At 40.3% G+C, this 57,671-nt stretch carries 56 protein-coding genes, 1 pseudogene and 1 riboswitch; of the genes and pseudogenes, 6 read left to right on the top strand and 51 right to left on the bottom strand.

The features are described 5' to 3' along the window. Positions 1–89: 89 nt before the first annotated feature. The 10 genes from ACZ9AO_RS08410 to ACZ9AO_RS08365 all read right to left on the bottom strand — a co-directional run bounded on the left by ACZ9AO_RS08410 (position 90) and on the right by ACZ9AO_RS08365 (position 14,124). Complete coding sequence (locus ACZ9AO_RS08410; protein ID WP_034308023.1) at positions 90–362, bottom strand: HU family DNA-binding protein; 273 nt, start codon at positions 360–362, stop codon at positions 90–92. 504 nt (positions 363–866) lie between these two features. Beyond that, positions 867–2,345, bottom strand: a complete 1,479-nt coding sequence (gene spoIVA, locus ACZ9AO_RS08405) for a stage IV sporulation protein A (protein ID WP_034308024.1) — start codon at positions 2,343–2,345, stop codon at positions 867–869. A 233-nt stretch (positions 2,346–2,578) separates the two neighbouring features. Next, the gene (locus tag ACZ9AO_RS08400; RefSeq protein WP_251540827.1) at positions 2,579–3,304 is read right to left on the bottom strand and encodes a hypothetical protein; all 726 of its coding nucleotides are present in this window, start codon (positions 3,302–3,304) and stop codon (positions 2,579–2,581) included. A 13-nt stretch (positions 3,305–3,317) separates the two neighbouring features. Then, positions 3,318–3,515 (bottom strand): DUF2768 domain-containing protein, encoded by a 198-nt coding sequence (locus tag ACZ9AO_RS08395; RefSeq protein ID WP_048681698.1) that lies wholly within the window; start codon positions 3,513–3,515, stop codon positions 3,318–3,320. A gap of 707 nt (positions 3,516–4,222) precedes the next feature. Further along, positions 4,223–5,596, bottom strand: coding sequence for a putrescine aminotransferase (locus ACZ9AO_RS08390; protein ID WP_048681701.1), 1,374 nt, complete (start codon positions 5,594–5,596; stop codon positions 4,223–4,225). 303 nt (positions 5,597–5,899) lie between these two features. Beyond that, positions 5,900–8,005 (bottom strand): sigma 54-interacting transcriptional regulator, encoded by a 2,106-nt coding sequence (locus ACZ9AO_RS08385; RefSeq protein ID WP_251540829.1) that lies wholly within the window; start codon positions 8,003–8,005, stop codon positions 5,900–5,902. A 905-nt stretch (positions 8,006–8,910) separates the two neighbouring features. Further along, positions 8,911–10,248: an APC family permease gene (locus ACZ9AO_RS08380; RefSeq protein ID WP_251540831.1), complete on the bottom strand. Its 1,338-nt coding sequence runs from the start codon at positions 10,246–10,248 to the stop codon at positions 8,911–8,913. A gap of 378 nt (positions 10,249–10,626) precedes the next feature. Further along, the gene (locus ACZ9AO_RS08375; protein WP_063594028.1) at positions 10,627–11,679 is read right to left on the bottom strand and encodes an NAD(P)H-dependent glycerol-3-phosphate dehydrogenase; all 1,053 of its coding nucleotides are present in this window, start codon (positions 11,677–11,679) and stop codon (positions 10,627–10,629) included. A gap of 16 nt (positions 11,680–11,695) precedes the next feature. Then, positions 11,696–13,006, bottom strand: coding sequence for a ribosome biogenesis GTPase Der (der, locus tag ACZ9AO_RS08370; RefSeq protein ID WP_034308039.1), 1,311 nt, complete (start codon positions 13,004–13,006; stop codon positions 11,696–11,698). A 497-nt stretch (positions 13,007–13,503) separates the two neighbouring features. Beyond that, complete coding sequence (locus ACZ9AO_RS08365) at positions 13,504–14,124, bottom strand: YphA family membrane protein (RefSeq protein WP_251540832.1); 621 nt, start codon at positions 14,122–14,124, stop codon at positions 13,504–13,506. 112 nt (positions 14,125–14,236) lie between these two features. Between ACZ9AO_RS08365 and ACZ9AO_RS08360 the strand changes: the two genes are divergently transcribed. Beyond that, the gene (locus ACZ9AO_RS08360) at positions 14,237–14,368 is read left to right on the top strand and encodes a YpzI family protein (RefSeq protein WP_251540833.1); all 132 of its coding nucleotides are present in this window, start codon (positions 14,237–14,239) and stop codon (positions 14,366–14,368) included. A 67-nt stretch (positions 14,369–14,435) separates the two neighbouring features. Here ACZ9AO_RS08360 and fni read toward each other — a convergent pair whose 3' ends face one another. The 21 genes and pseudogenes from fni to ACZ9AO_RS08255 form a co-directional block, all read right to left on the bottom strand. Then, complete coding sequence (fni, locus tag ACZ9AO_RS08355; protein WP_251540834.1) at positions 14,436–15,482, bottom strand: type 2 isopentenyl-diphosphate Delta-isomerase; 1,047 nt, start codon at positions 15,480–15,482, stop codon at positions 14,436–14,438. 19 nt (positions 15,483–15,501) lie between these two features. After that, a complete protein-coding gene (gene rpsA, locus ACZ9AO_RS08350; RefSeq protein ID WP_048681722.1) occupies positions 15,502–16,641 on the bottom strand; it encodes a 30S ribosomal protein S1 in 1,140 nt (379 codons plus the stop codon). Positions 16,642–16,856: 215 nt separating this feature from the next. Beyond that, positions 16,857–17,444: a lysophospholipid acyltransferase family protein gene (locus ACZ9AO_RS08345; protein WP_476108849.1), complete on the bottom strand. Its 588-nt coding sequence runs from the start codon at positions 17,442–17,444 to the stop codon at positions 16,857–16,859. Continuing rightward, the gene (gene cmk, locus ACZ9AO_RS08340; RefSeq protein ID WP_251540836.1) at positions 17,441–18,115 is read right to left on the bottom strand and encodes a (d)CMP kinase; all 675 of its coding nucleotides are present in this window, start codon (positions 18,113–18,115) and stop codon (positions 17,441–17,443) included. Before cmk ends, ACZ9AO_RS08345 begins: the two co-directional genes overlap by 4 nt. A gap of 192 nt (positions 18,116–18,307) precedes the next feature. Continuing rightward, positions 18,308–18,493, bottom strand: coding sequence for a YpfB family protein (locus tag ACZ9AO_RS08335; protein WP_230160259.1), 186 nt, complete (start codon positions 18,491–18,493; stop codon positions 18,308–18,310). A 68-nt stretch (positions 18,494–18,561) separates the two neighbouring features. Continuing rightward, positions 18,562–18,993, bottom strand: a complete 432-nt coding sequence (locus ACZ9AO_RS08330; protein ID WP_476108995.1) for a flagellar brake protein — start codon at positions 18,991–18,993, stop codon at positions 18,562–18,564. Next, positions 18,970–19,161, bottom strand: a pseudogene (locus tag ACZ9AO_RS08325) (flagellar brake protein); the annotation flags it as partial. The gene ACZ9AO_RS08330 and the pseudogene ACZ9AO_RS08325, both read right to left, overlap by 24 nt. Positions 19,162–19,378: 217 nt before the next feature. Beyond that, positions 19,379–20,734 (bottom strand): germination protein YpeB, encoded by a 1,356-nt coding sequence (gene ypeB / locus ACZ9AO_RS08320; protein ID WP_476108848.1) that lies wholly within the window; start codon positions 20,732–20,734, stop codon positions 19,379–19,381. 14 nt (positions 20,735–20,748) lie between these two features. Continuing rightward, positions 20,749–21,573 (bottom strand): spore cortex-lytic enzyme, encoded by an 825-nt coding sequence (gene sleB, locus ACZ9AO_RS08315; protein ID WP_375541175.1) that lies wholly within the window; start codon positions 21,571–21,573, stop codon positions 20,749–20,751. Between the two features lie 136 nt (positions 21,574–21,709). Beyond that, positions 21,710–22,396 carry a glutamic-type intramembrane protease PrsW gene (gene prsW, locus ACZ9AO_RS08310; RefSeq protein ID WP_251540842.1) on the bottom strand — a complete coding sequence of 229 codons (687 nt, stop codon included), beginning with the start codon at positions 22,394–22,396 and terminating at the stop codon, positions 21,710–21,712. A 100-nt stretch (positions 22,397–22,496) separates the two neighbouring features. Then, on the bottom strand, positions 22,497–23,459 hold the full coding sequence (locus ACZ9AO_RS08305) for an asparaginase (RefSeq protein ID WP_476108847.1): 963 nt from the start codon (positions 23,457–23,459) through the stop codon (positions 22,497–22,499). 27 nt (positions 23,460–23,486) lie between these two features. Beyond that, complete coding sequence (locus ACZ9AO_RS08300; protein ID WP_034308062.1) at positions 23,487–24,455, bottom strand: YpdA family putative bacillithiol disulfide reductase; 969 nt, start codon at positions 24,453–24,455, stop codon at positions 23,487–23,489. Between the two features lie 153 nt (positions 24,456–24,608). Further along, a complete protein-coding gene (locus ACZ9AO_RS08295) occupies positions 24,609–25,886 on the bottom strand; it encodes a Glu/Leu/Phe/Val family dehydrogenase (protein WP_048681753.1) in 1,278 nt (425 codons plus the stop codon). Between the two features lie 270 nt (positions 25,887–26,156). Next, complete coding sequence (locus tag ACZ9AO_RS08290; protein WP_095389680.1) at positions 26,157–26,732, bottom strand: genetic competence negative regulator; 576 nt, start codon at positions 26,730–26,732, stop codon at positions 26,157–26,159. Positions 26,733–26,823: 91 nt separating this feature from the next. Next, positions 26,824–27,717 carry a MerR family transcriptional regulator gene (locus ACZ9AO_RS08285; protein WP_476108846.1) on the bottom strand — a complete coding sequence of 298 codons (894 nt, stop codon included), beginning with the start codon at positions 27,715–27,717 and terminating at the stop codon, positions 26,824–26,826. Between the two features lie 98 nt (positions 27,718–27,815). After that, entirely contained in the window at positions 27,816–28,631 is an 816-nt protein-coding gene (locus ACZ9AO_RS08280) for a metallophosphoesterase (RefSeq protein ID WP_476108845.1), read from the bottom strand. 94 nt (positions 28,632–28,725) lie between these two features. Continuing rightward, entirely contained in the window at positions 28,726–29,184 is a 459-nt protein-coding gene (locus tag ACZ9AO_RS08275) for a YpbF family protein (protein ID WP_034308074.1), read from the bottom strand. Between the two features lie 142 nt (positions 29,185–29,326). Next, positions 29,327–30,079 carry a LysM peptidoglycan-binding domain-containing protein gene (locus ACZ9AO_RS08270; protein WP_476108844.1) on the bottom strand — a complete coding sequence of 251 codons (753 nt, stop codon included), beginning with the start codon at positions 30,077–30,079 and terminating at the stop codon, positions 29,327–29,329. Beyond that, entirely contained in the window at positions 30,057–30,683 is a 627-nt protein-coding gene (locus ACZ9AO_RS08265; RefSeq protein ID WP_476108843.1) for a lysostaphin resistance A-like protein, read from the bottom strand. Before ACZ9AO_RS08265 ends, ACZ9AO_RS08270 begins: the two co-directional genes overlap by 23 nt. Then, a complete protein-coding gene (locus tag ACZ9AO_RS08260) occupies positions 30,673–32,178 on the bottom strand; it encodes a RecQ family ATP-dependent DNA helicase (RefSeq protein ID WP_289322375.1) in 1,506 nt (501 codons plus the stop codon). Before ACZ9AO_RS08260 ends, ACZ9AO_RS08265 begins: the two co-directional genes overlap by 11 nt. Then, positions 32,178–33,242, bottom strand: coding sequence for a YpbB family protein (locus ACZ9AO_RS08255; protein WP_289350386.1), 1,065 nt, complete (start codon positions 33,240–33,242; stop codon positions 32,178–32,180). Before ACZ9AO_RS08255 ends, ACZ9AO_RS08260 begins: the two co-directional genes overlap by 1 nt. A 290-nt stretch (positions 33,243–33,532) precedes the next feature. On the opposite strand from ACZ9AO_RS08255, the gene ACZ9AO_RS08250 reads away from it, so the two are divergent. Then, positions 33,533–33,781, top strand: a complete 249-nt coding sequence (locus ACZ9AO_RS08250) for a ferredoxin (protein WP_034308087.1) — start codon at positions 33,533–33,535, stop codon at positions 33,779–33,781. A 126-nt stretch (positions 33,782–33,907) separates the two neighbouring features. Here the strand turns inward: ACZ9AO_RS08250 and ACZ9AO_RS08245 are convergent, their stop codons facing one another. Beyond that, on the bottom strand, positions 33,908–34,489 hold the full coding sequence (locus ACZ9AO_RS08245) for an ECF transporter S component (protein ID WP_034308089.1): 582 nt from the start codon (positions 34,487–34,489) through the stop codon (positions 33,908–33,910). A gap of 164 nt (positions 34,490–34,653) precedes the next feature. Further along, a riboswitch (FMN riboswitch) is annotated at positions 34,654–34,790 on the bottom strand. A 321-nt stretch (positions 34,791–35,111) separates the two neighbouring features. On the opposite strand from ACZ9AO_RS08245, the gene serA reads away from it, so the two are divergent. Next, positions 35,112–36,686 carry a phosphoglycerate dehydrogenase gene (gene serA / locus ACZ9AO_RS08240; RefSeq protein WP_476108842.1) on the top strand — a complete coding sequence of 525 codons (1,575 nt, stop codon included), beginning with the start codon at positions 35,112–35,114 and terminating at the stop codon, positions 36,684–36,686. Between the two features lie 48 nt (positions 36,687–36,734). Here serA and ACZ9AO_RS08235 read toward each other — a convergent pair whose 3' ends face one another. The 18 genes from ACZ9AO_RS08235 to ACZ9AO_RS08150 all read right to left on the bottom strand — a co-directional run bounded on the left by ACZ9AO_RS08235 (position 36,735) and on the right by ACZ9AO_RS08150 (position 54,713). Then, positions 36,735–37,958, bottom strand: coding sequence for a GerMN domain-containing protein (locus tag ACZ9AO_RS08235; RefSeq protein ID WP_476108841.1), 1,224 nt, complete (start codon positions 37,956–37,958; stop codon positions 36,735–36,737). Next, the gene (sigX, locus tag ACZ9AO_RS08230; protein ID WP_048680217.1) at positions 37,924–38,484 is read right to left on the bottom strand and encodes an RNA polymerase sigma factor SigX; all 561 of its coding nucleotides are present in this window, start codon (positions 38,482–38,484) and stop codon (positions 37,924–37,926) included. The genes ACZ9AO_RS08235 and sigX overlap by 35 nt, the downstream gene beginning before the upstream one ends. Before the next feature lie 215 nt (positions 38,485–38,699). After that, the gene (locus ACZ9AO_RS08225) at positions 38,700–40,493 is read right to left on the bottom strand and encodes an ATP-binding protein (RefSeq protein ID WP_048680105.1); all 1,794 of its coding nucleotides are present in this window, start codon (positions 40,491–40,493) and stop codon (positions 38,700–38,702) included. After that, on the bottom strand, positions 40,490–41,206 hold the full coding sequence (locus ACZ9AO_RS08220; RefSeq protein ID WP_034308096.1) for a response regulator: 717 nt from the start codon (positions 41,204–41,206) through the stop codon (positions 40,490–40,492). Before ACZ9AO_RS08220 ends, ACZ9AO_RS08225 begins: the two co-directional genes overlap by 4 nt. A 295-nt stretch (positions 41,207–41,501) precedes the next feature. After that, entirely contained in the window at positions 41,502–42,680 is a 1,179-nt protein-coding gene (ccsB, locus tag ACZ9AO_RS08215; RefSeq protein ID WP_476108840.1) for a c-type cytochrome biogenesis protein CcsB, read from the bottom strand. Beyond that, a complete protein-coding gene (gene resB / locus ACZ9AO_RS08210; RefSeq protein WP_048680112.1) occupies positions 42,673–44,322 on the bottom strand; it encodes a cytochrome c biogenesis protein ResB in 1,650 nt (549 codons plus the stop codon). The genes ccsB and resB overlap by 8 nt, the downstream gene beginning before the upstream one ends. Before the next feature lie 18 nt (positions 44,323–44,340). Beyond that, positions 44,341–44,871 (bottom strand): thiol-disulfide oxidoreductase ResA, encoded by a 531-nt coding sequence (gene resA / locus ACZ9AO_RS08205; protein WP_034308103.1) that lies wholly within the window; start codon positions 44,869–44,871, stop codon positions 44,341–44,343. 211 nt (positions 44,872–45,082) lie between these two features. Next, on the bottom strand, positions 45,083–45,823 hold the full coding sequence (gene rluB / locus ACZ9AO_RS08200; RefSeq protein WP_034308106.1) for a 23S rRNA pseudouridine(2605) synthase RluB: 741 nt from the start codon (positions 45,821–45,823) through the stop codon (positions 45,083–45,085). Between the two features lie 303 nt (positions 45,824–46,126). Beyond that, a complete protein-coding gene (locus tag ACZ9AO_RS08195) occupies positions 46,127–46,654 on the bottom strand; it encodes a spore maturation protein (RefSeq protein WP_375543381.1) in 528 nt (175 codons plus the stop codon). A 13-nt stretch (positions 46,655–46,667) separates the two neighbouring features. Then, positions 46,668–47,261 (bottom strand): nucleoside recognition domain-containing protein, encoded by a 594-nt coding sequence (locus ACZ9AO_RS08190; RefSeq protein ID WP_048680124.1) that lies wholly within the window; start codon positions 47,259–47,261, stop codon positions 46,668–46,670. Next, a complete protein-coding gene (locus tag ACZ9AO_RS08185) occupies positions 47,254–48,414 on the bottom strand; it encodes a D-alanyl-D-alanine carboxypeptidase family protein (protein WP_476108839.1) in 1,161 nt (386 codons plus the stop codon). The genes ACZ9AO_RS08190 and ACZ9AO_RS08185 overlap by 8 nt, the downstream gene beginning before the upstream one ends. Positions 48,415–48,571: 157 nt before the next feature. After that, complete coding sequence (locus ACZ9AO_RS08180; RefSeq protein ID WP_476108838.1) at positions 48,572–50,218, bottom strand: FAD-dependent oxidoreductase; 1,647 nt, start codon at positions 50,216–50,218, stop codon at positions 48,572–48,574. Positions 50,219–50,392: 174 nt separating this feature from the next. Next, positions 50,393–50,956, bottom strand: coding sequence for an alkyl hydroperoxide reductase subunit C (ahpC, locus tag ACZ9AO_RS08175; protein WP_034308115.1), 564 nt, complete (start codon positions 50,954–50,956; stop codon positions 50,393–50,395). 442 nt (positions 50,957–51,398) lie between these two features. Continuing rightward, positions 51,399–52,274 carry a superoxide dismutase gene (locus ACZ9AO_RS08170; RefSeq protein WP_476108837.1) on the bottom strand — a complete coding sequence of 292 codons (876 nt, stop codon included), beginning with the start codon at positions 52,272–52,274 and terminating at the stop codon, positions 51,399–51,401. A 120-nt stretch (positions 52,275–52,394) separates the two neighbouring features. After that, positions 52,395–52,883: a YpuI family protein gene (locus tag ACZ9AO_RS08165; protein ID WP_034308117.1), complete on the bottom strand. Its 489-nt coding sequence runs from the start codon at positions 52,881–52,883 to the stop codon at positions 52,395–52,397. A 22-nt stretch (positions 52,884–52,905) separates the two neighbouring features. Next, complete coding sequence (locus ACZ9AO_RS08160) at positions 52,906–53,322, bottom strand: hypothetical protein (RefSeq protein WP_251540863.1); 417 nt, start codon at positions 53,320–53,322, stop codon at positions 52,906–52,908. A 55-nt stretch (positions 53,323–53,377) separates the two neighbouring features. After that, the gene (scpB, locus tag ACZ9AO_RS08155) at positions 53,378–53,959 is read right to left on the bottom strand and encodes an SMC-Scp complex subunit ScpB (RefSeq protein ID WP_034308120.1); all 582 of its coding nucleotides are present in this window, start codon (positions 53,957–53,959) and stop codon (positions 53,378–53,380) included. After that, positions 53,946–54,713 carry a segregation/condensation protein A gene (locus ACZ9AO_RS08150; RefSeq protein ID WP_476108836.1) on the bottom strand — a complete coding sequence of 256 codons (768 nt, stop codon included), beginning with the start codon at positions 54,711–54,713 and terminating at the stop codon, positions 53,946–53,948. The genes scpB and ACZ9AO_RS08150 overlap by 14 nt, the downstream gene beginning before the upstream one ends. Positions 54,714–54,927: 214 nt before the next feature. Here ACZ9AO_RS08150 and ACZ9AO_RS08145 point away from each other — a divergent pair, with 214 nt between their 5' ends. Together ACZ9AO_RS08145 and ACZ9AO_RS08140 are read left to right on the top strand one after the other, a co-directional pair. Then, positions 54,928–55,020: a YjcZ family sporulation protein gene (locus ACZ9AO_RS08145; protein ID WP_072273196.1), complete on the top strand. Its 93-nt coding sequence runs from the start codon at positions 54,928–54,930 to the stop codon at positions 55,018–55,020. A 166-nt stretch (positions 55,021–55,186) separates the two neighbouring features. Further along, positions 55,187–55,723 carry a DUF309 domain-containing protein gene (locus tag ACZ9AO_RS08140; RefSeq protein ID WP_048680145.1) on the top strand — a complete coding sequence of 179 codons (537 nt, stop codon included), beginning with the start codon at positions 55,187–55,189 and terminating at the stop codon, positions 55,721–55,723. A gap of 28 nt (positions 55,724–55,751) precedes the next feature. Here the strand turns inward: ACZ9AO_RS08140 and ACZ9AO_RS08135 are convergent, their stop codons facing one another. After that, positions 55,752–56,096 (bottom strand): GNAT family N-acetyltransferase, encoded by a 345-nt coding sequence (locus ACZ9AO_RS08135; RefSeq protein ID WP_034308124.1) that lies wholly within the window; start codon positions 56,094–56,096, stop codon positions 55,752–55,754. A 579-nt stretch (positions 56,097–56,675) separates the two neighbouring features. Here ACZ9AO_RS08135 and ACZ9AO_RS08130 point away from each other — a divergent pair. Next, positions 56,676–57,545: a DUF1002 domain-containing protein gene (locus tag ACZ9AO_RS08130; RefSeq protein WP_226990415.1), complete on the top strand. Its 870-nt coding sequence runs from the start codon at positions 56,676–56,678 to the stop codon at positions 57,543–57,545. Positions 57,546–57,671: the final 126 nt, after the last annotated feature.

Raw genomic sequence — 57,671 nt, 5'->3', positions numbered from 1 at the left:
TATTATCACAGATGGAAATTAAGAAGCAAAAAAAGGACCGCGTTTTCACGCGGCCCTTTTCGGTTAAGCACCCGTATGTAATGGTAGAATTACTTCACTGCATCTTTCAGCGCTTTACCGGGTTTGAAAGCTGGCACTTTGCTAGCTGCAATTTCGATTTCGTCACCAGTTTGTGGGTTACGGCCTTTACGAGCCGCACGTTCACGAACTTCAAAGTTACCAAAACCAATCAATTGGACTTTATCACCGTTTTTTAGAGCTTCTAAGATTGTATCAAAAACAGCATCAACAGCTTTTGTAGCGTCTTTCTTAGAAATTTCAGTTGCTGTAACAACTTCATTAATTAATTCTGTTTTGTTCATGCCATTCACCTCCTCCCAAAAGGAATCTTTATAAAAAATCATTATTACAACACTATAATAGTGATTTGATATTAGCTTCGGTCAAAAAATTTTCATTCCCTGACAATCAGGGATTACCAAGCCGGTTTAATTTCCAAATTATTCATCCAGAAATGTATAAATAGGTTGAAATCGCTGTTATAACGCGTTTTCTGTATGTAGATTATCACAAATCCTATAAGCTTAGCAAGGGAATTCAAAAAATAATGGGAATCTTTTCATTAATAATTGTATATATTATAAATTTTGTCTTTCGCTATTCATCATTTCCCTTTTTTATAGAAATTAAACTTATTATATTGCTGAAAATCGCTTAACCACAGGGTTTTTTCAAGATTATACTAAAAAACAGCAGGTTAATTCAAATATTAGCGTTCATAAATGATATTTTTCTTGCGATCCTGCCATTTCTTTCATGTAAAAAGACCAATCCATAAATGGAGTTGGTCCAGCCTTAAACGTTTTCTATAAGATGATGGCAATCAAACCGCCACTGCCCTCATTAATAATCCTCTCAAGTGTTTCTTTCAATTTATAGCGTGCATTGTCTGGCATCATCGCTAATTTCACCTGTATGCCTTCCCTTACGTAGGAACTTAGGCTTCTTCCAAAAATATCGGAGTTCCAAATGGAAAGTGGATTGTCTTCGAAATCCTGCATCAGATACCGTACCAATTCTTCACTTTGCTTTTCCGTACCGATGATTGGCGAGAATTCGGATTCGACATCGACCTTGATCATATGGATGGAAGGAGCTACGGCTTTTAGCCTGACACCGAACCTGGCTCCCTGGCGGATGATTTCCGGTTCATCAAGACTCATATCGTTAAGGGATGGGGCTGCGACACCATATCCAGTTTGTTTAACCATTCTCAATGCATCGGCCACCTGATCATATTCTGCTTTCGCATACGCAAAGTCCTGCATCAATGATAACAGATGATCCTTGCCCCGAATCTCCACACCGACAATTTCCTTCAGAATATCATCATAGAGTTCATCCGGAGCGTATAGGTCTATTTCTGCAACCCCCTGCCCCATCTCAATGCCTGCAAGCGCTGCACGGTCAATGAACTCGAATTCATTGAAATGACCGACTACACGATCAACATCCCTCAGGCGCTTAATGTCCTTGACGGTCTCTTTAACCGCTTCCTGGTAACTTTCCCTTAACCAATGATCCTCGCGCAGAACCATTACCCAGCTCGGGAGATTAACATTTACCTCAAGAACAGGAAATTCGTACAAGGCCTCGCGCAGTACGCTGTAAACATCCGATTCCCGCATTCCTTCGACACTCATGGCCAATACGGGGATATCATACTTTTCCTGCAAGGATTCCCTCAGTGCTACCGTATTCGGGTGGTGAGGCTGAACGGAATTGACAATCATGATAAATGGCTTGCCAACCTCCTTCAATTCTTCGACGACCCTTTCCTCGGCCTCTAAATAATCACTTCGCGGGATTTCTCCTATCGAACCATCCGTCGTAACGACCACGCCTAATGTGGAATGATCCTGAATTACTTTGCGAGTGCCGATCTCGGCAGCTTCATTGAACGGAATCGGCTCTTCATACCAAGGCGTGTGAATCATGCGGGGACCATTTTCATCTTCATACCCTTTTGCCCCGGGTATTGTATAACCGACACAATCGACTAAACGGATGTTCACGTCGAGACCTTCAGCTACTTGAATCGATGCTGCCTGGTTCGGTACGAATTTGGGTTCCGTCGTCATGATCGTCTTTCCGGCAGCACTTTGAGGCAATTCATCCTGTGCCCTGGCACGGTCCGCCTCAGACGGTATATTCGGAATGACGACTAGCTCCATGAATTTTTTAATAAATGTGGATTTTCCAGTCCTGACGGCACCGACCACCCCCAAGTATATATCGCCACCGGTCCGTTCAGCTATATCTTTAAAAATATCTACCTTTTCCAAGGTATCCCCTCCCGAATTAGAGTTTTGGGATTTCGTTTATCCATTTGCATTTATTTAGGACAATATATATCTATGATGTTGTCCTAAAAATTTATTCCATTTATTTACCTGGTTCAATCCCTTCCTCCACCAGAAATTTTTATATAAGGGTTGTTATTTTAAAAGTAAGATGAAATAAAGATAAAAGAAATAACCCTTCCCCTACAATATATTTTGCAGAAGAAGGGTTATGCCTATTTTGTAAGAAATATTGGAGTATTTGTTTTTTCATCAATTGTATATGGTAACGAATAGGCAGGTACGAAATCCGAACTCTGCACCAGCAGTTCCCGGATATCTTCACCTTGCTTGATTTTCCCCTCATGCTTCTTCAATGCCTCGAGTAAATCCGGGGTATAATCAACAAAAATGCTGCCTTGACCATCGACTACAAGGTATAAATCTTTTTGTGAAAATGGACTCGTGACCGTCGGAGCTTCCTTCAAGCCCATCTTTTCATAATCAAGCGTGAAGACATTATCGGATAACCTTTCCTTAAACGGCGGGTATCCGTTGCTTTGCTGATAGGCAGTCAATCTCAAGGAAACATCCTGAATCTTCTGCGCCATTCTGACATCCAACAGCTTTACAGTCGGGTCTTTTTCAACATTAACGAGGATGTATTGAAAGACACCCCCTGATTCAAAGGCATTGTCCGGCGGTTCAGCCATATACCTCGGCGAAATCTTAGAAAATTTTATGACATATTTTTGATAAATCGGTGTCCCTGCATCTTTAGTAACTATCGGCAGTATGCCGCCTTCATCTTTCTGAAATTGATCCACTGCACTTTGGACGGATTGTAATTGCTCTTTATAAGGCAGTTGGTTTTGCATTTTTTGCTTCTCCGGATATAAGCAGCCAGCTAATGATACAGAGATGCATAATAAACATAATATTTTGAAAAAATTTCTCATCATTTCTCCTCACCTATCAAGTGGTTGGCCCGCTAAGTACAACGATAAGGATGATCAAGCCGGCCAGAATCATAAGTATGTATGCGATAATTGCTGTCAAGACTCTCCAAAAACCTTTTAATTTATAGCGGCTTAAGTAGATTAGAAATATAGAGATAACCATAAAGCCCATAGCTATAAAGGATATCCACATTTTTTGCAGGGCAGGTGTCATATCTTCATCACTCCTTTTTCCAGAAATTATTATAACATACCAAATTACGTTAAAGGAATTAAATCCTTGTCCAATCTGTGTAATTCCTTACTCGTTCTCGTGAAAAAAAATTTCTGAGATCCAGTTATATAAAGAGAAATATGTAATTATTCCCTCCTCCAAGCAACAAAAAACAGCACAAAGACTGTTTCAATTTATAAACAAAATCGATAATAATTGAGTTTGCCGACCGTTTTTTAAGGTGTTTAAAATTTAACCGTTGATTGGAATGTTGGGCACTCGCTTTTCCCGGAAGGTCCGCCCTCGGCGCTATTAGCGCCTGCGGGGGTCTCCCTTGGCCCCACTTTCTCGGAGGAGTCCCGTAAGTTCCGTTCCAATCAACTTTGTGTTAACAGGAAGATAAGCTCCTTATTTAAGGATGAAAGCTCGAGGTGATGAGGATACCTTTGATCAGCTTGAAATGTTTACTTAAGACCACCTGGTGCAGTGAACTATTTGATTAGTAAAATGGAGGCTGCCATTGATGTAAAGAAGATGGCCACCTGGACTTGACGAAGGGTGGAAATGATCGAAATAATGACCTTGGAGAGAGTTCATTAATCTCTAAAACTGCTACAAATTCAAAAAGGTTTCGGAATGATACCATCCCGAAACCTTTTTATCTACAATCTGAATCAGCCCAAAGGCTGTTTTTCTGCTTTTTTTAATTAAGATTGAAGCGTCGGCAAGACTTCTTTAAACGCTTTAATGACTGTATCGACTTCATCCAGCTTAATAGTCAATGACGGCTCGATCCTGATTGTTTTGGAATTAATAAGCGTACCTGCCACCAAGATGCCTTTATCAAAAAGGGCTTTTGAGAATTCATAACCCACTTCATCTTTATGGAATTCAATACCGATCATTAAACCTTGGCCGCGGATTTCCAGCACCTTATCTTTGTGCTCAGCAGCCACTTCCCTTAACCCATTTAAGAAGTATTCTCCAACTTCTGCAGCACGCTGCGGTAAGTTTTCTTCCAAAAGTACGTCGATCGTAGCAATTGCCGCAGCACAAGCTAGTGGATTTCCACCAAATGTCGTAGTATGCATGAATGGATTGTCGAACCAGCTTTTAAATACTTTCTCATTGGCTACAACAGCGCCTGCTGGCATTACTCCGCCACCAAATGCTTTCGCTAAACAAATAATGTCCGGAACAACATCATATAGCTCAGAAGCGAACATTTTACCTGTCCGTCCCATTCCTGTTTGCACTTCATCCAAGATCAATAACGCATCATATTCGTCACATAATGCACGAACCTGCTTTAAATAATCTTGCGGAGGCAGAATGACCCCTCCTTCACCTTGAATAGGCTCCAACAGCACAGCAGCAACATCTTCACCGACCAATGCACAACTTTCAAACGTTTTTCTCATCATATCCACATCACCGAATGGTACATGGCGCACACCTGGAACCAACGGGATGAACGGTTTTCTGAACATGCCCTTTGCCGTTGCCGATAGGGAACCAAGGCTTTTCCCATGAAATGATTTTGTCGTGGAAATGATCGTGTATTTGTCACTGTACATTTTAGCCAGCTTAAGTGCAGCCTCCACGCTCTCGGTACCGCTGTTCGTAAAGAATGAGTATTTTAGATCTCCCGGTGTGATTTCAGCAAGGATCTTGGCAAGCATTGCACGTAATGGATCAAGCAAGTCCTGGCTATGAAGGGCTTGTCTTTGCAATTGATCGGTTACGGCCTTTACTACTTTAGGGTTACGATGGCCAACATTATAAATACCAAAGCCACCTAAACAATCAATATATTTTTTTCCATTTACATCTGTAAAACAGGAATCTTGATCAGACCACTCCACCGAAGCGAATTGAGTATCTTTAGTGACCGTCTTCCGATATTCCAAAAATCCAGGGTTTACATGGTTACGGAAATTCTCGACCGTTTCTCTTGTTACCCACTGTGCATCTTCTTTTGAAATTTCTTTTTGCTCGATTAATTGAAGCACCTTTTTAATATAATCTTGAGTTGCTGATTGGTTAGCTTGAGTGTTTTTACTTTCTACGTTAATTGACATTTTATAATCTCCTTTTTTTATAGCTTTAGTTGATGGGTTAATTAAGTTTGCTTTTTTTATGAAACTTTGATGCTTACCTCCCTTTTTTCTTATACTTACTAATCAAGCAAGAACCATGCCAAGTTAATTAACCAATAAAAACGCATTTTTTTAAAAAAATCACTCTAAAACTATGCAAATATGCATATCGTTATTTCACTTTGCATAATCGAGTTTGGGAAATCATTGAAAAGCTTCGAAAATGCCTTCATAAAAATAAAAGCCGTTGACAAGTGATTTTCATCACTCGGCAACGGCTTTTAATCAAAATGCATCATTTTCGATTTTCTTACTTTGTTCAGCTAACACTTTTTGATACTTCCTGCTCACTGACGATTGACTTATCCCAAGCGCTTTAGCCGCTTTGGTCGTGGTTTTATACTGTTTCATGGCAAGCATGATCAATTGTTCTTCCACATGATCCTGTGCTTCCTGCAGCGGAAGGATTCTCGTAATGATGGGTTTCGTTTGTTTAAAGTCACTGCCCACAGGTATGAACCTTTGAATGAAGTCAGCATCGATCATCTCTTCATCTGCAGAAACAACCAATCTTTCAATCATGTTCTGCAACTCACGAATGTTTCCCGGCCAAGTATAGACTTCCAGTATATTTAATGCATCGGGGGAAAAGTGATAATTCCGCTGATACCTTTCATTCAGTTTTTGCAGGAAATGAAAGGCTAGCGGCGGTATATCCTCCGGCCTTTCCCTTAATGGGGGCACATGTATGGGTATGACGTTCAATCGATAGAATAAATCTTCTCGGAACGTGCCCATCTCGACCATTTTTTCCAGACTCTTATTCGTGGCCGCAACAATTTGAACATCAATGGAAATGGGTGTAGTGCTGCCAATCGGTATCACTTCCTGTTCCTGGAGTACCCGCAGCAGCTTTACTTGCAGATGTATGGGCATGTCACCCACTTCATCCAGGAATAAAACACCCTTATTGGCCTGCTGGAAGTATCCTACCTTCCCGTTTTTATCCGCTCCTGTAAAGGAACCCTTCGTATAACCAAACAATTCACTTTCGAGAAGGTTTTCCGGAATCGCCCCGCAATTTATCTTCAGGAAAGGTTGTTTAGATCGCCTGCCCATTTTATGAATGGCTTCAGCTATCACTTCTTTACCTACTCCCGACTCCCCATTGATTAATACAGTAGATGAAAAATGGGCGATTTTCTTGACTTGGCTGATTATCTGCTCCATTTTAGGACTTGCAAAAACCAACTCTTTATAAAATTGATCCTGTTTTTTGAATGAGTCCAGTTCTTTCCTCATTTCATTTAATTCCGATTTCAATTTTGTCGTTTCCGTTATATCCCTTGATGCAATGACTATTCGATCTATTTCCCCTTTTTCATTGAACACAGGGGTGCCGACGGAAAGGACTTTCTTATTCATTTTCGTATCTTGGACAATCGATACTTTCTTTTTTTGTTCAAGGACTAACCGGGTTACCGAAGGATTAAAAATCCCTTCATCCTCTAATTGCAAGAGATTCTTCCCGATATAATCTTTTAAGTCCTTCCCCCAGAATCCCGAGATGATGCTGTCACTATAGCGCAGCAGCTCTCCTTTTTGATTGACTACAAGTATTTCATCATAGATATTCGCTAAAATGGCATTCAAGTCTTTATTCGAGCTTTTTATCAATTCTATTTCCATGGCCATTTCCTCAACCATCGGTAAATCCTGAACGATGATGATCAGGCCTTCGACTTCTTTTTCATGGTTCAGAATCGGGCTATAGTCGACAAGCACACTCATGACATCAGTAATCTCCAACTGATTCAGAATACTGCTCCCGCTGGCAAACACGCTATGTATATGCTGCTTATTGAAGATGTTCGCAGCAGGTTCATTAAGGACTTGTTCAGAAGGTTTTTTTATCATCTTCAAGCCTGATTCATTGAAGTTCACGATATTCTTTTCTTTATCAGCCACAAATATCCCCATAGGAATGGAGGTTAATATAACATTTAGCAGGTCTAAATTTTGTTTGCTGTCCTGCTTGAATAATTCAGCTAATACATCTTCCCTTTTTACATAACCGGTTAGCATGCCATCATCCGTTTTTATCAGCACGATAGGTTCACCGATAATTTGAAACAGATGCGGCAAGGAAATGTTAGGGTGCAATTTACAGACATTATCAATCGAAAAAGCATACTGTAAAAGCTGATCGACTGTCGTTATTTTTTCATTTAACGGGAGGTCATCCATACGGATATACGCAAACACTTGATTTTCCTTCATAAGAAAGAAGAAAGGTTCCTGTATCTTATGAATATTTTGGTCTGAAAATGTAGGCTGATCAATTGTTATAGTTATGAATGGTCTAATTTTATCATCCGGAATAGATAACACAGTTTCACTCTCCTTTTGTAACCTAACCTATATTTTATCACAATTCCGAATTGCAAGATAAAAAATAAGAGGCACCATTACTCATATCCAGCATTTACCTTTACTTGTTCCACGACAAAAGGGTCCTTTAACGGACCCTTTTGACCTAAAAACCTGATATGCAGTTTAAACTTATTTTATAAAGGACCGTCCACCTTATCTTATACATTCCAATCATGTTTGACTTTTGCTAATTCCTGTTTGTTATGATTCGTGGATGGCCGTTCCCTGCTAAGGCTTTTTATACAGATAGGACAACTCTCGCCATACCGTCATTACGGCGCTCCATACCTGTTTGCAACACTATAAGGTACCAAGGGTAAAATGTAGCTTCCAATGCCTCTGCCCCCGTCACTTTTCCTTATTCATTCCCCTACGTAATTTTCCAGAAAGATAAATACCATCAAAAGACAAGGCGACGAACGTTAGTACCGCATTTGCTTTCGCACCCATTTTCCTAACCATGACTCGGAACCGTCACAATAATCAGTAAATTCAATGCTTATGGAAAGGTCAGTAAAGAAGGAAATTTATTAAAAGCAATATAATTGAAATGAATAATTAATCCATCAGTATCGACTAGCCTACAAAAACAGGCATATGTATGAATGGACTTTGCATATAAACCTTTACCGATTCCTCCCGAAGGAATGACTTTTCCAACATTACATAACTGTACACCATGAAATGCATCACCATGAAAGCTCCCGGGAACCAAACTAAGCGACATATTCTTGCTCTAAGCGCTGAATACATGTTGCTAACGGCATGAACGGGATAGAACAACAAGCATAGCATTACTGACCTCTTCATTTCTCATCAGCCATATAACACCCTCCTTCGTGTAATGAAACAGTAGATTAAATTCACTGTGCTTTTTCAAAATGAAATAGCGGAGGGGATTCCGTAAACCATTTGGTCCGATACAGAAGATAACCAATCCCAATTACCGCCCAGACTATTCCTAAAATCAAGGAACTCATCTCGAGATTAAGCCAAAGGATGAAGACTGAAGCCGCGCCTAAAACCGGGGACAGAATAGTTGAAAGAAAACCTCTAAACGTTCTGAAGCTTTTGTTTCTTATCGAATGGACGATTACGCAAATATTCACGAAGGTAAAAGCGATTAATGCCCCAAAGTTTATGAGGGAAGTGGCCGTAACCAAATCAAGGAATAAGGCAACCAGTGATATCGACCCGACAAAAATGACATTAAAAAATGGCGTGTTGTACTTGGGGTGGACAAACCCAAATAGTTTTTTCGGGATCATTTGGTCACGCCCCATGACATATAGCAACCTAGAAACACTAGCGTGAGATGCAAGACCGGAGGCAAGGGTACCGCATAATGTTCCTGCAAGAAAGAATGCCTGAAATAACTTCCCGCCCACGAAAAGGGCAATTTCCGGAGAAGCTGCTTCAGGATCGCTAAAACGGGAAACATCCGGGAAAAATAACTGTGTAAAAAATGATGCTGTCACGAATAAAACCCCTCCGATCAGGGCAGTCAAAAAGATGGCCCGGGGGACCGTTTTGGATGGATTCGGTGTTTCTTCCGATAAAGTAGTGACTGCGTCAAACCCCAAAAAAGAAAAACAAAGGATTGTAGCACCAGTTATGAGCGTCGAGACTTCCATATGGGGCCCGATGAATGGCTGAACCGACAAGACCTCTCCAGTCCCTTCTCCACCCATGACTCCTTTAACGACAAGTACGCCAAAAATGACGATGACCAACATTTGAAAAAAAACAAGGAAGCTATTAAAGTTGGCCGCAAAATTAACATTGAATAAGTTAATGACTGTCATTAAAAGGACAAATGCCACCACCCAAATCCACGGGTATACTTCCGGAAAAAGAGCAGTTAAGTATATTTTTGTCAAAATGCCGTTCACCATCGGTAAAAATAAATAGTCAAGTAACGAAGACCACCCGACAAGGAAGCCTAAATGCGGATTGATCGTTTTTTGTGTGTAAGTATAGGATGAACCTGCCTGCGGATATATTTTAACCATTTTTCCATAACTGGCTGCTGTAAACAACATTGCCAAAAGAGCAATGATATAAGCGGTCGGCACATGCCCCCCGGTTTTTTCGGAAACTATCCCGAATGTATCAAAAACAACCATCGGCGTCATATATCCAACACCGAGCAATACGATATGCCACAAGTTTAAAGACCTTTTCAGATTACCTGTTTGCATGTATCATTCCCCTTCCTTTTTAAGCGAGAAAATGGTAAAAAACTTTTCTCGCCTCCCCTTAAAATTTTTTGGTCATATTACACTTCGCAATTTTCATACCAAAAAAAAAGGGTCGATTTTTAACAAAAAACAAGGAAATATGTAGAATGATTTATGCAAATTTGAATAATCTATTCAATTATTCATAAACAGAAGATTTTTTGCCCATAAAAAAAAGCAGAAGATATTTAGATATCTTCTGCTCATTTGACTAAATCCCCCGTGCCGAGGTCAAATTACTAGTTTACTTTCGTTGCATTGTATGCTGATACACGGCAAGGCGCATCATCAAATGCCTAATTTAATGAAATTCTTTTATGAAAATCACCAGATCGGAGATTAATCCTGCTGCCTGCTATCCAATATGTTAAAAAGTTCTTCCATCTCATTCGTTTTTGAACGATTCATCAAAAGGTCAACTGCCTTTTTCACTTCTTCCCCATTGAATAAAACATCGTACAGGGCTTCGGTGATCGGCATATTCACTTCGTACTTTTGGGCTAGTTGATAGGCGGCTTTAGTGGTTCTGACACCTTCAACGACCATCCCCATGTTTTCCAAAACTTCTTCAAGCTTTTGCCCTTTACCAAGCATATTCCCAGCTCTCCAATTACGGGAATGAACGCTTGTACAAGTAACGATCAAGTCTCCAATCCCAGCTAAACCTGAAAACGTTAGTGGGTTAGCCCCCATAGCCACCCCTAGACGGGATATTTCAGCCAACCCTCGAGTCATTAATGCAGCCTTGGCATTATCCCCATAGCCTAAACCATCCGTGATGCCGGCAGCCAAAGCAATGATGTTCTTTAAAGCCCCACCGATTTCAACACCAATCAAGTCCGGATTCGTATATACACGGAAATTATTATTGATAAAGATGTCCTGAACCCTTTCGGCAGCTTTCATATTCTTTGAAGAAACGGCAACTGTTGTCGGGTGACGTAAACTGACTTCTTCTGCATGGCTCGGTCCTGAAAGAACCACTATATCCTTAAGCCATTCTGACGAAGAGACTTCTTCAATCATTTCCGATATACGAAGCAGGGAATCAGGTTCAATTCCCTTACTCACATGAACGATTGTCAATGGTTTATCATGAGCCTCTTCAATCTGACCAAGCACTTCACGATAGGCTTTTGTAGGAACAGCCAAGATTATTATTTCAATCCCGGCCAATGCTTCCTTAATGGAAGAATAACCTTTAATCCCCAAAGGCAATTCAATCCCAGGCAAGTATTTTTCATTCGTATGATTTTGATTGATTTCATTAATTTGATTCTGATTATGTCCCCATAACCTCACTTCATGCTGGTTATCAGCGATTACAAGCGCTAAAGCAGTCCCCCAGCTCCCAGCTCCAATCACTGCGATACTTTCTTTTTCTTTTACCACGGTATAACCACCTTTACTATTTTCTCTGGCGTCCAAAAATTCGTATTGGTGTTCCTTCAAAACCAAAGGCATCCCTAATTCGATTTTCTAAAAATCTCTCATAAGAGAAATGCAATAACTCCGGATCGTTAACGAATACGACGAAAGTTGGCGGCTTGATGGCTACCTGTGTCGTATAGTAAATTTTCAAACGGTTTCCATTATGAGTCGGTGTCGGATTCATTGCCACGGCATCCATTACCACTTCATTCAATACATTTGTCTGAACCCGGATAGCATGATTCTCACTAGCCTGATCAATGACCGGTATTAAGGTATGTGTCCGTTTTTTCGTTAAGGCAGAAAGATAAATGATTGGCGCATAATCCAAGAACAGGAAATGAGCCCGGATCTTTTCTTCAAAATCCTTCATCGTTTTTTCATCTTTCTCGATGGCATCCCACTTATTGACGACGATGATGACCGCCCTACCCGCTTCATGGGCATATCCTGCAATTTTCTTATCCTGCTCACGAATTCCTTCTTCAGCGTTCAGGACTACAAGAACAACGTCTGAACGTTCAATTGCCCTTAATGCACGAAGTACGCTATATTTTTCCGTACTTTCATACACCTTGCCTTTTTTCCGCATCCCTGCTGTATCAATAATGACATACTCTTTGCCATTGTACTTATACGGAGAGTCAATCGCGTCACGAGTCGTACCTTCAATATCACTGACAATGACGCGTTCTTCACCTAACAATGCATTGACCAGAGAAGATTTACCTACGTTCGGTCTTCCAATCAAACTGAATTTAATGACATCATCAGCATAATCCGGGCCGTCAAATTTAGGGAAATGTTTAGCCGCTTCATCCAGAAGGTCACCAAGACCAAGTCCATGAGACCCGGAGATCGGGAATGGATCGCCAAAACCTAACGCATAGAAATCATAAATTTGATCTTTCATTTCTGGGTTATCGACTTTATTTACTGCAAGGACAACCGGCTTTCTTGATTTATAGAGTATCTTTGCTACCTCTTCATCAGCAGCCGTTACACCTTCACGACCATTCGTCATAAAAATAATCACATCAGCTTCGTCAATGGCAATTTCAGCCTGCTGGCGAATTTGTTCTAGGAACGGCTCGTCACCGATATCAATTCCACCTGTATCAATAATGTTGAAATCATGTGTCAACCATTCACCCGAACTATAAATCCTGTCCCGGGTCACTCCAGGAACGTCTTCGACAATCGAAACCCGTTCTCCAACTATTCTATTAAAGATTGTCGATTTTCCCACGTTCGGACGACCGACTATCGCAATTACCGGTTTTGGCATTGCTATTCACCCTTTCTGCTACTATATCTCTGTCAAAGTCACGAAATTCATGAATGCATTTATTACGGTTGCTTTGCATTATTGATTTTCATAATTTCCTTTTAAAGGAAAAGGTTGTATTCATCATCATTTAAAGGAATCTTTCATCAGTAAGAATAATCCCAACTGATGTTCAGTTAAACTCATCAGGTATTCACGGGCGGTTTGTCCACTTGACGCCCCGGTTCCTTAGGTGACATGAAGCTGAACCCTCTGCATGCTAAAACATGATTCTAAACAGCCCAAAAAAATGAAGAAAGCTTCGGCATACGGCTTCCTTTTTAATTGTTTAGAGCATTTTACGATTTATCTACAGACCTCTAACTATCCTATAGTAACAAATTTCTCGCCAATCAACAATGATTGTATGAATAAAAGCCTTCCAATTCCAATTGGTTCCATTTATATTTCTGCCTTTTGATAAAACAGCTAATACCCCATTTTAATTTTCTCCATACTCATTGATTAAAATTCTCTTTTCCTTGTTTTGATAAAAATCTCGAATGGGAAATTGTATAAATGTATTGGCCAACCAGTTCCAACATTCTCCACAGTATGTTTGCTCCCAATACCAGCACGGCATTATCATGCCATGCGTAAGCAAGGGCCACATAAGGTAAAGAGTGGTAAGCAAGTAATCCGGAATATATGATATCACCCAGCAGCATCCCAATTAAAAGGACGAACAATCGATGTTTCCAATTTTTAAAAAGTAATAATATAAGATAATTCAGGAAAATACACAAAAGATAAGAGGGTTTCATTATGAGCCATATCGGATCAAGTAAAGAAAAAAGTTGAAAACTCGCATAAGCGAGAGTGATAATAAGACTTCCGCTGATCAGTTCCATCATCTTGATGATTGATTTCTTCCTAATATACACACACAGAATAAAGAAAAGATACGGTCCGCTCAAATGCACGGAAACCAACGGAGCCTCCAGTTTATAGCCCGCTAATACCATTACGGCTAATAGATGAAAAAGAAAATCAAAACGAAAGGGAACCGTTTTCGGAATAAAATACATGACAATGACCCAAACTATCCATGAAATCCAATAAAATATAATTCCATCCATGCAGCGTCCCCCCTTTAAGGAACATTATGGCTTGTTTATTCAAAGTATAAACGTTAAGCACGGCATTTAATGAGGAAACCTTCCCCCTATCATGTAAAAAGGAGGTGTGAACATGGGAAAAGATCGACAAGAGAAGAAATTGAAAGAAAGTAAACGGGTGGAGTCCGACAGGGACCAATCACTGGGTCATAAAGGGGCAACAAAAATGGAAAGCCCTGAAGAGGCACGAAAAAGGAATAGTTAAGTCTATCCATGAACAAAAAGGAAGCATCTCCATTCGTTTCAATGAGATGCTTCCTTTTTATGGTCATTCATTTAGCATATGCCGAACAATCAATGCCTCTTTGAGATAACCAATGATAGGTATTTCCTTTGATGACTAATTTCGATTTTCTTAGCTCTGAGATATTACCGCATCCGAGTGCAGTCATGATGACCTTTAAATCTTCATGTATGTAATGTATTTCTTTAATCAATTGTTCCAAGCCCAACTCTTTATATAGCTTGAGGAAATGTCCGGCCAATCCGACACCTCTTGCTCCTAGCGCCAGGCTTTTTGTAATTTCCAAAGGGCTTTGAATGCCACCCGAACCTATGACTGAAAGCTGTGGTGAAACATTTACCGCTTCGACAATCGATGCGGCTGTCGGGATGCCCCATTCATTAAAATATCCGAGTATTTTTGCACGTCTTTCATTCTCGATTTTAGCAAAATTCGTTCCGCCAAACCCGCCTACATCTATGATTGAAACACCTACGGAATGTAATTGCTGCACCGTTTCCATACTCATTCCAAATCCAACTTCTTTTACGATGACAGGAATTCCGATCGTTTTATTGATTTTTTCTATTCTCGAAAGGGTACCCGCAAAATCCCTGTCCCCTTCAGGCATCGTCAATTCTTGGATGACGTTAATATGTATTTGAAGGGCATCGGCCCCGATCATTTCGCTTGCCCGCTTAGCCTGTTCGACTGTTGCTTCACCACCGAGATTACCAATCAACACACCATCAGGATTTTCCTTCCTTACAACTTTGAAAGAAGCTTGCTGGCTAGGATCCTTGATGGCTGCCATTTGCGATCCTACCGCCATGGCGATTCCCGTTTCCCTTGCAGCAATGGCTAGGTCACCATTCAATTTTTCCGTTTCAGGGCCTCCGCCTCCGGTCATGGCATTTATAAAAATTGGCGAACTTAATTCAAGTTCGCCAACTTCTGCTGTGAGGTTCACATTATTCAAGGAAATACCTGGTAAGCTTTGGTGAATAAACGAAATATCTTCTAGTCCTGTTTGATGCTGCTGTCCTGTCTTAAGCGCAAATTCTATATGATCTAATTTTCGTTGTTTTCTCTCCAAGGCCATCACCATTATTATCTTATTTTAGTTTTTTCAATTGATCACCGATCATTTCACCTAGCTGAAAACCCTTCGATTCTTCAGGCATCTCATAATCTGATGTGTTGTAATTGGATTGAGGTTCTTCAAGTTCCTTGATGCTCAATGATAAACGCTGATCCGTTTCATTGACTTCAAGCACTTTCACTTCGACAGACTGGCCTTCTTTAAGTACTTCTTGCGGTGTGGCAATATGCTTGTGTGAAATTTGTGATATATGGACAAGCCCTTCTACGCCTGGAAAAATTTCCACGAATGCACCGAAAGAAACAAGGCGTTTGACGATACCTTCCAGTGTAGAGCCTTTGGCAGCTTTTTCTGCAATTCCTGCCCAAGGTCCAGGAAGGGTATCCTTGATGGAAAGTGAAATCCTTTCATTATCACGATCGATGGATAGCACTTTCACCTGCACCTTATCCCCTTCGGAAACGACATCGGATGCCTTGTCGACATGCTGATGGGAAAGCTGGGAAATGTGGACAAGGCCGTCTACGCCACCAATATCCACGAACGCACCAAAATCGGTAATCCTTTGGACCACACCCTCAAGCACTTGCCCGCTTTCAATCTTATCCAAGACGTTTGCTTTTTGCTTTTCCTTTTGGTCCTGGACCACTGCCCGATGTGAGAGGATTAAGCGATTTTTGTCTTTCTCAAGCTCAACGATCTTGAATGTTAAAGTTTTGTTTTTGTAATCAGAAAAGTCTTCAACGAAATAGTCTTCTACTAGAGAAGCTGGAACAAAACCACGTACGCCTAGATCTACGACAAGCCCGCCTTTGACGACATCTTTAACTTCAGCCTCAAAAACGTCTCCATTTTCAAATTTCAATTCCAGGTCATCCCATGCCTTAAGAGCGTCAATTTTACGTTTTGATAGAATGAGAGCTTCTTCTTCGACTTTAATGACTTCCAGCTCCAATGCATCACCTTCCGAAACGGCATCTGACGCCTTTTCGACATGCAGGCTTGAAAGCTCACTGATAGGTATGATTCCATCAGTCTTGCTGTTTTCCACATCGACAATGACCTGTTTTTCTTCTACCTTTGAAACGGTTGCTTTAACTTGATCCCCAACTTTGTAATCGTTCACTTCTACTTGGTTCATATCTTCTGTCATTACTAACTCCTCCTTAACCCATGACTGATCAGCAAATTTCCTCTTCATCGGCCACATATTTTATTTAAAGTGGTTCAATAAAAACACTTTCCTAATAAAGATAAAAACAGTTTTTTTTAGAGTAATAAAGTTATATTCCTTTTCATCGGCAATAAGGAACAATACCCTTATTTTATAAATTCTAACAAAATCAGAAAATTGTCAAGTATGAAGGACTATTTATGCTCGGAAATCAATTTCCCAATATGCTCCATGATGATCTTGGTGGCTTCATCGGCTGATATTTTCTGTTCACGATATTCGGTAAAATTTATTGGAGGACCGTAAACGACCTTCAATGGACGTAAAAATTTATATGGGCCGATGATTGCACACGGTATGATAACGGCATCAGACCGCAACGCGAAAAATCCGGCACCCGCCAAACCTTCTCCCAATTCACCGGTCTTGCTTCTGGTTCCCTCGGGAAACAGACCAATCGCCTTGCCCTCCTTCAAAAGCTTTAAGCCTTTTCTAAGGGATTCCCGATCGCTATTGCCGCGTTTCACGGGAAATGCATTTACTCTTGGTAATATACCCTTTAAAACAGGTGTATGAAACAACTCTTCTTTCGCCATGAAATGAATATCCCTTGGAGACGTCATGCCAACTACGGGCGGATCCAAATTATCAATGTGATTGGCACAGATCAATACCCCGCCTTCTTTAGGGATATGTTCCTTTCCGAGTGCTTTAACCCTAAACGAAGGCGTTAAAACGCCTTTTACGATGTTCTTGGCAAATGTGTAAAAATCCAATGTCATCTTTTCCTCTCTTCTATTAAAGACATGATACTTTCTGCGACTTCCTGAATCGATAATGAGGTCGTATCGATTTCGATAGCATCCGCTGCCTTTTTCAGTGGCGAAACCTCGCGTTCGGAGTCCAGCTTGTCCCTTGTTGCGATTTCTTCCCTTAATTTTTCGATATCTGATGGAAAACCTTTCAATATATTTTCCTGATGCCTCCGCTGTGCCCTTTCATCCACAGAAGCGATTAGAAATACCTTTACTTCGGCGTTTGGTAACACATGCGTACCGATGTCCCTGCCATCCATGACGACACCGCCATTTTCACCAAAGATTTGCTGCCTGCGAACCAATTCCTCCCGGATGCTCCGGTGCTTGGCCACTTCCGAAACGGAACCAGTCACTTCATTGTTCCTGATTTGGGCTGTCACGTCCTCGTTATCCAAGAACACCAACTGCCCATTTTCACTTGGTCTTAATTCGATTTCCGTATTGATGAGAACTTCTGATAATGCTTGTTCATCATCCAGGCGAATCTTTTGATTAAGGGCCTTATAGGTAATGGCCCTATACATTGCCCCTGTATCCACATATATGTAATTGAACTTTTCTGCAACAATTTTAGCAACCGTGCTTTTTCCAGCAGCAGCTGGTCCATCGATTGCGACTGATAATTTTTTTTTCATAAATCCTCCCAAGAATCCTACAATCATGCTGATTATTTAGTACCTTTTCATTTTATCACAACTAGCGGGAAAATCATTAATAAAAGGGATGTCTACGTTCAAAATCACCTTTGTTCTTTTTTGATCCCTACAGCCATCATAAGTTATTCTTTTATTGAAAATCTTCTTACAAAAAAAAGCGGATCACCGCTTTTACTTATGGGTCCCATTGAATGTTTCAATGATTTTCGTATAATTATTGCTGGAGACACCTTCATACCTCGAGAGCTTGGTCAAATCAAAGATTTGATCCTCCCTGCTCAAAAGGAATTGGAAAAAAAATAAGCAGGCCAATTGGATGATGATCACTTTAATTAATAGTCTTTCAAATGTTTTCATATAAGCCGCACCCTCCATCCGTTTATATTAGCAGTATGGATGGAATCGCTGTTTTTCATTCAATCATGTTAAACATGCAAGCCTTTTTTCTTTAAATCCACCTGCTTTTCAAATATAAACCTCATTAATGTCTGTATATCATTTTTTGAAGGTTCAAGAAAATGGACGTGCAGCAGCATATTTCCATGTTCTTTTTCCGTTACGCGAATGACTTTGCTTTTTAACCTTAAATAATGAATCTCACCTGATTTCATCGTAAGCGCCATCCACAGGTATAATTGCGAAACCGATTGAATAGCAGTGCCTTTTAAAAGCCTTATGGAAGCTCCGCCAGCGCTGATATCCTCCGTTAATGCGCGAAAAGGGGGAAACTCGGAATGTTCTGGATGAATGGCTGTATCCAAGGTTACATCCAGGCGCACGAATTGCCTCCGCTGGATTTTAACAAACGTTTCTGGTTCGGGCAGCAATAGTTGCATCATGGGTATTCTACCTTTCACTTTTCCAAGCACTTCAGACTCGAATACATAAACAGCCTGCTCTTCATTGGAAAATGTGACATTGAACTGTGTTCCATCCATAAGGAGTGCAATTTCCCCAGTCTCTTCATCGATGGGAAAGTCCGAATAGAAACAACCCGTCCCCATTTCTACAACCATACAATTGAACTTTTTCCTTCTGTGATGTGTATTTCGGTTCGAGCATTAATATATCACCAATTTTAAACATCGTCGTCCACGTCCTTTTCGATAGGGAGGAAACCACATAATATTACCTATGAAATCCCCCATATAATCCAATAATCATGAAGTTATTATGTCATGAAATAAGAAAAAGGGAAAGTGACTAAGCACATTTCCCCACAACTTATGATTGACGATTCTTTTAAATTAAATTCTCGTATACCGGTTCGGAATTCTTTAATTTTTCAACCTTTTCTTCTTGACCGGTATCTGCATTAATGAAAATACGGTAGGTATCGTCTTTAATTGTACCGAGAAATTCATAACAAAGAACTTCTTCACCAATATCATTGGTGATTAACGCCTTTCCTTCTTCCATTATTTTTACGTTGCTGTTGATTTTGTCCTTAGCCTCTTTCTCGGATATATTCGGATTCCCTAATTCCCTGGTTTTATGTGATTTTAAATACTCATCAGCTGAAAACCCTATAACGGATCCATCATCCAATGCGATTTTGACCTTGACTGAATCCGGATAAATCTTGACCCCATTTTCTGATGTCACGAAATTCAATAATGCGATATTATCGTATTGAGCACTTTCAAATAATTCAAGTGAACTGAAATCATGTTCCTTTAAAAAGACTTCGGCTTTTGTATAGGCTTGATTCAAATCAATATTTGTTTTGTTCACATCTCTATTATTGATATACCAAATAGGGTAACCGCCTTTTTTTGTCAAATCCATATTCAATTCAGTATCGGAATCTTTATCGAGGATGCTCACACTATAAAATCCATAATCGGAACCTTTTCCGTTTTCTTCCACATTCACCTTCAAATTTTTGCTTTTTGAGTGTGCATAGTTTTTTGCTGTCGCGATTGCTTCTTCTTTCGTAATGGTTTCACCTTGCAAATTTTCGAAGTTTTCATCCCTCTGTTGTGCAGAAGTAAAAGTCGGGTTCATCTCATTCGTTTCCCCGTACCCAGATACTTTTTTCTCTACCGTCTTTAATCCGTCAATGATCGTGTTATCCGAATTTTCATTCCCTGATGCAAGAGCCATTTCGACATCCATCCATCTTAAATTGTTTTTAAGGACTAGATACTGCACTTTCCTTAACTCGCCCTGGATGTCTCCTGCCTGTGTGTACAAGGATTGCAGTGTCGCATATTCCTTATCATTCAATGGTTCTTTTTCAAGGTCCCGTACCGCTGTTTTATAACTGAAGTCCGCAATTTTTGATAAAAATTCCTCTGTCTTGTTAAAAGGAAGCAAGGTCAATGGCAACTGCCCGACATCACTTTGGGCTTCGGAAGTGATACGCCAAACATCTGTTAACGCCGGACTTAATGAATAACGTGAATTCATGGCCAAAGTACTGCCGACCTTATCGTGCAATAAATCCACTTGATAGCTTAAATCATGAAAGGCTCGCTGATACGTATTTTCCGCGTTGATTAATACAGCATTTTTTTCCTTATGTTCTTGATAACCCCAGAATGCAGTTCCCGCAACAACTACAACAAGCAGGGCAATCACTATATTCCTGATCATTTTCCTTCACCTCTTTACTTACAAAAGATATGTTTTCCGATTCTTTTAATTTGTTCCCTTGACCAGATCCATTTGCTTGTTGCCGTATCGGGATTAAAGTAATATTCTGCATTACCGGTTGGATCCCACCCATTGATAGCATCCACCACGGCTTCTTTCGCCCTTTCGTTCGGTGTAAGCCAAATCTGTCCATCCGCAACAGCAGTAAACGCCCCAGGTTCAAAAATCACTCCCGAAATGGTATTAGGAAATGCAGCACTTTCCACCCTATTCAGGATTACTGCTGCAACGGCAACCTGACCAGTATATGGCTCCCCTCGCGCCTCTCCATAAACGGCATTGGCCATCAGCTGTATATCGTTTTGAGAATACCCCCCTGGAAGATTGGCAGATGTCGTTGGTTTGGAAGGGGCCTTTCCGGTAGCGGTCCCTCCAGTTCCAGATCCTTTCGCTTTTACCTGTTTTTCAATGGGGACTCCCCCATAATAGGTGAACTCGTTTCCTTTATTGATTTGCTCATGAACCCATGCTTTATTGAAATTAGACGCATTCGCCAACTTCTGTTTTGTTGTAGTCCCTGCTAAACCATCGATTGGAAGCCCGAAATCTTGTTGAAAGTTTCGAAGTGCCCAATAAGTGCCCCATCCATAGGCTCCATCAATCTTTCCCTTATAGTAACCGATGTTTTGCAGGCGTGCCTGCAGTTCAATTACATCATTTCCAACCGCACCTTTTTGAATGACTTGGCTCGAAAAGGCATTTGTTCTTGTTTCCGGGTAAATTCCGAAACATATAGTTATACACGAAAACAGCAAAAGCCATTTCCATTTTGACGAAATCCCTTTCATCAAAAACACTCCTCTTTTTCTTGAATTAATGTAATTCTATTTTCTTCTTTACTGACTTTTTTATTCCAAACATAAAAAAAACGGAGCGGGCAAAATATGCCAGCACTCCGTTTTTTGATAGTATTCGTCATTTGCTAAGGTAATGATTCTGTGAAAGTTTTTCTGCGTGAAAGTCAGACAACAAACGTGCTTTCTTTACTTTTTTCATGCCTAACCACCATAGATAAATCATGAATGGCATAATAAAGTACACCCAAAATTTTTGGGAAACCAAAATATAATCGTAAACCCCATGTAACGAAATTGGTATGATCAATGCCAAAAATAAATAGACCCTATTATTCGAAGCCGAAAATTTCGCCTTGCCCAAATAATATCCCATGATCACACCGAACAAAGCGTGACTGGATACAGGGAGAACGGCCCTGAGAAAAGCGTGTTCCACCCCGTTGGCCAGCAGGTACAAAATATTCTCCATTGTGGCGAATCCAAGGGAGACTGCAGCTCCGTAAACAATCCCATCATAAGGCTCATCGAATGCCACATGCTGATAAATAACGTAAATGAGTATGAACCACTTGAAGAATTCCTCAAGCAGTGCAGCCCATAAAAAAGCATTTGCTAAATCCGTATTCAAGATATGTTCGGTTTCGAGCACATACTGTATGAACATAATCGGAAATACAAGAAAAACACCGAATATAAATGTTTTGACCACAACCGATATCGGTTCAGTCTCATATTGATCTTTCAAATAGAAATAGCTCAGTAGCGCCAATCCTGGCGCAATGGCCGCTGACAACATGACCAGCATTAGCTGACCCTCTTTTCATCTTCGTTTCCTTAATCGTACCATGGAATGAAGAAAAACTGAATCCAAGAATCAACTCTTCCATATTTTATTTAATCCTTCATTACTTAAAGAAAGTCTCATCTATAGGGTTTTCGCTTGCCAGCATGACAGCTAACTTGATTCGTGCCTTCTTGCTGTCATAATCAGCGCCTAAAATCACACCGCGTTGTTTTAGATCAAATGCGCTGCCTTCATAATCATAAGCAGGGTACACTTTTCCTTCTTCTGCACTTGTAGTCATGATGATCGTTATTCCTTTATCGATTGCAGCTTGTATGGAGGTTACCATTACAGGGGTGACTTGTCCCCTGCCTACACCCTCGAGCACGATGCCTTTCGCACCGTTTGCAACCGCAGCATCAATAAAGAGGCCGTCAGCTCCTGTATGGCACTTGATGATATCCACCCTTGGGATGCGATTCTGAATATCATAACACTCCCTATGTAAAGGTTTCTGATAGATGCTCACGACATCATTATCAATTATCCCTAAATATCCATAGCCAAAAGATTCGAATCCCTGTAAATTGGAAGCATGCACTTTTTTGACATACTTTGCTGAATAGATCCGCTCATTAAAAACGACCACTACCCCAACATCCCTAATAAGATCACTCGCAGCGCATAATATCGAATTCCTTAGATTGGAATATACATCGGTGCCCACTTCTTGAGGAGAACGTTGGGAGCCGGTTAATACGATTGGACGTTGATCTTTACTCGTGACATCAAGGAAATATGCCGTTTCTTCAAGTGTATCCGTACCGTGTGTCACGACGATTCCCGTAACTTCAGGATCCTCCAATTCCTTTTGTATGGCTGATTGAAGCTGCTGCATTTTCTCAAAGGACATGGACATGCTTGAAATCTGGAAAAGATCAACCACTTTAACCTCGATATCGCTGGGCAATTCGCAAAGAGATGCCAACTCATGGCCAGTCAATGCACCAGAGGCCAACATCCCATTCGCAGTTTCTTTACTGGCAATAGTCCCACCAGTCGTTATTAATGATATTTTTTCCATACGGTCACAGCTCCTCATTTATATCATTCACTTTTCTTTAACGGCCAAATGATAGGCAATCAATCCACCATGAAACCTGCCGTTCTCGATGAAGATTTCGTTCGCATTATTTCCGGCTGCCAGAACTCCTGCAATATAAAGACCTTTAACGTTCGTTTCCATCGTTTCCTCGTTATATGCAGGCCTTCCGGTCTCCTTATCAATAGTAATGCCCATTGCAGCTAAAAAGGAATGGTCAGGATGGTAACCAGTCATTGCAAATACAAAATCATTTTTAATGACTTTTTCCTCATCACCTACATGATAAATCACGCTGTCTTCAGTTATCCTGTCGACATTCGCATTAAATTCCATCTTGATCGTTCCATTGCGGACTAATGATTCGAATTCCGGAAGAATCCAAGGTTTGATACTTGGAGAGTAATCCGATCCTCTATAAAGGACTGAAACCCTTGCTCCTGATTTGACCAATTCCAAAGCTGCATCCACACTTGAGTTTTTGCCACCGATGACTGCAACATCACAATTATAGTAGGGATGGCCCTCCTTGAAGTAATGAAACACTTTAGGGAGCTGTTCGCCCGGTATGCACATATAGTTAGGATGATCATAGTATCCGGTCGATATGATCACATGCAGAGCTGTATAGTCCCCTTTCGATGTCTTGACTAAAAACTTGCCATCTTCTCTTTTTTCCACTTTTTCCACTTTTTCGAATGTATTGACCCGCAATTCTTTCCTTCTGACTACCTCCCTATAATAGGCTAGCGCCTGATTGCGGACCGGTTTACGGTTTTCGATTATAAAAGCGACATCACCAATTTCCAGTTTTTCACTCGAACTGAAAAATGTTTGATGTGTCGGATAACGGTAAATGGAATCAACCACATTTCCTTTTTCAATGATCAGGGACTGTATTCCCACTTCTTTAAGAGCGATCGCAGCAGCCAATCCACACGGGCCCCCACCTATGATAATGACTTCTTCAACATTCATCTTTATTCTCCACTGCCTTTCCATCCACTATGTGATACGTTCGTCTAAAAATAAAAACTCCTATCAATACATGATAGGAGTTTTTACAATTCATTTCAATGATAAAGCAATGAACATGATGTTAACTATATATTAATACTGATTTGAATCCTTTTAGATCCAACCACGGAAGCGGGAAGCTTCAGCCATTTTTCTTACGCCGATCATATAAGCCGCTAGGCGCATATCAACGCGTCTTGATTGAGCAAGTTCATAAATGTTATTAAAAGATTTTACAAGGATTTTTTCCAGCTTTTCGTCCACTTCTTCTTCAGACCAGTAATACCCTTGATTATTTTGTACCCATTCGAAGTAAGAAACCGTTACACCGCCAGCAGAAGCAAGCACATCAGGAACAAGAAGGATTCCGCGATCCGTCAGGATTTGTGTCGCTTCAATTGTTGTAGGTCCGTTAGCTGCCTCGACAACGATCGATGCTTTGATATCCGCAGCATTTTCTTCAGTGATTTGGTTTTCGATTGCAGCCGGAACTAAAATATCACATTCCAATTCAAGCAGTTCTTTATTTGAAATTGTGCTTTTAAACAATTTCGTTACGGTTCCGAAACTATCTCTCCGATCGAGAAGATAATCGATATCCAATCCCTCAGGATCATGGAGTGCACCGTATGCATCTGAAATACCAATGACTTTAGCTCCTGCGTCATGCATGAACTTAGCTAAGAAACTACCTGCGTTACCAAAACCTTGAATGACGACCCGTGCCCCTTTAATATCGATGCCGCGTTTCTTGGCAGCTTCATTGATACAGATCGTTACACCCTTAGCAGTGGCTGATTCACGGCCATGAGAACCACCAAGCACTAGCGGTTTACCCGTAATGAATCCTGGCGAGTTGAATTCATCCATACGGCTGTATTCATCCATCATCCAAGCCATGATTTGAGAATTTGTAAATACATCAGGTGCCGGGATATCTTTAGTCGGCCCCACGATTTGGCTAATTGCGCGAACGTAGCCCCGGCTCAGTCTTTCAAGCTCACGGAATGACATATTACGAGGATCACAAACGATACCGCCTTTACCCCCGCCGTATGGCAAATCTACGATGCCGCATTTCAAACTCATCCAAATGGATAATGCCTTCACTTCACGTTCCGTTACATTAGGGTGAAAACGGATACCGCCTTTTGTAGGCCCAACAGCATCGTTATGCTGTGCACGGTAACCCGTGAAAATTTTAACCGATCCATCATCCATGCGTACCGGTATCTTCACCGTCAATAAACGCAAAGGTTCCTTCAACAGCTCAAAAACTTCTTCCGGGTAACCCAGCTTATCCAAAGCTTTATGTATTACAGTTTGGGTTGACCTCAGTACGTCGTGTTTTTCTTCTTCATTTACATGGCTATTGCCTTTTGCCGATTCCATTAAAAGTACCTCCTAGAAAATCTCATCCGTATATAAAATTATAATGTACAAATAGTCCTCTTCATGTGCTAGTATACACCTTCGTTACATTTATGCAAGAGTAAAAATGGGAAATTAAAAGTTGGAAATATTCTAAAAATGAAAACGTTATCATATCAACTGCTTTCTTACTCTTTTACCGTATATCTTGTTCGGCCGAAAGTTGACACAAAAAAAGGCAAACCACATTTTTTCACCGTAATGCGGCTGCCTTGTCTCATTTGTCTTACGTCAGCTAAAATGTGTGAGCAAAACATGTATCGCTTCATTTTCGATTATACATGTTCCATATTCATTGATGCGGCTGAGTGTCAATGTAGATGCATGGCCATACTCAGCCGCTAGAGATATGACCGTGTCATATGTCGTGTCTTTAACATTTTCGATAAGTAAATAGTATCTACCCTCAAAATGATAAAGGGTACTTTTAAGCAAACCTTGAAAAGATAATCTATGAGATAATTGGACGATATCTTCAAAGTCATCGAAAACATAAAGAATATGGGGGAAGTCATCAATTTTCACCTGTAAATCCAAAAATTCCTCTTCGTCTGCCAATAGTTCCTCTTCTTCCTTTGTCACAATGATTATCAACCCTTGTGCAGGCAAGGAGAAAATTTCGATTGCAATGGAGCCACTCATTTTAAAGCTGAGTTCTTCGCACGCTTCTTCGACCATATCCTGAAATAGCTTGTGGACCTTTAAGGAATTCCCTAAAATATCTTCTTTCGTTATGCCTCTATCAATTAAATCATCAAGGGTCAAAAAAATCTTGATTTTATTATTAGTTAATCGTTCCAGCTTCATAAAAAAATGCCCCCTGGTTACCATCTTCATACATCATATGAAGCCTTGATCGCAGGGTGCATATCCATTATTTCTCCTAAGACGGCCGTCGCTAACCTTTCAGCCACTCCTCCCATTTCGATTGCGTGTCCCCCATTAAGACTCCGCTGAAGGCAGTTCGGTCTTCTTCAGAAATAAGGCTCAAAGCCGCACCGCCAATACCCACCTTCAAATCCGGAAAATCCTTTATTAACGCTTCAACCAGCTTTAATGTTCCAGCAAGATTCTCTTTCAGTGAACATGACATGAATAGGTAAGAGGGCTTAATGATGTTTAAAACGGTGAAAAGGTCCTTATCAGCAATGGATTCTCCTAAATAAATGGTTTCATACCCTTTCCGCTTCAAAAAAATGGTGAAGATTAATAGTCCAAATTCATGTTTTTCACCGGGAGCACAAACGGTAAGGGCTTTCGGAAGAAAACCATTAGTCGGAATTGTATGCATAACCGAACTGATCCTGGATTTTATTATGTTCGACGCAAAGTGTTCATGAGCGGAAGTAATTTCTCCCCTTTCCCACTTATCCCCAATCTGAACCAATATTGAACCGAGTACATCCACTATGGTTTGTTCGATTGTATACATACTGAATGCTTGGCTTATCAGCATATGGGCTTTATTTTCATTGAAATTCAATAGAGCTTCGATTAATTCATCCGTTAACTTAATCGCTTGCTCATCCTTACGGTTCGTTTCAGGAACTTCAGGCGCAAGTGTGCCAGTACTTTCGAGAAGTGAAACGGCTTGGCTTATTGTAAAACCTTGCTTTGTTTTAGTAATGAGCCACTTAAGGATTTGCAGGTGTTTTTCAGTATACAGCCGGTGCCCCGATTCATTCCTGACAGGTTCGATAAATTTATAGCGCCTTTCCCAAGCCCTAAGGGTTCCCGACTGAATGTCCAGCAGTTTTGAAACTGCCTTAATATTATATTTACCTTCTTGCATGGTTTTACAAGGCCTCCAATAACTGTACGATCATTTGATGAAATTATAGTGGATTTTTCAAGGTCTGTAAAATCCCGGTATGCTCGCTTAAAAGCAGCCTAATAGGTTTTTTCCACAGCTTCGCTTATTTCAGTGTCTGTCCCCCTTTTCAGGGTGAAGAGGTGCGTTTCAGGCTTAGCTTCAAGCCTTAAAGGCACTGCGCTTGTCCCATAGCCATTACTCGTCATATATATACATTCCCCCTCTTTGTTAACACTTCCGATCTGATAGGGCCCGAATCCGAATATGCGTATCTGCCCGCCATGGGTGTGACCTGACAGGACAAGACTAATATGGTGTTCCGGAGTCAACTGTTTCTTGACCAATGGATTATGGCTCACCAAAATCCGGAAATCTTCATTCCCGCAATCCGACAGGGCAAGGTCAAGCCTATCACGTTCTTCCGATATATCATCAATGCCCAGAAGAGCGATTTTGCTGCCATTCTGAGACTCAAAAGAAACAGCTGTATTATCAAGGATTTTCACCCCATGTTTCAAAAGAGTCGCATCCAGTTCATGGAAGTCTCCTTCATAATCATTATTACCCCAAACAAAATAAAGGGGACCAAGTTCTTTTAGTTTCAAAATATTTTTTTCCACACGTTCTAAGGGAACCCCGCTTTCCCTAATGTCACCGCCGATTATCACCAAATCTGCCTTGTTACGTGTTTCCTCAATCAATTTATCCGCAATGATCCGCCGATGAAGATCGGATATAAAAAAAATCCGCACATCGCCAAAGCCTTCAGGAAAGTCTTTAAAATATAGGTCTTGAGAAACCACCCTATCTTGCATAGCCGTACGCCACATGTAAAAGATCATGGCAAATGACAGCAGGATGATGATTAAAAATAATCCAGATAACCATAACATCTTCGTTAAACCTTCTTTCCATCCTTATCCAAACGTACTTTCATATAACCATAAAACGGTATTACCCGCAATTAAATATGATTTAACGCGATCATCATTTATTTTCATGATATAAGTTAATATCATAATTCTTCTTCATCATTTCAAAAACCTTATGGCGATTTTTCCATTCTTCCTCTTTTTCCCACAATTGCTTACTTTTATTAATGATTTCACAGCGTAGCAGTTGAAACTCCTTTTCAGCTTTATCTAGCTTTTTTTTAATTAAAACCATATATCCATATAGACCAATCGCTGCCGCCAAAAAAAGGAAATGGCTAAAATGGTCGACGAAAACACTAAACATGCTGAAAAAGGAATAGGAATAAGGTACAACGATATAAAAATAAAGATAAATCATAAAAAGGACAGCAACAATCATGGTTGCCCACAAGCTTTGAAGGTGCTTCTTTTTAAGTGCCTCGAATTTTTTCTTCCGATCCACGACATTTTGCAGCATTTGTTTTGTTGCTTGATCCGTTTTCTCATCCAGTAAAATGATTGTCGATTCCATCGCATTTCCTCCTCTGCTCTTTCAAATCATGATATGAAAGAGTAGAGGAAAAAATGATAATGTACCTGACACGATTGCCTTCATACTTACCGAGTCAAACAATTTTAAAAACACCCTGCCTATAAAAGACAGAGTGCCATCATTATTTCTTGATTGGAATTTTCAATACCTGACCTTTGGAAATTTCATTGCCATTCAGCCCATTCCACTCCCTGATCAGAGCAATCCCTTCCTGTGATTTGTAGTAATTCATGGAAATGCGAAATAATGTTTCTTCACCTTGAACAGTATGTAAGACAACTTTGTATCCCTCTTTATCCGGTTTAGCGGCTTGTACATTTTTCTTTTCTGCTGCTGATTTCTTTGCCTTTTCCTCAGCTTCTTGCTGCGCTTTGGCTTTAGCCTCAGCTTCTCGCTGCGCTTTGGCCATTTCCTCAGCTTCTTGCTGTGCCTTGGCTTTTTCCTCAGCTTCTTGCTGTGCCTTGGCTTTTTCCTTAGCTTCCTGCTGCGCTTTGGCTTTAGCCTCAGCTTCTTCTTTTTCTTTCTCCGCTTCAGCCTTTGCCGACTCTTTTTCCTTTAAGTCCTCTGCCGTTGCTGTAGTTGGAATCGATTCTATATCTTCCTCTTTTAAGACGACTTGGTCACTTTTAGTAACAGGTAAAGGCCTATCCTGAAAATATGTATAAAGGCTGTAAAATCCAATTGGAAGCAAAATGAAAAATAACGCTAATAATTGTATCATTGGAAGTTTAATCTTCACTTTACTTTTTTTCTTTTTATTCTGGTGGACTTTGCTCCGTTTGGGCAATGATGACTTAGCCTTCTGGCGTTCAATTCGCGAACGAAGTTCACCAGCCTGATCATTTTCTTTTTCATTCTTTTGCACCCGGCTCATTCAAGTCACCCCCTTTCTTGCTAAACCCTCTTTGCTTTTTGTTCCTGATTAAAATACCAAGGATAAAGTCAATCAAAAAGTGGGCCGTAATCGTCACGATGATATTATTAGTCATTTCAAATAGAAACCCGATAAAGAAGCTCAAAACCAATACATTTAAAAATAAAAACCAATTAAAAAGGTAACGATAATGAACGGCTGCAAAAATGAGGCTCGTAAGAAGCAAACCAAAATGTGTTTGCAGCACTCCACGGAATAATACTTCTTCACTTATCGCTACCACTAAAGCTATAACAAATATCATCGGGTATGACAAATTACTGAAAATGCGTTCGTTAATACCGCCATCATCCTGATAGGAAGATGGTGTCACTTTCATAAGCAATATGTCAATTAACACGACAATGACTCCAGCAGGAACACCAATCAGCAAAATGTTCAGGTCCCCAAAGATAAATAAGTCGAAAAAAGCAGAACAGTCTTTAAATAAAATAATACCTAAAAAGATGGCTAACGTTAAGAGAATAATTTGTGTAAGAAACAAATTATATAGCAACTGTTTATCTGTAAGTTGTTTAATTAATTCAGCTTGCTTATTTTTCATTGCCATTTTCCTTCTTTAGTAAGATATAAGCCAATTCCTTTTTCCAAGTGGAAAAGGAATTAGCCGGATCCACCTTTACTTCCGGCCATACATCAGCCATTTTTTCGGCATCCATCCCACAGATATCACAGCAGATGGGGTTCGCTTCCCGATGCTTTTCTCCAAAATAGTCCAGTATCCCTGAACGGCGACATTCCTGTGCATATATCCAGTGAAGGAATTTATGCAGCTTTTCTTGATTACTGGTTTTCCTCTTTTGACAATACTCTTTCATCTCTGCCACTTGATCCTGGTTATTGCCCATAATAAACTGGGTAAAAAAACGGAGCTGGATTTCGTTCAACGAAAAGGATTGCGACAGCTGCTCTTTTTCTGAGGGGGTCAAATTCGCCAGATTCTTTTGTGATTCATTAAGGAAAGAACATACACCATCGATTTGCGAATCCGTAGGCAACTGTTGCTCCATCAAATGAAGGGGAAGCCCTTCATCCCCTTCGCTATATAATAAGACAGCCACACTTTGTTTCCGGTCTCGCCCCGCCCTGCCAATCTCCTGAAGATATGCTTCCATCGTGGACGGGATATGAAAATGGATAACATATCTGACATCCGATTTATTCACACCCATTCCAAAAGCACTTGTTGCGCATATGATTTTCAACTGGCCGGAAATGAATTGCTGCTGAATGAGCATCCTTTGTTCCTGCTCCATTCCACCGTGATAATAATTGACACTATCGATCCCGTTATCCTGTAAAAAACCAGCGACTGATTCCGCCACTTTTTTAGAGGAAAAATAAATAATTCCGCTTCCGGTAAATTTCCTGACAAGCTCCAGCACACGGGCTAGCTTCTCATCATAGCTGAACATTCGCTCGATAATAATGGCAATATTTTCACGATCAACGGATGAGACCATTTCCTCGGCCTGCCCAATGTTAAGTTTAACAACGATGTCCCTCCGGACCTCATCGGTTGCAGTTGCCGTCAGGGCAAGCGTCAACGGATTATTCAGTTCACGCCTCACTTCTCCTAAATTCAAATAATCCGGACGGAAATCGTACCCCCATTGTGAAATGCAGTGTGCTTCGTCTATGACGAACAAGCCTATTTCTATGGATTTCAAGGATTTTATCACACCATCGATGCTCAGCATTTCAGGAGATAAAAAGATAAAACGGTAACTATGTAACCTATCGAAAGCTTTCCTTTTTTGATTAAGCGTCAAAAAAGAGTTGAGGGTCAATACACTTTTTTCGCCGCTCATCTTCAGCTGATCCGCTTGATCCTGCATTAAAGATAATAACGGGGAGACAATTATGACAGTCTTATTTACCAGATAAGCCGGCAGCTGATAACATAATGATTTACCTGACCCGGTTGGGAGCATCGCTAATGTATGACGGCCGGACATCAATGATTCAACCACTTCCTTCTGTCCAGGACGAAATTCATCAAAACCGAATTTTTCTTTGAGGACTCGTTCTATGTTCATCATCTCTCACCTATTTTCGCAAGTACAAGTCTTATTTGGAAAAAGCTTATTTGTTTATTATCGACCATCTGCTTGATAGCTTTAAGCTTTTTTGTACCAAGTTCCTTAATCGCTTCAGCAATTTCCCTCTCATCCTCGATTTTCACATAATCGGAAATCGGAAAATCTTTTTCCGATAAAACAATTTCTACGAGGTGATCTTCGATGGTGTTGACTTTCAATCTGCGGATTTCAGCTATTTCACCGAGGTTTTTCCCTTCCTGGATGTATCGTAAAGTAGTCTTTGTAGATTGTGTCAAATGAGGATTACCACTTCTTTTCCAATCATTGGTTAATGAGGATAAGAGAGGGTAATCACTACCCGTTTCCATTTCTGCAAGCATTTGATGCAATGAGTCAAGGAATGTATAGCGAACATACTCTTCTTCCGCATTTTTCCTTTTTGCAATCTGTTCAAACGTTAGTCCAATCCTGTTTATCCCGGTCAATTTCAAAATGAAAATGTCTCGTTTCATATCACTTTGATCTTCTAAAAGGGATACCAGTTCATCATATAGATGTTGGGCAATCAACGCTCGATCCTGACGATTGGCATGTAAAAATTCCTTTACGAAGAATTGGATTTTGGGATTTCGTTGTATCGGATAAAAACGTCTTTCATTGTGGACAATATGGGATATGGTTTGAATGAGTAAGTTTAACCTTCCCCAAAAAACAGGGGTGATATTGTGATACTTCCAACCATTTAAATACTCCGGAAAAGGATTATTTTTAAAGTAATCGTCCAACATTCGTTCACCTTGCAAACTAATTTCATATGCATCTGGTTTATCCGTTAAATTGATCAAGTCATGCTTAAGTGAATGTTCAATGTTTTGATTTAATTGCTGACGGGTAAATCGAGGTATTGTCCCAAAAATATCCGTTAACCCGAATAAGTGGGCATCTTGGATGGTTTGTGACGATTTCTTCCCCTGCAGCATATGGTATATAGCATAAATGGAGCGCTCACCTTGAAATTTTTTTATCGCATATAGAATGATGGCCTGTAGATAATTATTCATGGGACTCACATCCTTGTTTCATTTAACCAATAAACCCATTGTAACAAAAATCTGCAAAAACCGCCGTTATTATTGATGAATACAACGGAAATTATGTGACTAAATGACGAAACATAGAAAGGACCAAGTTAATTATTTCGATGTTTTTCGTTGACATTCAGCTACATGATAGTTATTATCAATACAATTTCTATTGAAAAGTTTGGCATTCGGTCTTACAATAAGAAAGAGATAATAATCTGAAATAAAAAGATTATCAGTTGTTAATCAACTTAGGAGGGGTTATATTCATGGCTAAATTTACTATTGTGGATAAAGAAACATGCATAGCTTGTGGAGCTTGCGGAGCAGCGGCACCAGATATATATGATTATGATGACGAAGGGATTGCATTTGTTACCCTTGACGATAACGAAGGTATCGTTGAAATTCCAGATGTACTTATAGACGACATGATGGATGCATTTGAAGGATGCCCAACGGATTCCATCAAAGTTGCTGACGAGGCATTTGACGGAGATGCACTAAAATTCGAATAAAGGTACAAGCCATTTTCAATCGAGAATGGCTTTTTCTTTTGGCCAATGCACATACCAAAAAACAGGCATAAAAAAACAACCGGATATGGGTATCCGGTTGTTTTTTCATATCTATCGTCAATGCCATTAAGCATTTTTATATAATGTTTGCTTATTGATCCATGTCTGTAATTTAATGAACAGCAACATGAATACAGATGTGATGAGCACGCCTTTAATCACGTTGAAAGGCAAGATTGCCGTGGTAACGAACTTTCTTGACTCGGGCGCCGACATGGCATCCCATCCCATAAAGAAGGTATAAGCCGGTAAAAAGACAAAATAGTTTAATACGCTCATGAATACTGCCATGGAAACTGTTCCCGCAAGTAAGGCGAACGTCATTCCTTTTTTTGAATTGATTTTCTGAAATACATAATAAGTCGGCAAGACAAACAGTATTCCGGCTATAAAGTTAGCTATATGCCCCACAGGCACAGCAGTCAAGGTCCCTGTCATGACTAAATCCAATAGGTTTTTAATGAACTCGACTAGAATTCCAGCCATCGGACCGAAAATCAATGCCGCCATCAGTGCTGGTATGTCGCTAAAATCAACATTGAGAAAAGGCGGGAATCCTGGAAACGGGAAATTTAAAAGCATCAATAAATACGATATGCTTCCCATCATGGCAAGTGAGACCATTTTTTTCACTTTGTTCTTTTTCATAGTTCTCTCTCCTTCTTTTCCGATCTACCTGAAAAAGAGGTTAGGATTCCAAAATATGTTGATGTTCAATAAAAAACCTTTAATTCCAATGGAATTAAAGGGATAAATTAAAGGTTACATCAAACAAACGTTCAGCAAATAACTGTTGAAACGCACTAAGGAACCTCCATCTTCTCCCATCCAGACTATACTGTCGGCTTTGGAATCACACCAAATCCTGCCTTGTAAGGCTCGCGGGCTTAGAAGTAGAAATTCTTTCATCACCGCCGGTGGGGAATTGCGCCCCGCCCCGAAGATAGACCTATAAAATTTTTTATACTTCCCATTATATCTGAAATACCTTTTTTTTGATAGTATTTTTTCTCATTTGATGCATGTAGGATGAATATCGATCGTCGCAGTGAACGGCTTAAAACAAATGGCGGATTTACAATATGACAATTCGAAAATTTTTCACAAAAGGAGACGAAGCTATTTATATCGCCGCATTAAACGGATGATCAGATGAAAATCATTTGTTTAAGCGCTTTCATTCAGATAAGCTAAATTGACATTATCAGCATTTCAATTGTAAAATTAACTGAAATTTAAGATAATTTTTTCCTTAGGAAGGTGTTTAGACGTGTATCGGATTTTAGTAGCAGACGCCATTAAACCAGAAGGACTCGGACCGCTTTCAGAGGCATCCAATATCCATCTCATTCAGAAGACCGTAGAGGAAGCTGCAAACGAACTTGATCAGATCGATGCAATTCTTGTGAGAAGTGCAACAAAGGTTTCGGAAGATTTAATGAACCGTATGCCGCAGTTAAAAATTATAGCACGCGCTGGTGTCGGTGTTGATAACATAGACATCCCCGCAGCGACAAAACGCGGGATTGTCGTGGTTAATGCACCTGACGGCAACACCATTTCAACAGCTGAACATACATTCGCGATGATGGCTTCATTATTGCGCCACATTCCGCAAGCTTATGCTTCATTGAAAAATGGGGAGTGGAAACGTTCTTCATATACGGGAACTGAACTTCGTGGTAAAACATTAGGCATAGTTGGCTTTGGACGCATCGGAGGGGAAATTGCCAAACGTGCTAAAGTGTTTGGCATGGATGTCATTGTCTATGACCCGTTCCTGACTGTAGATCGTGCAAAGAAAATGTCCGTAACGGCCCTGCCATTGGATGAATTGCTTCCTAAAGCAGACATCATTACTGTCCATACACCACTAACGAATGAAACTAGAGGATTAATTAATAAAGAAAAACTGCTTACCTGTAAAAAAGGGGTTTATGTACTGAACTGCGCCCGTGGTGGAATTCTAGACGAAGATGATTTATATGAAATGTTAGTTGAAGGGCATGTTGCAGGGGCGGCACTGGACGTTTTCGTCGAAGAACCTCCACTTGGCCATAAACTGCTGGAACTGGACAGCGTCATTGCTACACCGCATCTAGGCGCTTCCACGAAAGAAGCCCAATTAAATGTCGCCGTACAGGTTGCCCAAGAAGTATTGACCTATTTCGAAGGAAATCCAGTCTCAAGTTCAATCAACCTTCCGGCCATATCTAAAGAAGTGTTTGAAAAGGTACAGCCATTCCATCAACTTGTTCAGCAAATGGGATCGATTGCTTCCCAGTGCATGAATGAAGGAATTCAGGAAATCTCCGTTACATATGCAGGAGAATCTTTGGATTTCGATACCGCGATTCTTACAAAAAGTCTAATCTCCGGCTTTTTAAGATCAAGAGTCGATGCATCAGTCAATGAAGTGAATGCCTTGTTGATCGCAAAAGAGCGTGGCATAACCATTGGCGAAAAAATCTCTACGGACTCTTTAGGTTACTCGAATTTGATCAGCCTTAAAGTAAAAGGTGACAACCGAGAATTAACAATAAGTGGGACCTATATCGAAAACTATGGTTCTCGAATTGCAAGTTTGAATGGTTTCAAAATCGACTTTCATCCAGAATCGAATTTACTTTATATCCAGCATACCGATAAACCCGGTGTAATCGGTAACGTAGGTAAGATCCTGGGTGATCACGGAGTGAATATCGCCACCATGCAGGTTGGCCGAAAAGAAGCTGGCGGTGAAGCCATCATGGTTTTGAGCTTCGATTTACCATTAGAAGACAACATGAAACAGTTTTTAATGGAAACAGAAGAAATTACGTTCATGGCCCGTATTTCATTATAAGAAGAAAAAAGTGCCCCGCAGCGCGGGCACTTTTTTCTGTTAATGCATTCAATTCACTTGGTTCGGTGCTTCTGGCACCAATATGTCTTCAGTTAAATTCAACTGGCCCACCTCTTCAATAGGAGCATTTTCAAACTTCACTTTTTCAAAACCAAAATCCTTAGCTATGAAGAGTATGGCTTCTAAAGCTTGAACGGTTTCCTCACTATTTTCAATAACAGCTTGATCTGATAGATGAATGATCACAAGATCTCCATTAGAGCTTATCCTTTCCCATTTCAGGTCATGGGGGATTGCAGGTGAAATTCCCTCGATGTCCGCCTCCCCTTTTCCGGCTTGCAGCGCCTCCTCAAAGTCCCGATAACCCATATTGCTTGGAACAAGGAAACTTGGAGAGGACTCATCCCTTTGATAAAGAAGGTATGTGCGTTTTTTTTGATGAGGTATATCCATCTCCTTTAAATATCCCGCATGTGCAAACCTGGCACCTTGCTTACCTTCTGTGGAAAATGTCATTTTCTCTATATTGTTATAGGAAAGCGTTTCTTCCATCGAATGGAGAAAAAGTGTATCTTCAGCCAACAGTTGGCTTTTTTCTGGAAAATCAATATGGGCAGTGTTTATATCGTTTCCTTGGCTAATCTTTATATCAAGCGGAAAATAGTCAGATAGCCCATATTGCGCTTCATCGATATCGGACATTTGATTAACTAACTGATTCAGTGTATCACTTTCATCATGATGTTTAAGTTTAATTGAAATGGGAACGATGAAATTCATTTGATCATCTGGGACACCCATCGTAATGATCGAGGCATTTTTAAGGTCATCCTTATAGATCGCTTGTTCAAATGTTTTTTCCTTTTCCCCTTTTCGCGGTTCCATTTCTGAAAACTTGTCTTTGGATTCGATTTTCGCTTGGTTACTCGAAAACTCTTGAGCTTCCTGTTTATCTTCTGAGGGCTTTTCTTGGTTACTTGTATCCTTCCGTTCAAGATCTGCCATTTCCTTACTTTCAGATAGAGATAATTTCCCACTGCTGCCGCTGTCTTCTCGACTTATCGTTCCTTTTATTTCAATAATGAACGATGATGCCAAAACAACCATTAAGAATAAGGAGGCAACACCCGCGAATAGAGGTATCCAGTGTTTCTTTTTCTTTTTATCATGTATTCTCGCATACACCTCTGCCTTGGTTCGGTCATCTTTTAATTTCGGAAGCTCGCGCAGCATGTCTTCAATTTCGCTTTCTTTCCAACGGGATCTCCTCAATGCGGTGGCCCTCCTTTCCTGATAAATCTTCCATCAACTTTTTAATGGCCTTCAAAGCTCGGTGCTGGGTCGTTTTCACCTTACTTTCACTCCAATTCAATACTTCAGCAGTTTCCGTAATGGACAATCCCTGAATATATCGTAAAATGATCACGGATCTTTGATTCGTGGTACACCGGTTTAAGCATTGGTAAATATCTTGGATTTCATCGTTCTTGATAGCCACTTCCTCGGGAATGGGCTCTTCATCTTTTAGCAATTGCCTATCCCAATCAAAATTAGGAAAGATTTTGTCTTTCCACCCTTTTTGTTTCCGAAAGTGATCAATCGTCACATTTCTTGCAATCGAATACATCCACGTTTTTTCACTGCTTTTTCCTTCGAAGCGTTCATAGGCCTTCATCACCCGGATATAGACCTCCTGAACAAGGTCTTCGGCGGTTTCTCGATTTTTAGTCATATAAAAAATGAATTGATATATTTCCTGATGATATTTTTCATAAAGATCGTGGAAAACGGAATCCATCATTTCCCCACATCCGTTCATAAATATAGTCGTCAATCTTAAACAAAAGTTACATACTTCGGCTTTAATCTTATTATAAAATTCCGTTAATTTCCACATATCAGGGACTTCTTATTTGTTTCCTAAAAAAACAAAGACAAGTTGGAAAGAAATCCACTTGCCTTTGTCTTCGCAGTTCTTTATGAAACAAGATTATCTGGCGATCCACCTGTCATTCATTCAGCGTTTTCCATAATTCGAGGCAAAATGATACTGAACGTCGTCCCTTTATTAGGTAAACTGTTTACCGAAATGTAGCCATCATGGGCATTGATTATATTTTTTACGATTGCCAAACCCAATCCGGTACCCGAACGGCCGCGGGTCCTTGCTTTATCCGCTTTATAAAACCTCTCGAATACAAAAGGCAGATCTTCTTCAGGAATTCCAGATCCAGAGTCCCTCACATCAATGATCAGTCCCCTTCGATCACTTGTCCTCTGAATGACATCAATGTTACCGCCTGGGGGAGTATGACGAATCGCATTATCAATTAAATTGGTCAAAACCTGTTCAATACGGTCCGGATCGAAGTGCCATTGAATCTGATCGTCTTGCAGGCTGGCTGATATGGTAATCCCTTTTTCTTTAGCCAGCCCAGAAAACTTACTTGTAATCCTCTTTAAATATGGAGAAATAGGTACACATTCATAGCTAAGATTCATTTTACCCGATTCCAATTTAGCTAGATCGAGAAGATCATTGACTAAACGTCCCATTCTCAAAGATTCATCATAGATGATGCGGGCCATTTCCACCTTTTCTTCTTCACTGCCCGCAATGTCATCTACAATCGCTTCACTATATCCTTGCAACATTGAAATCGGGGTCCTTAACTCATGGGAAACATTCGCTATGAAATCAGTCCTGAGTTTGTCCATCCGTCTTTCATCACTCATATCCCTTATGATGGCCACCGCTCCCCGAATATTGTCGCCATTTGTATATAGCGGACTGACAATCAATCCCCAATTACGGCCCTGCAAGGTAATTTCACCGACTTGTTCCTTATCGAAGGACTCTGATTCATCAAAAAGATTCATCAAAACCAAAGGAACATTAACATTATCTTCCCGGTTATAGCCCTTTTCAAAATACCAGGATTGCAGAAACCTTTCCGCTGGCGGATTCGTTTCAAGAATTGTGCCGTCTTTATTAAAGGTGATGACCCCATCTGCCATACTGCTAAGAATGCTGGAGAGATGTTCCTTTTCCTGACTAAGTGCATTCATATTGAATTTCAGTTGCTTCCTCATCTGATTAAACGCTATGGCCAGCTCACCGATTTCATCTTGAGTCAGTATTGGAACCTTTGTATCAAATTTCCCCCGGGCAATCGCTAGGGCGGCTTCCCTCATCTTCACCAATGGAGCATTGATTCTTGTAGATAAAAAGAAAGCAAAAATCGTTGTCAAAATAATGGCGATGCCTGCTGCCAATAAAATGAACTGTGTAGTGGATTTTGTGGTTTCTTCCATGGACTCCAACGATTGAAATAGGAACACTTCATCCTGCTCCCCATTCAATTCAAGCGGAATGCCTACCACGATTGCGGATAAGCCCTCGTTTCCCGCATCTTCGGATAGCGCCATTTCCTTTTTTACAGTCTTTCTTTCCGTAAAAACCTTGAGCAATTCGGGGTCATTTTTAATGAGTTCCGGCGTGATTTCAAACTCATTATCTCCACCGATGGATGAGAATACCATTTTGTCATCATTAAGAATGATCATTTTCGTTTCATTGCCTATTAATTCCGAAGCTATTTGTAATACCTCATTGCTGGATCCCTGATGTTCATTGGTCACCTTAATGATTTGTTCAGCCGTTTTGGTTAAATCATTTTCAATATTTTCAATTTGGAAATTCTCAAAGAATTCGACCAGCAGAACGGTTAAAACAATTAATACAAACGACACGAGCAATAGGATCGTTGCCCATAGCTTCCCTACAACACTGCCCCATAGCATCAGTCATTAATGACTTCGAACTTGTAACCTACACCCCAAACGGTCACAATCATCTTGGCTGCGTTTTCGGATATGCGGTTTAATTTTTCACGCAAGCGTTTAACATGCGTGTCTACAGTTCGAAGATCTCCAAAGAATTCATAGTGCCATACTTCTTTTAACAATTGCTCCCGGTCAAAAACCTTATCTGGGGATTTCGCCAAGAAATATAACAATTCATATTCTTTCGGTGTTAATGAAACCTCTTTGTTATCAGCAAGTACACGGTGGGCATCATTATCTATTGTTAGATGTGAGAAGACGATCACATCTTTTGCCGTCGTTTCCGTCTGCATGTAACCTGTGCTTGAAGAGCGACGCAATAAAGCTTTAACCCTTAACACGACTTCACGGGGACTGAACGGCTTTACGATATAATCATCGGTCCCCACTTCAAATCCTTGAACGCGGTTCACTTCTTCCCCTTTAGCCGTCAGCATGATAATTGGAGTCGTTTTCTTTTCCCTTAATTCACGGCAAACTTCGATTCCATCTTTCCCAGGCATCATAATATCCAATAAAATCAAATCATAATCATTTTCAAGGGCTTTTGTTAAAGCCATATCTCCATTTTCAGCTTCATCAATTATGTATTCTTCTCTTTCCAAATACATCTTTAGCAGCCGGCGGATTCTTTCCTCATCATCCACCACGAGAATTTTAATAGCGTTATACATTATGTAATCAGCCTCCTATCATATATTCTACAAAATGAATACTTCCATGACTAATACTTTTTCCTTACAAAGTACGATAAAGAGCCATTTTCGAGTGGCTTCCATGAACCTTTCACCATTTTGTCACAAAAAAGACTCCGACCGCTCATTAAGAATGGATAATTGCTTTTTCACCAAAATATTCTTATTAAAAGGGATGAAAGGAAAAAGGGATCATTCTCTAGAAAAATCGATAAGCCAACTCCTCGACGTTTCTATCAAAAGACCCCCTTCATCTAATTATTACAATACAGAATCAAGCATATGAATGCAAACCGGCAATAACAAGATTGACGAATATCAGGTTAAACATGATGATGGCAAAACCGATGACGGCAAGCCAAGCCGATTTTTCCCCTTGCCACCCTTTAGACATCCGCAAATGCAAGAAAGCCGCATAAAACAACCAAGTAACCAGTGCCCAGACCTCTTTCGGATCCCAGCCCCAGAATCGTGTCCAGGCCACTTGAGCCCAGATCATTGCAAAAATGAGGGCACCGAGTGTAAAGATTGGAAAACCAATAAGAACCGAACGATAACTAATCTCGTCCAATAAATTCAAATTCACATTTTTAACGATCGGTTTAATCAGTGCTGCCACTCTTTTGCGAGCAATCAACCTTATTAAACCATACAGGACGAGTCCCATACCGAATGACCAAAGAACGGTATTCAGTTTCTTGGCATTGATCAGTCCAGGCATGTCCACCAGCGGTTCAAATCGATCCGTCTCAATGAGTTTCCCTTCATTGGGACCTACCAATGCCGGCAGGTTGAATTCCTGTTTGACTTCGGCACCTTTTTTATCGACCCAATCAAAATTCGCCTTATAATCCATGGCAGCAAAAGAAGAAGTGATGATGACGAAACCGATGGTGCAGACTAATGTGAACATGATGACTTCAAGCCAGAACGTTCTTTTGCTTGATTGTGTCTGATCAACGAATTTGATTAAATAAATGATGGCAGTAACGAAACTTATGGCAAGGATTGACTGTCCTGCAGCTGCGGTCGTTACATGAATATGGAGCCAATCGCTCTGCAAAGCAGGAATGAGTGGCGAAATCTCTGTAGGGAACATACTTGCATAAGCGATTATCAATAATGCAATCGGTAAAGCGAATAGCCCAAGGGCAGGTGTTTTATAAAGAAAATAAATTAATATGAAAGCACCGACCAGCATCATTCCGAAAAAGGTCGTAAATTCAAACAGGTTACTTACCGGGGCATGTCCGGCAGCAATCCATCTGGTGATGAAATACCCAATTTGCGCTGCAAACCCGAGAATGGTGACGAAGATGCCCAGTTTTGCCCATTTGTTTTGTTCTTTTTCCTCCGCACCGCGTTTATCCTTGATCGATCCCCCGAATAAAAAGGTAGCGATCAGATATAAAATGAAAGCTGCATATAAAAGGTTACTGCTTAATTCAGCCATTTAAAACTTCCCCCTTACTAGAAGATTTCTCCTCTTCAAGTTGATCCATTGGTTCGGAAAGTGATGTTGATTCTATTGCTTGTTTTATATCCCTTTTAATGCCGTGCCAGTTTTTGTTTGTATGGCCGGCCAAAAGTATCTCATCATCTTTCCTTTTAATCCATATACGCCGGTGATTCCAATAAGACCCTTGGACAACGCCGATCATGAAGATGATTCCACCCGTGAATAGAATCCAAAGCGTTAAATCCTTCCTGACGGTCAAAGCCGTGACATCTTGGGTTTCCACACCATTAAAAGCCATTTTATAAGTGTTTTCCCCTAAAGGCTCCACAGTCTCCTTAATCGCTACGAAACTGACTTCACCCTCTGGCTTATCCGGAGTATGCATCTTAAAGATAAATGCTGGATTATTCGGAATCTTCGATATCGTTCTAGGTTCGCCTTTTTCATCGAACTCGAAATCAGGGAAGTAACTGATCAAGTCAACAGAATATCCTTCTTTCAACTCGTATTTCTTTTGAGGGTTGTTCAAATCAACCTTTAAGCTTCCATATTTCTCTTCGGTTTTTTTATTTATCAAATTAAAAGCCATCGTACTGAGCTCATCCAATTTATAGTCTACTTGGTAGAGGGCATAATGATCATGTTTCAGAGGTTCATTGACTTTGATTTTATAATCTTTAAGCTTATCAAGGTCTACTTTTTCCCCTGGTAAGGTTTCTCCCTTGCGCTCATAGAGCGTAACATCGGATTGATATGTTTTTGCGATCGTACCGGTTTTATCAATTGCAGCACTGTACTGCTTATCTTCTTCACTCTCTTTGTCATACACCTCTAAGGTAAATTCATTATTCTGAAGATAGTATTCACCATTTGTACCGGGGATTTCTTTCCTCTCGCCTTCACGCAGCCAAAGTACTTTGTCGATATACATCCCAGGGACGGAACGCAATAATGCTCCAATTAAGAAAATGATAAGTCCAATATGATTGACATAGGGTCCCCAGCGTGAAAAACGACCTTTTTCGGCAAGTATATGACCGTTTTCCTCTCGAATATGATAACGCTGCCTTTTTAGTCTATCCTTTACTTCTTCAAGGTTTATATCTTGTTCTTCAAGCTTTGTCACCCCATAAATCCGCTGACGTTTCATGAAACCGTCATGACGTGTGACCCCTTGCTTTTTTAACGATCGATATAACGGAAAGAACCGGTCGATACTGGCAATCAATAGTGATATGCCCAGCATGCCTATGATAATCAAATACCACCATGAACTATACAAGTTATGAAACCCGAGTTCATAATACACCCTTCCGAACCAGCCATATTCCAGTTCATAATGCTCTGCAGGCGTCGCGGTTGAAGGGATGTACATTTCCTGGGGTAAAATCGTCCCGATAGCTGAAGCGATCAAAGCAATGACAATGAGCGTCACCCCGACCTTAACGGAAGAAAAGAAATTCCATATTTTATCGATGATCGTTTTTTTATATGTTTGTGAACGCCTGGCACTTCCTTCATATCTCATATCAATAAGCTTGTTCTCTTTTTCGTTACCAAGCACCATTCCGCATTTCCCGCATATCTTTGTGCCAAACGGATTTACATGACCACAATCGCATTTTACTTCTTTCATGTCAAAAACTCCCCAATATTATGGTTTAATTCTCTCCATATGCTTTTGGATGCTCTCTTCTGTCAAAGCTCCGGTGATGATATCTATCACTTTCCCCTCTTTATCAACCAAAAAGGAGACAGGCAATATATCCACGCGGTAAGCATTTTCCACTTCCCTACCTTTATCGATCATGACAGGAAAGGTAAGATCATGCTTTGTAATGAAATTATTGACAGCATAGTCAGATTCCCCGACGTTAACGGCCAATATCTCAACGCCCTGGTCTTTAAAGTTTTTATATTGATTTTCCATATAAGGCATTTCATATTCACACGGCTTGCAATATGTACCCCAAAAGTTCAGGAAGACGCCTTTTCCCTTGTAATCTGAAAGTTTATGCTCTTTACCTTCCATATCAGTCAAGACGAAATTGGGTGCATCGGAACCTTTTCTCAGGCTTTCATTCTTATCTTTAGTGAAGTTCGTATAAAGGGCAAACACTAAAGCTGCACCTAAAAGCAGGAGAATGATGGTTCTGCTAATGAGGCGTCGCTTCTTTTTATCCATAGAGATCCTCCTAAGGCCACACTAAATTTAACCATACCATTATACCATTTAACGCCATGTCCTTTATATTTACATTTCTGAAGGTTTTGTGACATTCTTTCCCGATTCATGAAGGAAAAGGTATTTACAGGTTGTTTTCCACCACCCATTTCTTCCAGGGGGAAGAATAGGGGTAGTGGTTTCAACCTATCAATACAGGAAAAATACTAGCTTACATTCTCCGCTGTTTAGGCTCGGTCGTTGCTAAAGTCCGCATTAATTTAACTTCATGTGGAGTCAGCTCCCGGGAATCCCCTGCAGTTAAACCGTCCAAGGTCAAGAAACCATATTGTTCCCTCTTCAATTTAATGACGGGATGGCCAATTGCTTCGAACATCCGGCGGACTTGCCTATTCCTGCCTTCATGTATTGTGATTTCAACTATGGCCGTTTCCTTTTTCTTGTCGGTAGACAATACCCTTGTCTTGGCCGGAGCAGTCTTGCCATCCTCCAACTTGATACCCTTATCCAGCTTTTTCAAGCTTTCACGCAAAGGCATCCCTTTCACTTTTGCCACATACACTTTATCCACTTCATGCTTCGGATGCATTAACGTGTTTGCAAATTCCCCGTCATTGGTTAAAATCAACAAGCCCGAAGTATCGTAATCCAAGCGGCCAACTGGATAAATTCGTTCATTGATGTAAGGGAAAAAGTCCGTTACGACTTTTCTGTTCTTATCATCGGAAACGGCCGAAATGACGCCGCGCGGTTTATAGAATAGGAAATAAACCGGAGCTTCTTTTTCAAGCGGGACTTCATTAACCTCAACCTTATCATTAGGCCCCACTTTCACACCTAATTCCTTCACTACTTTGCCGTTCACTTTTACCTTACCTTCTAAAATCAACTCTTCTGCTTTACGGCGGGAAGCCAGTCCAGCATGTGCTATCACCTTTTGTAATCGTTCCATCTATCTTCACCCCATAGTATAATCATTCGTTTGTTATTGTCTATACATACACAATCATACAATTATTACATATTGAGAGGCAAAAACAAAAGGTTTTTCGCGATTAAGAGCTTTTCTTTTATTATTACACCAATAATGGGACGGTTAAATGGGTTGGTTTCCATAATGAGTGTAACATAGCTTATTTTTCCATACAAAAAAATGTTTCTTTTGATGAAAGTTTGAATACACCTTAATAAGGGAGGGCTGCTTTTAAGAAAAAAGACAAAAAAAAAGAAATGGAATCGTCCATTTCCCTACCTTTTAATTCATACCGAAAACCAGTGTGACGACAATAACGGCAGCTATGATTCCAATCAAGTCTGCCAAAAGGCCGACCTTAAGGGCATCACCCATTTTTTTGATTCCGACGGCTCCAAAATAAACGGTCAATACATAGAACGTGGTATCTGTACTTCCCTGAATCGTGGCAGCCAAGCGGCCAACAAAGGAATCCGGTCCATAAACCGATATCAGGTCGCTGGTGATTCCTAAAGCTGCTGTTCCGGATATTGGTCTAATAATCGCAAGGGGTAAAACCTCAGACGGAAAATGAAGAAGGGAAAGCAAGGGATGCAGTGATTGTACAATGAAATCCAAGGCCCCTGATGCCCTAAATACTGAAATTGCCACAAGCATCCCCACCAGGAAAGGGATGAGGGAAAAGGACATGCTGATTCCTTCTTTCCCCCCCTCAACGAAGGTCTCATAGGTGGGAACTCTTTTCAATGTGCCATACAGTAATATACCGAGGATCAAAACCGGTATCATCCAAATTGAAATGGTAGTCATCCAGTGCAACATCCTATTCCCTCCCGCTCCTCTTTCTCCTGTAATAAAAATATCGATCTATCGCGATTCCTCCAACGGCAGAAATGGCCGTTGCTATTATGGTCGGAAATACGATGTCCGTCGGGGAGTGGGCATCGTAGTTCATGCGGATCGCAATGACAGTGGTTGGAATCAACGTTACGCTTGAGGTATTGATTGCTAAAAAAGTGACCATCGAGCGGCTGACCGTTGCTTTTCCTCCATTTAGTTTCTTAAGCTGTTCCATGGCTTTTATACCAAGAGGCGTAGCTGCATTCCCCAATCCGAATGTGTTTGCCATCATATTGGAAAGTATATACCCCATTGCGGGATGATTAGGGGGCACTTCAGGGAATAGCCATCTCATGAACGGCTTGAACAAGTTGGATAGTTTATCTAACAGCCCCGATTCCTCCGCTATTTTCATCAAACCCAGCCAAAAGACAAGTATGCTCATCAGTCCCAGGCAAAGGGTGACCGCTTCCTTTGCGCTGACAAATAGAGCTTCATTCACCTGATCCATCGTTCCATTAATCATGCCAAAGACGATACCGATCACGAACATTCCGACCCAAATGTAATTAACCATTGCGTCCGATTCCCAATACCGCTTCAAATACTTCAGCCCATGAAGATAGGAATGATTGTTGCTTGAAGCTTTCTTTTGCTTCCCCATAAAAAATTGACCGTGTGCCTATTTTCTTCCCATCAAGATAGATGGATGCTCTGCCGACCACTTCCGGGATTTTCCTTTTATCATCCCAAGCCTTCTGGGGCTTCAGCAATTTCATTTTCACTTTGACCAATTCTCTCTCTTCGTTTGTCAGTGGGTACGAAAAATCATTTTTAATGTAGACATGTCCTTTATATATTTTATTTTCCATGTTTTCCACCATGCCTGCAGGTAAAATTTCTGTTGGCTTATAATCCTTAAAGGCGGATTCGTACATGTGAATATGATCATTCCAATCATCCGGACCATTCAATGTCACAGCAATCAGGTCATGCTCGTTTTTTGTTGCCGTCGTGACCAAGGTACGTTTTGCTAGTTTCGTATACCCTGTTTTCCCCCCTGTGCAATACTCATATAATTGTGTAAGTAGGCGATTTTTGTTCTTCCATACATAATCCCATTGTTCTGTGGAATTAGGTGCCCTGTGTTCCTTTGTGCCGGCAATCTTCGCATACGTTTCATTTTGCATGGCATAACGAGTGAGAATGGCCATATCATAGGCGGTTGAATAATGGTTCTTCGTATTATCCAAACCATGTGGATTTGAAAAATGGGTATTTTTCATCCCTATTTCTTCCGCTTTTTGATTCATCATCCAGACAAATCCATCCAGGCTTCCGCCAACCTTTTCGCTGATTGCCACTGCTGCATCATTACCTGAACGAAGCATCAAGCCATATACCAAATCTTCGAGCTTAATTTTTTCTCCTTCTTTTAAGTAAAGGGAAGATCCCTCCGTCCCGACGGCATTGCTGCTCACTTTCACTGTCTCATCCATTTGTCCCGATTCAATAGCCAAGATAGCCGTCATTATTTTCGTAATGCTTGCTATGCGATTCTTTTCATGAGCATTCACTTCATAAATGACCCTTCCGCTATCCTCATCCATTAAAATCGCGCTATGGGCACTTACGGATACATTTGCATTGACGCTTTGTACAGGTGCCATAAAAGACAACAGGAGAATGACGATACATAAACTCGATAACCCTTTATATAGAAAACGCATGAGTGCCCCCTCGTCTCTTTACTTGTTTTTGTACAAGTTTATGCAAAGGGACAAGGGTTATGAATAAAAGAATCTAAACCTTCATGATATCCACTGTTTTCAAGGGAGAATTTCCATAAAAAAAATCGATAGGGACCCCTATCGATTTAGTGTTCTATTATACTAATAATGCAGCGATTTCATCAATTTTCTTAGCTCCGAATACGACTTCTTCATCATTGATGATCATGGCCGGCACGCTCATGACTTTATATTTCTTCTTGATTTCCTGGAAATTGCTTATATCAACCATTTCAGCTTCAACGTTAGGGTTTTCAATCGCTATGCGCTGTGCACCCACAACAACGTCTGGACAGTAGTGACATGCCAATGAAACCATGACCTTAATGTTCGCTTTTTTACTGATTCCCTTAATTGAATTCAATACGGCTGAATCCAATGCTTGACCAGGTCCAGCCAGGTTATAGATGGCCAAAATGAAGGAATTCAACTCATGGCCGCCTGGTACACCGTGGAATTTGACGCCACTGTATTCACCATTTGAATTTAAGAGGGAAACGACAGGGAACTTATCCGCATTGATTTTTTCTTCAATTTCCGCATTTTCCCCTTTGTTGTATAACTCAAGATGAAGCTTATCTCCTAATTCCGCAACATCCAACAAGAAGTCTCGCAATTCAACTGATTTTGGCAAACTTTCATCGACAATGGACACCAATGTAACGTCGCTCTCCATCTTGCCGAAGATTCCCTTTAATTGGCCACGTAACGCATCACTTAATAAAGCGCTCTTGCCTGCTGGGACAGCGGCCTGTTCTTTTTTCGCCGGTTTTTCAACTTCAGGTTCATCTTTGATTCCCAGGCGATCTTTTTCTTCCTCAATATATTTGCCGGCATCCGTTGCTGCAATCGCCCCATCAGATACAGCTGTGATAATCTGGCGCAAGGATTTTGGCCTTAGGTCGCCCGCCGCATAGACACCATTCACATTAGTCTTCATATCATCATCGGTTAAAATGTAACCAGCATCATCCATTTCGATATGGCCCTTGAATATCTCTGTTTTCGGCTCGTAACCTATGAAAACGAATACGCCAAATGTATTGTCTTCTTCCTTCGCCTTATATTCAAATTCTTCTTTGGTAACGTTATTGATGAAACGTGCACTTTGAATCATCCCTTCTCCATGAACCCCTAAGATTTCCGTATTGAATTTCACTTCAATCTTATCATTTGCCATTACTTTATCAACAATGGACGGGGCACACGAGAAGCTTGATTCACGGGCGATGATTGTCACTTTTGTAGCAAAACGTGTCAGGAATATCGCTTCTTCAGCGGCTGCATATCCTGCCCCGATAACGAAAACTTCCAACCCTTCAAAGAATTCACCATCACATGTTGAACAATAAGCTACACCGCGGCCAGTGAATTCTTCTTCACCTGGAAATCCTAGTGTTCTTGGAGAAGCACCCGTTGCAATGATGACGGCGCGTGCATGGTAGTCCCCGCTAAGGGTTTTAACGACTTTCACCTCACCGGAGAAATCCACGCCCGTTACATCGGCTTTGGCGAACTCAACGCCAAAATCTTCGTTTTGAAGCTTCATTTCTTCAACTAACCTAGGGCCCGATATATGACGGATACCAGGATAATTGGCTATTTCCGACGTAGTTGCAGCTTGTCCGCCGCCAGTTCCTTTTTCTAGGATTATTGTTTTTAACTTAGCTCTTCCTGCATAAACACCGGCTGAGAGGCCTGCAGGACCGCCACCAATAATTAATAAATCATATATTTTTTTCATCTTTTGTGCTCCTTGCTGAATGATTATAACGTGCTAACTGATTATTTTGAAAAACAAAAGGCACTTATTTTAGGTAAGTGCCTTTTGTCATTAGATCATGTCGGACGATTTGTCCAGTAATCGTAATCAATGCTGGGTATGTCCATTACCAGTAGAAATGGACCCCATTAAAAATTAAAGTTTACCTACAAGGTCTAGGCTTGGTTCAAGAGTATCTTCACCTGGAGTCCATTTTGCAGGGCAAACTTTATCTCCATGTTCCGCTACGAATTGTGCAGCTTGAACTTTTCTTACAAGTTCTTCTGCATTACGGCCAATCCCTAAATCATTGACTTCGTATGCTTTAATTTGTCCTTCTGGATTTACGATGAAAGTTCCACGTAGAGCCAAACCATCTTCTTCAATCAATACACCGAATTGACGGGATAAAACGTTTGCTGGGTCAGCTAACATTGGATATTGGATTTTTCCGATTGTATCAGTAGCATCAGCCCATCCTTTGTGGCTGAAATGAGTATCTGTTGAAACTGAGTAAACTTCACAACCAATTTCCTTGAATGTTTCATAGTTATCTTGAAGATCGGCTAATTCAGTTGGACATACGAAAGAGAAGTCAGCTGGGTAGAAAAAGAATACTGCCCATTTCCCTTTAACATCTTCAAGTGTAACTTCTTTGAATTCTCCTGCATGGTAAGCTTGTACTTTAAAATCTTCAACTTGTTTATTGATCAATGACATAATAAATTCCTCCAATAGCTATTTTTTTATCTGCTCCTGTTTATAATAATTATTAAATAGAAACTAGTCAATAAATATACCTTAATAATTTTTAAGTTCACAAATTGGTCACAGTTTTTATATTAATATAAATTAATTATTTTTAAAATCCCATAGTACTTCAAATTAGCATTTTCAACACATTTCCAATATTATTTCTAGGATACAAATAAGACAAATGCTCATTATTTCGTGAGATGATTTCCTCTCCTTTTCAATCTAATTATAATATCCAAATGAGAATCATAAGTTGCTTTCAAATAAAATTTTCAGGTCTCCCTTCATATCTTTCCCATATTCCCCCTAAAAAATTCTTGTTTCGAAATTTCAATAAAAAAAAACGAACCTTGACGGCCCGTTTAGTTGTAATTGGTTCTCCAAAGACATTTCTATATTTTATCAGTTATTGCTTTTTCCAAATAAGCTTTTTCGCTTCGGTGAACCTTACGGCTATTTTCGGCCAGTTTACAACGTCCCACCATTTGTCCACATAGCCTGCCCGATTATTTTTATATTGCAGGTAATAAGCATGTTCCCATACATCAAGAACAAGGATTGGGATTGTATCCCACTGGGTCAAAACCATGTGCAATTCCGATTGAAGTATTTCTAGCCGCCGCGCACGCGGAGACCAGACTAATATCGCCCAGCCAACACCTTCTACTTGTTTGGCAGCCTCACTAAAATGCCTTTTAAAAGCTGCAAAGCTTCCAAAATCCTTCTCAATCTGTTTAAGTAAATCCCCCCTTGGCTGTCCGCCCCCTCCCGGAATCATCACTTCCCAGAACAGCGTATGGAGATAATGGCCCGATCCATGAAAGGCTGCTTCCTTTTCCCAATGTTTCAACAAGGAAAAATCATTCGTTTCTCTCGCTTTTTTCATCATCAATTCCGCTTTATTCAGACCATCGACATATGCTTGATGATGCTTATCATGGTGCAGATACATGATTTCCCTTGAGATCGTCGGTTCCAACGCATCATAAGCATAAGGTAACGGCGGTAGCGTATGCTCCCCAATCGGCACTGATTGCCTTTCCTGTATATTGAATTCTCTAGCGAGTTCTTCAATTTCCTCGTAGACCCGAGCCATCTCTTCTTCAATCAGGACCATATCCTCATAATCCATTTCTTCCTCATCCATATTCTTTGCCAACCCGGAAAGCCGTTCAATATTTGACAGCAACGGCGAATCGGTGATATCGATCTTCTCAAGATATTCCATCACTCCATCAACCCAATCACTTACCTCTTTAGCATAATCTCTTACCTCAGACATCTTGCAACCTCCCCCTATTCCCATGCACATAAATCATCAAAGTATTTTATGTTTCGATTAAGCTGAGATTCCATTTATAGCTAAAAAAAACAGCAAGGCTTATTAAGCCTTGCTGTTTCATTATCTTGACTGCAACATTTTCGTCCGGTAATCCGTTTCATAAAACTCCAATTCTTCACGCATGGTCTGGAATCCACTTTCCACGGCCTTCAGAATGGATATTATGCTGTCAGGTACACTTTGGTGAAATTTAATCGAGTTTTTTCCTGTATAGGCAGATCTGCTGTCCTCAAACCACCGATCTGATTTTGGGGAAAAGTATTCTTCGATACATTGATGATAAACTCTATAAAGCGTCTTTTCAGCTGCAGCTTTATTGAAAACATCATTTTTCAGAACGATTTGACAAGCCTCCAGGCCCTCTTCACAACTTACAAGCATTCTTCTTAAACTAGAAAGGATTCCTTTATAATAGGTTTCATCCCCGCTTTTTTCTTCTTGCAGCTTAGAATAGGTCGTCTCATTTATAAATTCTTCCAGTTGAGCCACTGTCGTTTCCAAAAAGCCCTTTACATCCTCAAGCTGAGATTTTACCAATGTATTCCCCAACCGTGAACCCTCCTCAAATTGATTAAGATTGAATATAATAGTCAACATGTGATTCTATATCATATGGTTTAGCTTGGTCAATAGATATAAACACTTTCTCCAATTTTTCAAAATCTATATTTTCGAAATAACCAGCCAGGTCTTTTTCTGCATTTATATATATTCGTTTTCGGTTAACCAGGCTCGGGTCTTTGAGCAGACAGACCATGGCGATGATGTCAGCCATATAAATATCTCTGTTAGGGCTTTTGAATAGGGGATTGGCGGGATATGGGGTCCAAAGAGTTACCATCTCATCAAAATAACGAAGATACAGTACATTCAGCGTCTTTTCTTCTCCATCCTTTATGTATTGTATAACGGATCGATTAAAGAAGTCCTCAGGTGAATTTGATTTTTCCTTTTCAAGCCCAAATCCATTGCATGCTACAATTCGCACCCGCAATCCCCCCGCATTCATTTTTTTCTATATTATCACAATTCAAAGAAAAATGTTATTCGATTGTTTGCTGAAATTTTTCAAAAAACAAATCGGCTTCACCACTTTCAAAGCTATCATCCGAATTATCGGCGAGAGGCGGTAATTCATCTATGGAATTCAGGCCGAAGTAATCCAAAAACTCTTTTGTTGTCCCATATAAATAAGCCCGGCCCGAGCCTTCAGCACGTCCAACCTCTTTAATTAAGACTTTGGTGACAAGTGTATGAATGGGGCGTTCCGTTTTCACTCCGCGTATTTCATCAATTTCAGCTCTAGTAATCGGCTGCTTATAAGCAATGATTGCGAGTGTTTCCAATGCCGCCTGGGATAAGCCTTGAGTGCTAGATGTTTCGACTAGTCTTTTCAAGTAATCCGAGTGCTCTTTTTTTGTCGTCATTTGATAAACGCCCGCTATTTCGATCACTTGAATCCCGCGTACATCCGATACATATTCTTCCTTTAAACTTTCAACGATGTCCGTTGCTTGATATTCCGTAATTTCCAGGACCGAGGCAATTTGTTTGACAGAGAGCCCTTCATCTCCGGCAGCAAACAATAATGCCTCAAGAATCCCTTTCCAATTAATAACTTCCAACTGGTTCTACACCTTCCTTAGCAGCAATCATGATTTCCGAAAAATTACCTTCTTGTTCAACGATGATTTCATTAAGTTTCATCAGTTCCAGCACCGCCATGAAAGTGATGACGATATGCTCCTTGACCGGGAGCGAAAACAGTTCAAAAAAACTTTTCTTCCCTTTAATGGACTGTAACTCAATCTTGATTTCAGCCATTCGTTTCTCTATCGATATCTCTTGTTTCGTTACTTTCGTGTAAAGCGGCTTTTGAATTTTTTGCCTTCTCAGCAATTTTTGCAGAGCCCCCAACATATCATATAGACTTATATTCAACTCTTGTTTATCACTTTCCATTTCTTTAACATAAACAGATAGATCACTTGGGGGTTTGGTGAACATCAAGCTTCTTTCTTCTTCCATCCCTTTAAATTCTTCGGCTGCATTTTTATACTTTTTATATTCTAATAGTTTTTCCACAAGCTCATCCCGTGGATCTTCCTCAAATATTTCCCCATCTTCATCAATCATTTGCTCATCTTCATGCTTTGGAAGCAGCATTTTACTCTTGATGGCAAGCAGTGTTGCAGCCATCACCAGATATTCACTGGCCACATCCAATTCCAGATGCTGCATCGTATGGATGTAACCTAGGTATTGATCTGTAATATCAGCCATTGGAATATCGTAGATGTCTATTTCCAGGCGATTGATCAAATGCAGGAGTAAATCCATCGGACCTTCGAAAGCGTCAATTTTTATGTTATAACCCATTAAATTACCTCATTTAAATCTAATTGGCCGATATAGACCTATTTATTTTACTAATCAAGTATAGTGGATTGCCGCCCTTTATCCAAATAATAATTTATGTCCATAGAAAAGTTTTTATTTGGGATTACCGTCAATTGGGTCGGTGCCCAATCATATTCTGAAATCCAACATAACCTAGAAATGTAAGAATAGCAGAACAAAGGAGGTACTCATTATGGGTGCAGGTGGTTTTGGAAACGGCGGCGGATTCGCGTTTATTGTAGTTTTGTTCATTTTATTAGTTATCGTCGGTGCTTCTTGGTGTTAATGGAAGACTGATGAATCAGCTGATTGCCTTGCAATCAGCTTTCTTTATTTTCCAAGAAAAAATTCTATGCTAAACTTAGTGAGTATACATAGCGGATGTTAAGCTATAAGAAAATGGCTTTTTGCCATACTTTAGTTGATTCCATCAAACAAAAGGGGTGCTCCTATTGACTTACGCGGAAGACTACCTTTCTTTCCTTGTCCATTTCCATGGAACGAGGGATTACTTCGAATGTCATGAAATCCTTGAAGAATATTGGAAGGAAACCGCACCAAAAGAGCGTGACTCTCATTGGGTCGGGCTCATTCAGATTGCGGTTGCCCTGTATCATGATCGCAGGGGAAACAAAAAAGGGGCTGCAAGGACCCTGTCTAAAGCCTTGGCAAATCTCCACCTAAAAAAGGCCGAGCTCCTGAAGTTGGGACTCGATCCAGAACGACTGTTCAAATTGCTCGAGGATACCCATGAGCGAATGTTATCACAAAAGCCATATAAAAGCATCAATCTGCCCATATCGGATCAAAGACTGATCGAAAAATGCCAGTCCATGTGTTCGCAAGAAGGATCCATATGGGGTGCAGATAGCGACATGACCAATACATCGATAGTTGATAAGCACCTAATGCGTGACCGTTCGGATGTCATTTCAGAAAGGGCTCGACAGCTATCCCTTCGAAAAACAAGAATGGAGGACCGCCCTTAAAGGCGGTCCTCCATTCAAGCTTTCATATTCAAAAATCTTCACACCTGTCAAGAAAGCTTTCCGTAAACTCATTTGCTTTTAATTCTTTGTCAGGATATTGCTCCTTGATGGCCCTGACCATCGTTTTACCGATACCTTGCTTCCGGAAGGATGGATTTACAGATATATGTTGTATCTCAATGTGGGTTGGAGAGACTTCTATACCGATCAGGCCCGTAATCTCTTCATCTTTCCATAAGAACAGCTGTAGGTTTTCATCCGTTTCATAATTCTTCATCGTATTCCGAAGCGTTTTTATCTCTTTTTCATTTGGCATGAAAGATAATAATCCCATGGCAAACTTCTCATAACTTTTCTTATACTTAATCAACATAATATCCCTCGTTACTAAATAACGTTTTTATTATCTTCCTGTTTCCAATTAATTTGCTTTGAATAATAATCCTCACATATAACATTTACATCATACATAAAAATCCCGTTCGTTTCAACATCACTTTCAGCACTTGATTTATCAATGGGCTATGTGCTAAGCGATAAACAGCCAGTATACGATTCCCCACATCAAAGCGATAATAAGCATCATAAGTAAAAGAGTCTTATTACTTTTCCTCATCCCATACTCCCTTTATGAATGGTCCAAATATTTAAATAACGAATTCATTCTACTATAACTTAACACAATCTGACAAATATCCTTGCAATCTTGCTTCGATTTTACTACATTGGTAAAGTGATCTAGGTTCATAGAGTGCCATCTTAGGTATAAAAGACAAAGATACACCCAACTTCTTCGTTAAAATGAACGTAGCTATTTTGGCTAATAAATTTTTTTCAGGAATATATGTATCTTTTTTAGCCTTTGATTCGTCAAATACTATGAATCTGATTTAAAGTGCCGCCCTTTTATTGAAAGATTCCCAATTCAGCAGGAAAGTTAAGGAGGATTATCATGAAAAAAATGAATAAATGGGTCATTATAACCATTTTATTATGTCTATTATTGCCATATAAGGCTTTTGCAGATGCAGCTGTTGGTGAAATGATCGTCACACTTGGTGAAAATTTGACAAATGAACAAAAAAATATGATTTTATCAGAAATGAAAGCACCAAATGATGTTGAGGTTTTAACCGTTACAAATGCGGAGGAGCATGAATACTTAGGAGACTATATCGCTAGCCGTCTAATCGGTACAAAAGCGATTTCATCCTCTGCGATCACTTTGGAGGAAAAAGGTACCGGTCTTAAACTGGAGTCGAAAAACATTAACTGGGTTTCCGATGAAATGTATATCAATGCACTGGCTACTGCAGGAGTAAAAGATGCTACCGTTTATGTCACCGCACCTATACCCGTTTCCGGTACAGCGGCTTTGACAGGAGTCATTAAAGCCTATGAAATCTCTGCCGACAAGAAGATACCTGAAGATGTGAAACAGGCAGCGAATGAAGAAATGGTGAAAACAGCAAAATTGGGTGATGAAATCGGTACGGAAGAAGCCTCTGCACTTGTTACGAAAATCAAAGAGGAAATGGCTGCAAATCCACCAGCCAATACTGAAGAGGTCCGCGAGGTTGTCGAGTCTTCAGCAAAAGACCTTGGAATCGCCTTAAATGAAGATCAAGTTCAAAGTTTAATTGATTTATTCAATAAGCTAAAGGAATTGAATATTGATTGGAACGCTGTCGGTGATCAGCTGACTGCAGCTAAAGATAAACTTTCCAATTTTCTTGAATCCGAAGAGGGTCAATCATTTCTGGATAAATTGAAAGAAGTGTTCAGTAGTTTAATAGACGCAATCAAATCACTTTTCAGCTGATTCAAATAAAAAAAGGATGGCCAATGCCATCTGAACTGCCCCGTAAATGTTAGACACCAAACTAACATTTACGGGGTGTTTTTTATGGCTAATTTTTCTGCCGAACAGAAAATATTCATTGTACGA

This window comes from Peribacillus sp. TE19612, assembly GCF_056279465.1.
This window is presented reverse-complemented; position numbering and strand designations above follow the sequence as displayed.

Bases quoted from the DNA above. Each gene is read 5' to 3' on its own strand.
- ACZ9AO_RS08410 (WP_034308023.1), bottom strand. From the start codon at position 362: ATGAACAAAACAGAATTAATTAATGAAGTTGTTACAGCAACTGAAATT.
- ACZ9AO_RS08400 (WP_251540827.1), bottom strand. From the start codon at position 3,304: ATGATGAGAAATTTTTTCAAAATATTATGTTTATTATGCATCTCTGTA.
- ACZ9AO_RS08395 (WP_048681698.1), bottom strand. From the start codon at position 3,515: ATGACACCTGCCCTGCAAAAAATGTGGATATCCTTTATAGCTATGGGC.
- ACZ9AO_RS08390 (WP_048681701.1), bottom strand. From the start codon at position 5,596: ATGTCAATTAACGTAGAAAGTAAAAACACTCAAGCTAACCAATCAGCA.
- ACZ9AO_RS08380 (WP_251540831.1), bottom strand. From the start codon at position 10,248: ATGCAAACAGGTAATCTGAAAAGGTCTTTAAACTTGTGGCATATCGTA.
- der (WP_034308039.1), bottom strand. From the start codon at position 13,006: ATGCCAAAACCGGTAATTGCGATAGTCGGTCGTCCGAACGTGGGAAAA.
- ACZ9AO_RS08365 (WP_251540832.1), bottom strand. From the start codon at position 14,124: ATGGATGGAATTATATTTTATTGGATTTCATGGATAGTTTGGGTCATT.
- ACZ9AO_RS08360 (WP_251540833.1), top strand. From the start codon at position 14,237: ATGGGAAAAGATCGACAAGAGAAGAAATTGAAAGAAAGTAAACGGGTG.
- rpsA (WP_048681722.1), bottom strand. From the start codon at position 16,641: ATGACAGAAGATATGAACCAAGTAGAAGTGAACGATTACAAAGTTGGG.
- ACZ9AO_RS08345 (WP_476108849.1), bottom strand. From the start codon at position 17,444: ATGACATTGGATTTTTACACATTTGCCAAGAACATCGTAAAAGGCGTT.
- cmk (WP_251540836.1), bottom strand. From the start codon at position 18,115: ATGAAAAAAAAATTATCAGTCGCAATCGATGGACCAGCTGCTGCTGGA.
- ACZ9AO_RS08335 (WP_230160259.1), bottom strand. From the start codon at position 18,493: ATGAAAACATTTGAAAGACTATTAATTAAAGTGATCATCATCCAATTG.
- ypeB (WP_476108848.1), bottom strand. From the start codon at position 20,734: ATGATCAGGAATATAGTGATTGCCCTGCTTGTTGTAGTTGTTGCGGGA.
- prsW (WP_251540842.1), bottom strand. From the start codon at position 22,396: ATGCTGGTCATGTTGTCAGCGGCCATTGCGCCAGGATTGGCGCTACTG.
- ACZ9AO_RS08305 (WP_476108847.1), bottom strand. From the start codon at position 23,459: ATGGAAAAAATATCATTAATAACGACTGGTGGGACTATTGCCAGTAAA.
- ACZ9AO_RS08300 (WP_034308062.1), bottom strand. From the start codon at position 24,455: ATGAATGTTGAAGAAGTCATTATCATAGGTGGGGGCCCGTGTGGATTG.
- ACZ9AO_RS08295 (WP_048681753.1), bottom strand. From the start codon at position 25,886: ATGGAATCGGCAAAAGGCAATAGCCATGTAAATGAAGAAGAAAAACAC.
- ACZ9AO_RS08290 (WP_095389680.1), bottom strand. From the start codon at position 26,732: ATGAAGCTGGAACGATTAACTAATAATAAAATCAAGATTTTTTTGACC.
- ACZ9AO_RS08285 (WP_476108846.1), bottom strand. From the start codon at position 27,717: ATGCAAGAAGGTAAATATAATATTAAGGCAGTTTCAAAACTGCTGGAC.
- ACZ9AO_RS08280 (WP_476108845.1), bottom strand. From the start codon at position 28,631: ATGTTATGGTTATCTGGATTATTTTTAATCATCATCCTGCTGTCATTT.
- ACZ9AO_RS08275 (WP_034308074.1), bottom strand. From the start codon at position 29,184: ATGGAATCGACAATCATTTTACTGGATGAGAAAACGGATCAAGCAACA.
- ACZ9AO_RS08270 (WP_476108844.1), bottom strand. From the start codon at position 30,079: ATGAGCCGGGTGCAAAAGAATGAAAAAGAAAATGATCAGGCTGGTGAA.
- ACZ9AO_RS08265 (WP_476108843.1), bottom strand. From the start codon at position 30,683: ATGAAAAATAAGCAAGCTGAATTAATTAAACAACTTACAGATAAACAG.
- ACZ9AO_RS08260 (WP_289322375.1), bottom strand. From the start codon at position 32,178: ATGAACATAGAACGAGTCCTCAAAGAAAAATTCGGTTTTGATGAATTT.
- ACZ9AO_RS08255 (WP_289350386.1), bottom strand. From the start codon at position 33,242: ATGAATAATTATCTACAGGCCATCATTCTATATGCGATAAAAAAATTT.
- ACZ9AO_RS08250 (WP_034308087.1), top strand. From the start codon at position 33,533: ATGGCTAAATTTACTATTGTGGATAAAGAAACATGCATAGCTTGTGGA.
- ACZ9AO_RS08245 (WP_034308089.1), bottom strand. From the start codon at position 34,489: ATGAAAAAGAACAAAGTGAAAAAAATGGTCTCACTTGCCATGATGGGA.
- sigX (WP_048680217.1), bottom strand. From the start codon at position 38,484: ATGGATTCCGTTTTCCACGATCTTTATGAAAAATATCATCAGGAAATA.
- ACZ9AO_RS08220 (WP_034308096.1), bottom strand. From the start codon at position 41,206: ATGTATAACGCTATTAAAATTCTCGTGGTGGATGATGAGGAAAGAATC.
- ccsB (WP_476108840.1), bottom strand. From the start codon at position 42,680: ATGGCTGAATTAAGCAGTAACCTTTTATATGCAGCTTTCATTTTATAT.
- resB (WP_048680112.1), bottom strand. From the start codon at position 44,322: ATGAAAGAAGTAAAATGCGATTGTGGTCATGTAAATCCGTTTGGCACA.
- resA (WP_034308103.1), bottom strand. From the start codon at position 44,871: ATGGATAAAAAGAAGCGACGCCTCATTAGCAGAACCATCATTCTCCTG.
- rluB (WP_034308106.1), bottom strand. From the start codon at position 45,823: ATGGAACGATTACAAAAGGTGATAGCACATGCTGGACTGGCTTCCCGC.
- ACZ9AO_RS08195 (WP_375543381.1), bottom strand. From the start codon at position 46,654: ATGACTACCATTTCAATTTGGATGATACCGGTTTTGATCCTCGGTATA.
- ACZ9AO_RS08190 (WP_048680124.1), bottom strand. From the start codon at position 47,261: ATGGTTAATTACATTTGGGTCGGAATGTTCGTGATCGGTATCGTCTTT.
- ACZ9AO_RS08185 (WP_476108839.1), bottom strand. From the start codon at position 48,414: ATGCGTTTTCTATATAAAGGGTTATCGAGTTTATGTATCGTCATTCTC.
- ACZ9AO_RS08180 (WP_476108838.1), bottom strand. From the start codon at position 50,218: ATGAAAAAAATATATGATTTATTAATTATTGGTGGCGGTCCTGCAGGC.
- ahpC (WP_034308115.1), bottom strand. From the start codon at position 50,956: ATGTCATTGATCAATAAACAAGTTGAAGATTTTAAAGTACAAGCTTAC.
- ACZ9AO_RS08170 (WP_476108837.1), bottom strand. From the start codon at position 52,274: ATGTCTGAGGTAAGAGATTATGCTAAAGAGGTAAGTGATTGGGTTGAT.
- ACZ9AO_RS08150 (WP_476108836.1), bottom strand. From the start codon at position 54,713: ATGGGTTATAACATAAAAATTGACGCTTTCGAAGGTCCGATGGATTTA.
- ACZ9AO_RS08145 (WP_072273196.1), top strand. From the start codon at position 54,928: ATGGGTGCAGGTGGTTTTGGAAACGGCGGCGGATTCGCGTTTATTGTA.
- ACZ9AO_RS08135 (WP_034308124.1), bottom strand. From the start codon at position 56,096: ATGTTGATTAAGTATAAGAAAAGTTATGAGAAGTTTGCCATGGGATTA.
- ACZ9AO_RS08130 (WP_226990415.1), top strand. From the start codon at position 56,676: ATGAAAAAAATGAATAAATGGGTCATTATAACCATTTTATTATGTCTA.